This is a genomic window from Flavobacterium ichthyis, from assembly GCF_009915155.1.
Lineage (GTDB): Bacteria > Bacteroidota > Bacteroidia > Flavobacteriales > Flavobacteriaceae > Flavobacterium > Flavobacterium ichthyis.
Genome location: NZ_JAABLM010000011.1, coordinates 57672 through 112325, shown reverse-complemented (window position 1 = coordinate 112325; position 54654 = coordinate 57672). Strand labels below are relative to the sequence as shown.

The following is a 54654-nucleotide window of genomic DNA, read 5'->3' as shown; positions in this document are numbered from 1 at the left end:
ATTGCAAATTCCAAGGGAAAAACCTTGTGAACTTTGCGAATCACATTGCGTTCGTTGCGGTTAATAATTTTAAATTCCAAGTTACGAAATCCTCCCTCGAAAAACTCATAACTCATAATTCATAACTCCTAACTAAATCGTATCTTTGCCGCATGTTTCAGTTAGGAAAAACAATTGTCTCAGAAGACATAATAGAAAAAGAATTTGTGTGCAACCTTTCGGCTTGCAAAGGTGGATGTTGTGTGGATGGTGATGCGGGAGCTCCTTTAAATAAAGAGGAAACAAAAATTCTCGAAGAAATTTATCCTAAAGTAAAACCTTTTTTGCGTCCCGAAGGAATTGCGGCAATTGAAGCGCAAGGCACTTGGATTGAAGGTATAGACGGCGATCTCGAAACGCCTTTAATCGACAATAAAGATTGTGCTTATGTGATTTTTGACGGAAAAACCGCACTTTGTGGCATTGAACAAGCTTACAATCAAGGAATTGTAGATTGGAAAAAACCGGTTTCGTGTCATCTTTATCCTGTACGCGTCAAAGATTTTACAGAATTTGCCGCAGTAAATTACGATCGTTGGGACATTTGTGACGACGCTTGTTCATTAGGGCAAGAGTTGCAAGTTCCGGTATATAAATTTGTTAAAGAAGCACTCGTGAGACGCTTTGGGATGGACTGGTATCAGGAGTTGGAGAAAGTGGCAAACGAACTCCAAAACGAGAAAAATTTAAAAAAGAAATAAACCTCTGCAAACCCTTATCAATTAAGGGTTTTTTATTTTTGTTAAATTTTAAGATATTGAAATTCAATTGTTTGTAATAATTTTTTGAAATTTTTTTCAATGTGTGTTGTTGTTAAAAACTCGTCCGATTTGTGGAAAAGTTTACCTTTTATTTGCGGTTTTTAATGACAATCTTTGTACAGCAATCAAATCAACTTACGATTTTTTCTAATCACATAAACCACAAGATAATATGGCAGCAATAGAACCAATTTTAAAGGAGAACAAAGACCGATTTGTAATTTTCCCAATTAAGCACCATGATATTTGGGAATGGTATAAAAAAATGGAAGCGAGTTTTTGGACGGCTGAAGAAATTGATTTGCACCAGGATTTAAACGATTGGAACAATAAATTAAACAACGACGAAAAATATTTCATCAAACATATTTTGGCATTTTTTGCTGCTTCGGATGGAATTGTAAATGAAAATTTAGCCGAAAATTTTGTAAACGAAGTGCAATATCCGGAAGCTAAGTTTTTCTATGGTTTCCAGATTATGATGGAAAATATTCACAGCGAAACCTATTCGTTGTTAATTGACACTTACGTAAAAGATGAAGCTGAAAAAAACCAGTTGTTCCACGCTTTAGATGTTTTTCCTGCGATTCAGAAAAAAGCCAACTGGGCTTTGAAATGGATTGAGTCTGACTCGTTTGCTGAAAGATTAATTGCGTTTGCAGCCGTGGAAGGAATTTTCTTTTCGGGCGCGTTTTGCTCGATTTATTGGTTGAAAAAACGTGGTTTAATGCCAGGACTTACTTTTTCTAATGAGTTGATTTCTAGAGATGAAGGAGTTCATTGTGATTTTGCGGTGCATTTGCACAACCATCATTTAATCAACAAAGTTTCGAAATCGAGAATTACCGAAATTTTGGTGGAAGCTTTAGACATTGAAAGAGAATTTATTACAGAGTCGCTTCCGGTGAGTTTGATTGGGATGAATGCCAAATTGATGACACAATATTTAGAGTTTGTAACCGATAGACTTTTGGTAGAATTAGGTTGTGCTCGTGTTTACAATTCTACAAATCCGTTTGATTTTATGGACATGATTTCGTTGCAAGGAAAAACCAATTTCTTTGAAAAACGTGTTTCGGAATACCAAAAAGCGGGTGTGATGAACAGCGGTTCGCAAAATGGTGATAACGATGCTCAAAAAATAACTTTCGACGCAGATTTTTAGTTTCGAGTTGCAGAGTTTCAGGTTTAAGAGTTTAAGAGTTTCATAGTTTCAGGTTTTTAAATCTTTGAATCTTTGAATTATCTGAAACAAAAATTAGAATACATTTTTTTGAATGGTAGCAGATGGCCTTGCCCCGTCCCGAAGTTTCGGGAGCAGTGGAAATCCTTTTTTTTTTTAAACAAAAGATTGTAACGGGAATTTGCTCCAAAAAAAAATAAAAATAAAGATTACAAATAACCCCCGAAGGCGAGAAGGGATTCTTTGCTTTCACTAAAAAACCAAATTTATGTACGTAGTAAAAAGAGACGGTAAAAAAGAGCCGGTAATGTTTGACAAGATTACGGAACGCATTAAAAAATTGTGCTACGGATTGAACTATCATGTTGATCCTGTGAAAGTTGCGATGCGAGTTATTGAAGGTTTGTATGATGGCGTTGCCACTTCTGAACTGGATAATTTAGCAGCGGAAACGGCTGCTGCCATGACGATTACGCATCCGGATTATGCACAATTGGCGGCGAGAATTGCTATTTCTAACCTACATTCTAATACAAAAAAATCATTCTCGGAAACGATGAACGATATGTATCATTATGTGAATCCGAGAACGGGACAGCGTGCTCCTTTGTTGTCTGATGAGGTTCATGCTGCGATTATGGAAAACGCAGAATTTTTAGATTCGCACGTGATTTATACCCGCGATTTCAATTATGATTATTTTGGTTTTAAAACGTTAGAGCGTTCGTATTTGCTAAAAATTAATGGCAAAATTGTTGAGCGTCCACAACATATGTTGATGCGTGTTGCTGTAGGAATTCATTTAAACGACTTAGATTCGGTGATTGAAACCTACGATTTGATGTCGAAAAAATATTTCACACACGCTACGCCAACTTTGTTTAATTCGGGAACACCAAAACCGCAAATGTCGTCTTGTTTTTTATTAACGATGAAAGATGACAGCATTGACGGTATTTATGATACGCTGAAACAAACGGCGAAAATTTCGCAATCTGCTGGAGGAATTGGTTTGGCTATTCACAATATTCGCGCAACGGGAAGTTACATCAGTGGAACCAACGGAACATCAAACGGAATTGTGCCGATGTTGCGTGTTTTTGACATGACGGCTCGTTACGTAGATCAAGGTGGTGGAAAACGCAAAGGAAGTTTTGCGATGTACATTGAACCTTGGCATGCCGATATTTTTGATTTCTTGGATTTGAGAAAAAATCACGGAAAAGAAGAAATGCGTACCCGCGATTTATTTTTAGGAATGTGGATTCCGGATTTGTTCATGAAACGTGTTCAGGAAGATACCACCTGGACGTTGATGTGTCCAAATGAATGTCCGGGATTAAGCGACACACATAGTGAAGAATTTGAAGCTTTGTACCTAAAATATGAAACCGAAGGAAAAGGCAGAAGAACGGTTAAAGCACGTGATATTTGGGAAAAAATATTAGAATCTCAGGTAGAAACAGGTTTGCCATATATGTTGTACAAAGATGCGGCAAACAGAAAATCGAACCAAAAAAATCTGGGAACGATTCGATCGTCTAACCTTTGTACGGAAATTATTGAATATACTTCGCCAGACGAAGTGGCGGTTTGTAACTTGGCTTCTATTTCGTTGCCGATGTTTATCGAGAATGGAAAATTCGACCACCAAAAATTATACGAAGTTACCAAACGTGTCACGCTTAACTTAAACCGCGTAATCGACAGAAATTATTATCCGGTAAAAGAAGCAGAAAACAGCAACATGCGTCACCGTCCAGTTGGTTTAGGGGTTCAAGGATTGGCAGATGCTTTTATTATGTTGAGATTGCCATTTACCAGCGATGAAGCCAAACAGTTAAACCAAGAAATTTTTGAAACTTTATATTTTGCAGCCGTTACCGCTTCAATGGAATTGTCAAAAGTAGAAGGACCTTATTCTACCTACGAAGGTTCGCCAATTTCGCAAGGGGAATTTCAGTTTAACCTTTGGGGATTAAAAGATGCGGATCTTTCCGGAAGATGGGATTGGGATAATTTACGAAAAGAAGTGTTGCAAAATGGTGTGAGAAATTCACTTTTGGTAGCACCAATGCCAACGGCTTCTACCTCACAAATTTTAGGAAACAACGAAGCGTTTGAACCTTACACTTCCAATATTTACACAAGAAGAACGCTTTCAGGAGAATTTATTGTGGTAAACAAACATTTATTGGAAGATTTGGTAAACCTTGGTTTGTGGAACGATAGTTTAAAACAAGAAATCATGCGTTACAACGGATCGATTCAGAACATTGATGTGATTCCGGCGGATATCAAAGAATTGTACAAAACCGTTTGGGAAATGTCAATGAAAGATATTCTGGATATGTCGCGCCAACGTGGTTATTTCATCGATCAGTCACAGTCGTTGAATTTATTCATGGAAAACGCCAATTTCGCTAAATTAACTTCAATGCATTTCTATGCATGGCAATCAGGCTTAAAAACCGGAATGTATTATTTAAGAACAAAATCTGCAGTGGATGCAATTAAGTTTACGTTGAATAACGATAAAAAAGCGGAACCAGTTGCCATTGAAACACAAATGGCTTCGGCATTAAACGGACCTGTACAACAAACTGCTCCAGCAATGGCGGAAGTACAACCCATCGCCGCCGATGAATTTCGTGCCATGATCGAAAGATCTCGCAACGCAGAACCAGACGACTGTGAAATGTGTGGGTCTTAACAATAAATTTTCACTATTTCCTCAATAAAACAGCTGCTTCGGTGGCTGTTTTTTTATTTAAAAAATACTACAGGCTGAAACAAAATTTATTATTTTTACTGTAAAATAAATTTATATAACAAAACATTTGTTAATTCGTTTTTTTTTTAATTAGCCAAATCAATGCCAAAAAGAAAAGATGTGTGACAAATAATGAGTCGCGAATCATTACTAAACGCCAAATTTTCCCGGAGTATTGATTATACGGGACACTTAACTAAAACCAATTATCCTAAAGTTCTCGTGAATGGCGAAAGCAAGGGTGTACTTTTATTATGAAAAAAATTTTAGTTTTTTTAGGTTTGTTCTTCATGTTGCTTGGTTGTGATTCTGATAAGGATATCGTAGATAATTCCGCAATTGGTTCTGAGAAATCCCTCTCTCGCTCAAAAGCCTCTAGCAATAAGGTGATTGAAGAATTTGCGAAAACCCATGTCGAATTAAGTAATGAAATCCTGCTGTTAATGAATGAGGAGCAGAATCTGAACTTCGATGAATTTCCGTACGCAGAATTAGAAGGTTCTAGCGATCGAAAAAAAATTGAATTAGCTCTTGCGGAAACAGGCATGATTAATCATGAAAAGATATTCGGTCTCTTAAATAAACAAATAGAAAATGCCAAAGCATTACAAACTGAACAGTTTATGAGCATGGACGCTGAGGAAAGAGAAAAACTTATCGTTGATGCAATTGAAACAGAATTAATCAAAAATCCCATCGACTTTCCAGTTTTTCCTGTACCTGAAAATTCTGTACTCGCACGAACGTGTAGCCAGCAGTACGCGATTGATAGAGAAGATTGTGCTAATGAAGCTTTGATAAATTGGGGGATACTATTTGGTGGTTGTTGGTTCGGCACTCCGGCGGCATGTGCTGTTGGAGGTGTCGGAGTATTGGCAATAGCAGCGAATTGCAGCAGTCAAGCAAAGCGAGACTATAGAGATTGTCTAAATGGAAACTAACAAGATCCGCAAATATTTAAAAATTGCGTTTTACATACTGTCCGTCTTATTCTTCTACCAATGGGTGTTCAATAATGCTTTTAATATTGATGCATTATACTTAAAGGTCATTTACTTAGCCTTTTTAATTCCGTATATCGTTTTCGAATCAGTCCAGTTGCAAAGGGATGATGAAGGACAAGGAAATACTTTTTTTATTAATAGAGTGCACTTAGCACTATTGTATTCGGTTTTAATAATATTGGTTATGCTTTTTTCTTAAACACATAATCTCGTTCCTTGATTTGTGTCATGGAAATGCAATAATCAGCAAGGCTATTAGATCAAAATAATTTACCTTTGAAAACAGCTGCCATCCGGTGGCTGTTTTAATTTTTTATTTTCAAAAAATATGGAATACAGACAACGACAACCTTACTTGGTCGATGAAAAAGTCCTCGCTTCTAACGGAATCCGTTTTGCCAATTACATCATTGATTATATTTTTCAAATTATCCTTTTTGTAGGTTTGGTTTTCGTGGTGGCATTAGTCGCCGCCTTTAACGGTAACGAGCTTTTTATAGAAAAAATGGAAAATATGAACCGCTTGCACGAGTATGTTTTAGGAGCCATCATCGTATTGATTTATTACAATTTATTCGAAATTTTCTTCTCGGCAACCATCGGAAAATTTATCACCCAAACCATTGTGGTAAACGAATTTGGTGAAAAACCAAGCTATCAAGATATTATGCTTCGAACCGTTTGCCGGTTAATTCCATTCGAACAGTTTTCTTTTTTGGGAACACCTGGAAAAGGTTGGCACGACAAACTTTCGCGTACTTACGTCGTGGATAAAAATTTACTTCGTAAACAAAAAGAAATTTTTTATTCCCTTGATAAAATTGGTGCAGAGGAGTAAATGCTAACGCAAAAATCCAGTAAAAAAATTGCTTCGCCTGTTCGCTAATCGCTCGTGTCCAAATTCCAAGGCTAAAGTAAATACAATTTCAATGACAATTTCAATTTCAAAAATCAAATAATAAACTTCGCGCCTTCGGGGCTTTGCGAGAAAAATTCCTTCAATGTCCTTAAATTCCTGATATGGTAAAATTTAATTTCAATCTAAAAATTAAATAAAAAACTTTGCGACCTTTGCGAGAAAACCTTGTTCCCGAAGCTTCGGGATTGCGGTTAAAATTATAATTTTAAAAAATTTAAATTCCAAACTCGGAGATAGATCAATACAACCCTGAAAATCTATAGCAATTAAATCATATATCATAAACCCTAAATCAAATGACCTGGGAACAACTCCTTTCTCTCAAAAAACAAGGCGACAAAAATAAACGCCTCCGCAAAGAACAAGACGATACCCGTTTGGGATTTGAGGTAGATTACGACCGAATTATTTTTTCGGCACCATTTCGCAGTTTGCAAGATAAAACCCAAGTAATTCCGCTTTCTAAAACCGATTTCGTTCATACCAGATTAACCCATAGTTTGGAAGTTTCGGTCGTGGGTCGATCAATTGGTCGTTTGGTTGGAAAAAAAATCATTGAAAAATATCCACATTTGCAAGAAATTCACGGTTACCAACCCAATGATTTCGGAGCAATTGTAGCAGCGGCAGCTTTGGCTCACGACATCGGGAATCCGCCGTTTGGGCATTCTGGAGAAAAAGCCATTGGCGAATATTTTAAAAACGGAAACGGGAAAATTTTTCAATCAAAAATGACCGAAAAAGAATGGCAAGATTTAATTGATTTTGAAGGAAATGCCAACGGTTTTTCACTGCTTTCGGCTTCTCGTCCCGGAATTGACGGCGGTTTGCGATTGTCTTACGCTACTTTGGGGGCTTTTATGAAATACCCAAAAGAGTCGCTTCCTAAAAAACCCACGCAAAATATCGCCGACAAAAAATATGGTTTTTTCCAAATTGATAAAGAATTTTTTACCGAAGTTGCGCAAGATTTGGGTTTGATTTCAAATAAAACCGGAAACGATATTGGTTTCGAGCGCCATCCATTAGCCTATTTGGTGGAAGCTGCTGATGATATTTGCTATACCATTATTGATTTTGAAGACGGCATCAATCTCGGTTTGGTTTCCGAAGATTATGCTTTAGAATACCTGATTAATTTGGTTCGGGATAACATTGATACGCCAAAATTTAACGCATTAGTTACCAAAGAAGATCGAATTAGTTACCTTAGAGCTTTGGCAATAGGCAGTTTGATTCAGGATGTTGTGAAAATTTTTGTGGAAAACGAATCCCTTATTTTACAAGGAAAATTTCCATTTGCCTTAACCGAAAAAAGCAAATATGTTGCGCAAATGAATGATATTATTGCGTTAAGCGTGAAAAATATTTACCAAAGTAGGGAAGTGGTTGAAAAAGAAATTGTGGGCTACCAAATTATTCAAACTTTGTTGGACAAATTTATTACAGCGTTTGAAAATTCGGCAAACGGAAATTTATCTAATTACGACAAGCTGATACTTAAGTTGCTTCCAGAAAAATTTACGATTGAAAAAAATTCAACTTACGAAAGATTGCTTCACATTTGCCACTTCGTATCGTTATTAACTGACGGAAACGCTTTAGAACTTTTCAACACGATTAAAGGTAAGAAAAAACTTTAAAAACTGTAAATCAAGCCAATTCCCAAAGCTTGCTTAAATTGAATTTTGGGTCCAACTGTCACTTGTTCGCCATTAATTTCTTCTTTGGCTTTAATGTCGTGGTCGTAAATTAGATGCGTATTGATATTTGCCCGAACATATTTGTTGACTACAAAATCAAGTTGCATTTGCCAATCAATATCAATATTCCCAAAGTTGTTGAGGTAATCGGTGTAAAGTTGTAATTTATTTTCGAGATTAATATTTTTTATGATTTCGGCTTTGTGAGCAGCCGTAATTAAAATACCCACTTCCGTTCGAGATTTTTTTCCAGGAACAATTACCTCGCCGGTGACGGGATCAATAACCGCTCTGGTAACTCCAAAAGCCCCTTGATTTGCTAACCTTTGATTTAATACTAAAGTATTTTTAAAAGTCAATGGCGAAAGATATAAGTTAAGATTAATAGGCTTATTATGATATTCCGCTCCAAAACCAAAAAATGTGTAAGCTGGTGCAAAAGGAGTGGAAATGGACACTTCTGTGTTAGGATAGGCATAACCGTTTGTAAATTGTGTACTAAAAGTAAATTTCGCAGAGTGAAACCAGTTCGAAGTCGTGTCTTTTCGGTAACCGAAAGTTGAATTAAACTGAAAAGCATCATCGGTTTTTCTAAGTTCTATACCATCTTGCTTACTTACTCCATAACGAATGATCATTTCATTGTTCCAGCGAAGGTTTCCATTTTCGTATTTTCGGATAAAATTTCCTTTCAACAATCCTGAAATAGAACTGTTTCCTCCGGCAGCCCAGTTAACAAAGGCAATTTCGCTTAAATCAAAACCTAAAATATTTTTGCGTTCCCAATGCGAAACTTCTTTTGGAGGTTTAATCGTGTCAACACTTTTGGCAACAATAGTATCGCCAGTTTGGGATTTTGCAGTAACAAATGAAAAAAATAACCCTAAAGTTATTAGAAATGACCTCATGGTGGTAGTTAAGTTTTTAAAAATGCAAAAATGCTTATTTTTAAATATTATTGAAAATATTTGTCAAGCTTTTTATATCAATTTTACATATTTGCTGCAATTCTTCCACAGTTCCATGTTCGATAAATTTATCCGGAATTCCCAGCGTTTTAATCGGGATTTGGTAACCGTGTTGTGCGGCAAACTCTATAATAGAACTCCCAAAACCGCCTTTTATTGTACCATCTTCCAGCGTAATTATTTTTTTATACTTCGAAAAAATCTCGTGCAAACATTTTGCGTCAAGCGGTTTTACAAAAGGAAAATCATAATGGGCAAAATCGTGTGGATTTTTGACATCAACCAATGCCGGAATCACATTATTGCCAATAAATCCGTTTGAAAGAATGGCAATTTCAGTTCCGTTTTTCAACAATTTCGCTTGACCAATTTCTATTTTTTGAAAATCTTTTTTCCAATTCACCACCACGCCACGACCGCGAGGATAACGAATGGCAATAGGATTTGGCAAACCTAATTGTGCGGTAAACAAAATATTGCGCAGCGCAATCTCGTTCATGGGCGAAAAAATAATCATGTTTGGGATGCATCGCAAATAAGCCAAATCAAAAACGCCATGATGTGTCGCGCCATCTTCGCCAACCAAACCCGCACGATCTAAACAAAAAATCACGGGAAGATTTTGCAACGCCACATCGTGAATCACCTGATCGTAAGCACGTTGCAAGAAAGTAGAATAAATATTGCAAAAAACCGTCATGCCTTGTGTGGCCATTCCGGCAGCAAGCGTTACGGCATGTTGTTCGGCAATTCCCACGTCAAAAGCACGGTTGGGCAAAGCGTCCATCATAAATTTCATCGAACTTCCCGAAGGCATTGCTGGGGTAATTCCCACAATTTTTTGGTTTTTTTCTGCCAATTCTAAAAGTGTCGTTCCAAAAACATCCTGAAATTTAGGCGGAAGATTTTCGTCCGACTTAACAATAATTTCGCCCGTTAATTTGTCAAATTTTCCCGGAGCGTGATATTTTACCTGGTCTTTTTCGGCTTGTTCCAAACCTTTGCCTTTGGTGGTAATAATGTGCAAAAACTTCGGACCTTTTTTTTCTTTCAACCTTTTCAGTTCTTTGATAATGGTAAAAATATCATGTCCGTCAATGGGTCCCGAGTAGTCAAAATTCAAGGATTTAATCATATTATTTTGCCGCGGATTTTTTCCTTCTTTCACCGAAGTTAAATAATTTTTCAAAGCACCAACACTCGGATCAATGCCGATGGCGTTGTCGTTTAAAATCACCAGCAAATTAGCATCTGTAACACCAGCGTGATTCAATCCTTCAAACGCCATTCCTGAAGCAATCGAAGCATCGCCTACAACGGCAATGTGATTTTTGTCAAATCCTTGCAAATTAGAGGCAATCGCCATTCCTAAAGCGGCAGAAATTGCGGTGGAAGAATGTCCAACCCCAAAAGCATCGTATTCACTTTCCGCACGTTTTGGAAAGCCAGAAATACCATGAAGTTGTCTGTTGGTGTCAAAAATATTTTTTCTGCCGGTTAAAATTTTATGTCCGTAAGCCTGATGACCCACGTCCCAAACCAGCAAATCTTCGGGCGTATTGAACACGTAATGCAAAGCAATCGTGAGTTCAACCACTCCCAAACTCGCTCCTAAATGTCCTTCTTTTACCGAAACCACATCGATGATAAAATCACGTAATTCTCGGGCAAGTTGCGGCAATTGTTGTTCTGTAACTTGTCGAAGTTCTTCTGGAGAATTAATATTTTGAAGCAAATTTGTCGCCATGCCACAAAGATACTATTTGAAATTGTATTTTTACGTCCGATATTAACGATTTCAGAAAAACCAAATTCGTGAATTCGTGGCAAAAAATGGATATTTTCACTGACGAATTTTTTATGCAAAAAGCCTTACATGAAGCGGAAGTTGCTTATGCAAAAGGCGAAATTCCTGTTGGAGCGGTTATTGTTGCTGGAAACCAAATCATTGCCAAAAGCCACAACCTTACCGAAATGCTCAATGACGTCACAGCTCACGCCGAAATGCAAAGCATAACAGCAGCTGCTAATTTTTTAGGTGGAAAATATTTAAAAAATTGTACACTTTACGTTACCCTCGAACCTTGCCAAATGTGTGCCGGAGCTTTGTATTGGAGTCAAATTAGCAAAATTGTTTTTGGCGCCAGTGACGAACATCGTGGTTACAGAGCTTTGGGGACAAAACTTCATCCCAAAACCGAAGTAATTCACGGAATTCTTGAACAAGAATGTGGCGATTTGGTTAGGAAATTTTTTGCGGAGCGGAGGAGGTGAGTTTAGTTTTAAAATTCCCCTATTGAGGGGTTAGGGGTGTGTTATGTTCAAGTGAGTAAATGAATTTCTTATAACTCAAAAAAAGACGACACTATTGCAAATGTGGTTTTATTGTTTGCGGCACGGATTGAAAATCCGCGCTATCGAGGTTAATTTTGATGTATCTGTAGTCAATATGCAATTTGCCAAAACATCCACAACAGACAGATGGTCATCTAAAACAAGATAATTTAACTTCATGGCTTGTAAGGATAAATAATTTTCAAAGCTAATTAAAAATCAATACGCCAAGTTAAATTTTGTTGTAAAAATAATTTGGCGATGTGAAAAATTTATTACTACATTTATTACAATATTTCACTGGCATAAAGAGTTATGCAGAAATGCCCGAACTAAAAGCAAACGTTTTATTAAACACCTTCCAAAAACATGAAAACCTCTCGATTGCTTGTCCTGTTTACTGTATTTTTTATCCTCAATTCTTGTAAAAAATCGCCATCAGACTTTGATTCAGACTTTGCGCTTTTCAAAGATTACATTACCAGTTTTTCTTCGGGAACGATTTCCGCAAATGCTGATATCCAAGTGGGATTGGCTTTTTCTAAAAATGAATGGAAACCCAACGAAGAATTAGACAGCGATATCTTTGATATTTCGCCAAGTGTTGACGGGAAAGTCGTTCTTTTGCCTAACAACGTAATCGCATTTCAACCGAATAAAAAGTTGAAACAAAACGAGCAATATCAAGTCACGCTTCATCTGGATAAATTAATTGACATTCCCAACAAAGAACTCCGGGAATTTAATTTTACTGTAAAAACCATTGCGCAAGATTTTGTGGTTGAAACGGTTGATTTACAGTCGTATAATAAAGATTCTCAGTTTTTGAATGTGCTGCTAAAAACTGCCGACAACATGGATTTAGAAACGGCAAAAAAAATAATTTCGGCAGAACAAAACGGAAATAAACTGCCCATAAAATTTAACGAAAGCCAAAAAGAAACTTCTGAATTTAATGTGGTAATCGATAAAATTCAGCGTGGCGATGACGATAGTTCCATCACCATAAAATGGGATGGCGACGATGCTGATATCGACAAAAAAGGCGAGATGGAATTTGCCATTCCCGGCAAAAATAATTTTAAAATAATTGGCGTTCGCGTGGCTGATGCCAATAATCAATCGTTACACATTAATTTTTCTGATCCGCTCAAAAAAGACCAAGATTTTAGCGGTTTGATTGCTTTAGAAACCGCTAATAATCTGCGTTTTGGCGTTGATGGGAATGTGTTGAAAGTTTTTTCGGATATTGCTTTAGACGGTAATCTTTTGCTCGAAGTTTTTCAAGGAATTGAAAATACCGACGGTTACAAAATGAAAAAAGGTTATGCGGCAAAAGTCAATTTTGAACAAATAAAACCCGAAGTTCGTTTTGTAAAAAGTGGAACCATTTTGCCAAGTTCGAGCAATTTGAAAATTAATTTCGAAGCCGCAAGTTTAAAAAAAGTGGACGTCAAAGTGTTTAGGATTTTCGAAAATAATGTTCTGCAATTTTTACAAGACAACCAACTCAACGGTAATTACGATCTAAGAAAAGTCGCACTTCCGATTGCTAAAAAAACACTCGATCTTACCACAAACAAAATGGCAAATTATAAAAAATGGAACACCTTTGCCATCGACCTTTCTACTTTAATTACTCCAGAACCTGGCGCGATTTATCGGGTGGAATTGACCATCAAACCATCGTATTCGCTATACGGTTGCACAACGCCTTTGGCAGAAGAAAGCAACGAAGACGATGACGAAGAAGCCGAAGATTTCTCGGAATATGACGGCTATGATTACGATTATTACGATTATGATTACGACTGGAACCAACGCGATAATCCGTGTGACAAATCTTTTTATTCCAACAAAAAAGTAGCGACAAATGTCCTCGCTTCAGACTTGGGTGTCATTGCCAAACGAGGTGAAAATAACACTTATTTTTTTGCGGTAACCAATATCGTTTCTGCCGAAGCAGTTTCAGGAGCTACCGTAGATTTGTATAATTTTCAAAAACAAAAATTAGCCACCTCGGAAACGGATGGTGATGGAACCGCAAGTTTTTCTTTGGACAAAAAAGCGTTTTTTGCCATTGTAAAAAAAGATAAAAATACTACCTATTTAAAGTTAGACGAAGGTTATTCGCAATCCGTAAGTAATTTTAATGTGGATGGCGAAGTTTTGCAAAAAGGCCTCAAAGGTTTTATTTATGGCGAAAGAGGCGTTTGGCGTCCGGGAGATACTTTGTATTTGTCGTTTTTGTTGAATGACAAATCGAGCCGTTTGCCCAATACTCATCCGGTAAAATTAAAATTATCTGATCCTAATGGAAAAATCGTGTACCAAAAAGTACAAAAATATTCTGCATTAAATCATTACCGCTTTGCTTTTAAAACACAACCCAATTCGCCAACTGGAAATTATGAAGCAGTAGTTTCCGTGGGAGGTGCTCGTTTTTATAAGTCAATTAAAATTGAAACCATTAAACCAAATCGTTTAAAAATTAAAAATGGTTTTGAAGGTAAGATGCTTTTTTCGGCCAAAAATAATACAGCAAATGTCGATGTATCTTGGCTTCATGGTGCTATCGCAAAAGATTTAAAACTCGAAATGCAAGCCAAATTTTCGCAACAAAAAACCGAATTTTCTAAGTTTCCAAAATTTACTTTTGACAATCCTTCCCGTAAATTTTCAACCGAAGAGATTAATATTTTTTCCGGAAAAATTGACGAAAATGGTCGCGTGAATGTTTCAATTCAGCCAAGATTACAATCGCAAGCTCCGGGAATGTTGAAAGCGGCTTTCGTAACTAAAGTGTACGAAAATGGTGGCGATGTAAGTACCGATGTGGTAACGGCAAGTTTTTCGCCATTTCAAACTTATGTCGGCATAAAATCGCCTGAACCGAACAAATACGGAATGCTCGAAACCGGTAAAAAAAATACTTTTGAAGTGGTAACAGTTAACCAAAATGGCGTTCCAAAAGCTACTAAAAATTTAGACGTTCGGGTTTATAAAGTAGATTGGAGATGGTGGTGGGACGCTTCTGACGATTTTTCTAATTACAGCTCAACTTCTTTAAATACAGCTTTTTATGCTCAAACAATAAATACCGATGCTTCCGGCAAGGCAAAATTTTCTTTTGCTACTGACGAAGACGAATGGGGAAGATATTTAGTTCAGGTATTTGATTCTGAAGGTGGACATTCAACCGGAACAACCGTAGTGATTGATTGGCCAAGTTGGTCTGGAAAAACCCGAAATGCAGAAGGTGATGAAGCCAAAATGCTCGTGTTTTCTACTGATAAGGAAAAATATAATGTAGGCGAAAAAGCGCAAATCTCATTTCCGTCAAGCGAAGGAAGCAGAGCATTAATTTCTTTAGAAAATGGCTCGCAAGTGGTGCAAACCATTTGGGCAAAAACAAAAGATGGCGAAACACAAGTGGAAATTCCCATCACCGAAAAAATGGCGCCAAATGTTTACATTCACATTACTTTGATTCAGCCTCATGCGTCAACCAAAAACGATTCGCCAATTCGCCTTTACGGAATTGTTCCGATAGAAGTGATTGACAAAAATACCGTACTCGAACCACAAATTGCGATGGCTTCGGTGTTAAAACCCGAACAAAAAACCAATCTGAAAATCAGTGAAAAATCTGGTAAAGCCATGACTTACACCATTGCGATTGTAGATGATGGTTTGCTCGATTTAACTCGTTTTAAAACCCCAAATGCGTGGAATAGTTTTTATGCCAAAGAAGCGCTTGGCGTAAAAACTTGGGATGTTTACGACGATGTGATTGGAGCTTATGGTGGAAAAGTTAACCAAATTTTCAGCATTGGTGGTGATGAAGATTTGGGTGGTGGTCAAGCCAAAAAAGCCAATCGATTCAAGCCGATGGTGATTTATTTAGGACCATTTTCTTTGAAAAAAGGCGAAACTAAAAATCACGAAATTACCTTACCAAAATATGTAGGTTCAGTTAGAACGATGGTTGTGGCCGGAAATGCCGAAACCGGAGCTTACGGAAGTATCGAAAAAACAACTCCTGTTAGAAATCCTTTGATGGTATTGGCTTCGCTTCCGCGAAAAGTTTCTCCGGGCGAAAAAGTAACACTTCCAGTAACTGTTTTTGCGATGGAAAAACACGTGAAAAATGTTTCGTTGCAAATTACAACTAACAAGTACTTGAAAGTCATTAATAACGTTCGTCAAAATGTAACCTTTGCCAATCCTGATGAAAAAATCGCTTATTTTGATCTCGAAGTAGGGCAAAATTCCGGTATAGGAACCGTTTCCGTCGTGGCAACTTCCGGAAAAGAAAAAGCGAGTTTCGATATTGAATTAGATGTTTTGAACCCGAATCCTGTGACCCATGATTTTAAAGAATTAATTTTAGAACCTAACAGTTCGGGAACCATCAACTGGAATTCTTTTGGTGTTGCCGGAAGCAATGTGGCTAAATTAGAAGTTTCATCCTTCCCGTCGATTGATTTTAACAAGCGTTTGGATTATTTAATTCAATATCCTCACGGCTGTTTGGAGCAAACCACCTCGAGCGTTTTTCCACAATTATATCTGGCAGATATTGCCGATGTTGACGCCAACCGAAAAGCAAAAATCCAGAAAAATGTTACTGCCGGAATTCAAAAATTGATTCAATTTCAGGTAGCAAATGGCGGTTTTGCCTATTGGCAAGGCCAACAATCTCCTGACGATTGGAGTACTTCTTACGTAGGACATTTTTTAATTGAAGCCGAGAAAAAAGGTTATGCCTTGCCGGCAAATGTGAAAAAACAGTGGATTGATTACCAATCCAGAACTGCAAAACAATGGCGTTTTTATGAAGCCTACCGAAACGATTTCGCGCAAGCTTATCGATTATATACTTTAGCGCTTGCAGGTTCACCAGATTTATCATCGATGAACCGACTACGAGAAACCAACGGAATTTCAAATGAAAGCAAAATTCGTTTGGCGGCAACATACGGGTTAGCGGGGCAGAAAAATATTGGTTTGGCATTGCTCAATCAAAGTGTAATTGAAGAAGAAAATGCTTACGGATATTATTCTTATTACGGTTCGCCCGAAAGAAATAGAGCGATGGCATTGGAAACTTTATTGGTTTTAGGCAAAAAAACGGAAGCTTTTCAAATGGCCAATAAATTAGCAGCAAGAATGTCATCAAGCCAATGGATGTCAACCCAAACCACGGCTTACTGTTTATATGCCATGTCGAAATTTGCAATGCAAATGGGCTCAAAAGGTGTGGATGTGAGTTTTACGAATGCAGGAAAATCTCATAGCGTTAAAACCTCAAAAAATTTCGCAGATAGAACATTAACTATTTCCAGCGGAAGCAATGCAGTCACTTTGAAAAACAACAAAAACGCCACCTTGTACGTCAAAGTGATTTACAGCGGAATTTTGCCAATTGGCCAAGAGCAAACCCAGCAGCGAAATCTCGCCACCGATATTGTTTTCAAAGACCGAAAAGGAAACGCCATTAATATTCAAAATTTGCCACAAGGAACCGAGTTTGTTGCGCAAATTTCCATCGGTAATCTGTCTGGCGAACGCATAGAAAATGTGGCGCTAACGCAAATTGTACCTTCTGGTTGGGAAATTGTAAACACCCGTTTCACAGATTATGGCGATTTCGCCGACAACAAAGTGGGTTACACCGATATCCGGGATGATCGCACCAATTTTTATTTTGATTTAAAAGCCAACGAAACCAAGACTTTCCGCATTTTGCTCAACGCTTCTTACCTCGGGAAATATTATCTTCCAGGCGTTCAAGCCGAAGCCATGTACGATAATTCGTATATCGCCAGAACGCAAGGCCAATGGGTAAATGTGGTGAGGTAAGAAAAAATAAAACCTTACCGTTGAAAAAAGCCAAGGCGTTCTTAAAACGCATTTCAGATAAACTCAAACGCAACCCGAAAAAGAGCATTTTCTTCGGGTTGCTTTTAATTGCGTATTATTTTTGCTTACCGCAAAATTTATTCGACAATCCTTATGCCACGGTTATTGAAAGTGAGGAAGGAGAACTTTTAGGAGCCAAAATCGCACGTGATGGTCAATGGCGTTTTCCGGCACAAGATTCTGTTCCGGAAAAATTTAAGAAGTGTATCGTTTATTTTGAAGACGAACATTTTTATTACCATCCTGGTTTTAATCCCGTTGCCATGGCAAAAGCGGTCAACCAAAATTATCAAGCCGGAAAAGTCGTTCGTGGTGGAAGCACCTTAACCCAACAAGTTATAAGATTGTCTCGTGAAGGAAAAAAAAGAAATTATTTTGAAAAAATAATTGAATTAATCCTTTCCACAAGGTTAGAATTTCGTCACTCAAAAGAAAAAATAATTGAGTTGTATGCTGCTCATGCTCCATACGGCGGAAATGTGGTAGGATTAGAAATGGCTTCATGGCGGTATTTTGGCGTACAACCGCACCAATTGTCTTGGGCAGAAACCGCCACTTTAGCTGTTTTGCCAAATGCACCAAGCTTGATTTATCCTGGAAAAAATCAGCAGAAATTGTTGGCAAAACGCAATGCTTTACTTCGTAAATTATTTCAAAATAAAATAATCGACCAAAATACTTACGAAGTTTCCATTTTGGAAGATTTGCCTCAAAAACCACATCAGTTACCGCAAATTGCGCCACATCTTTTACAAAATATTGCCAAAAAAAATGAAGGAGAACGCATCAAAACAACGGTAAAATTTAATCTGCAAAACCGTGTAAACGAAATGGCTTCCCGTTATTACAACCAATACAAATATTCTGAAATTTATAATTTGTCAGTTATTGTCGTGGATGTGAAAACACGGAATATTTTGAGTTATGTAGGCAATGCTCCAACAGATAAAATGCACCAAAAAGATGTGGATATCATCACAGCTCCTCGAAGTACGGGAAGTATTTTAAAACCTTTTTTATATGCTTCGATGTTGGATAATGGCGAAATTTTACCCAATACTTTAGTAGCGGATATTCCTACGCAAATTGCCGGTTATGTTCCACAAAATTTTGATATGACCTACGATGGTGCTGTTCCGGCAAGTCGGGCTTTAGCAAGATCACTTAATATTCCGGCGGTTTTGATGTTGCAAAAACACGGCGTTTACAAGTTTTACAACCAATTGCAGGATTTCAAATTACGCGATATCAACAAACATCCCAATCATTACGGCTTATCTTTGATTTTAGGTGGTGCCGAAAGCAATCTTTGGGATTTAACGAAAACATATGCAGGTTTGACCTCAACCTTAAATTATTTTACGGAAAATAATGCCAAGTACCGTGACAACGAATTTGTAGAACTCAACTGGAATGCTGATTTTGTGCCTGATTTTGGTTCGGATTCTTATGATAAAAAAAATTTAAGTGCGTCGTCAATTTGGTTAACGTATAATGCCATGAAAGAAGTGAGTCGTCCCGAAGGCGATGAAGCGTGGAAATTTTACGATTCGTCATTAGAAATTGCTTGGAAAACCGGTACCAGTTTTGGAAATCGGGATGCTTGGGCAATTGGTACTAACTCGAGATATGTAGTTGGCGTTTGGGTAGGAAATGCTTCTGGCGAAGGGCGTCCGTCGTTGACGGGAGTTTCGAGCGCATCACCTATTTTATTTGATGTTTTTAATTTATTGCCACGAAAAAAATGGTTTTCGCCGCCGTTAAATGACCTCGAAGAAGCGGAAGTTTGCAAATTAAGCGGTTACATTGCCAACGAAAATTGTCCGAAAGTGAAACAATGGATTCCTTTGAAAAGCAAACAAACAACGGCTTGTCCATTTCACAAAATGGTGCATTTGGACGCTTCGGGAAAATTTTTGGTGAATAGCAATTGCGAAATGGTGGAAAATATGGTGGTCAAATCTTGGTTTGTTTTACCGCCTGTGATGGAAATGTATTACAAATCGAAACATATTGATTATGTGACTTTGCCGCCTTTTCGGGACGATTGTTTGGAATCGAATTTATATGCGATGGATTTTATTTATCCAAAGGAAAACGGGAAAGTTTATCTTACGAAAAATTTTAGTGGAGAAATCCAACCGTTTGTGATTCGGGTGGCACATGCAAATCCGAAAGCTAAACTTTTTTGGTATTTAAACGAAAAATTTTTAGGTACTACACAAACCTTTCACGAGATGCAAGTGAATGCTAAATCCGGAACTTACTTTGTAACCGTTACTGATGAATCCGGAAATGAAATTAAACGCAGGATGGAGATTGTGAATGATTAATGTTGAATATTTGCAGGGGTTTTAGCCCTGATGGAAGTGGAAATCCTTTTGTGGAAAAAAAATTATTTTTCTTGTACTTGCAGAGCGACTTCCGGGAGCTCCTGCAAGTGCTTAGAAAAATATTTTTTTTACCAAAAGATTGCAACGAACAGCAGGAATTTGCTTCTAAAAAAATAAAAAAGCCGCTGAAATTCAACGGCTTTTGGGTTTATTTGTTTTTTGTTTTTACACGATAAATAAATTGGCAATGTTTACCGATTGTTGCGTGTTTAGCGGCTCGTCATAAGACTCTGTTGCGGCACTTGCGGGAATTGCGGGACCTAAAGAACCGTTGTTCACCGTGGCTACGTTAAAACCGCCTTGAATAGTGTTTTCTTCACCATTGTAAACGGGTTGTGTGGCATCAGGCATTCCCGCTCCTCTTTCGTTACCGATAATCCAACCTTTTAAACCACGTAATCTTCTTACTTCCGAAGCGTGTCTGGCTTCAACCGAGTGGATTTGTAAAGCGGCAGTTAAAAGATCGGGTTGCGAAATTAAATTTCCGGCTTGACCTTTATATGCTCTAACGCCAGTATCTTCGAAGGCTTGCGCCAAAATTAAAAATTGTTGGTAAGCTGCTGCGTTTCCAATTCCGGTAGCGTTAAATGGGTCAAAAGCACCCCCAACGGTGAAATCGAAAGTGGGTTTGGCAACGGCATTGGCTCCTAAACCAGCGACTAAAAAGTCAACGTGGTCAGACTCGTGTTTTGAGATTTGCATGAAAACTTTTTCGTCTCGACCGCCAGTTGGGATTACGCCAGATTGCAAGCCTAATTCGTAAAATTCTGCTTCTAGATATTCTAATGTTAAGGCCAATTGTAAAGCGCCAACGGGTGTATTTGGTGTAGGAGCAATATCGGCAGCAAAAGCTTTATTAGCAAATGCGGCAAGTCCGAAAGGGATAGATGCCATCGCTAAATTTTTTCCAAAGTAAGAAAATTGACCAAAGCTTTCTCTTCTTGAACCTTTTGCGTTCATTAAATGATCGTCAGTAAAAGATTGTATAATTTTAAGTAAACTCATGATATTTCAGTTTAAGATTAAGGTAAGTATTGCGCTGTAAATTCGGTTGTGATGAATCCGCCTGCGGCTGTAATAATTTGCGAAGGATTTTTGGCCACGTCAAGTCCGTTTGCATCCACGATGTCGTCTCCGGCAAAGTCAGCCGAGTTTGGGTTGATTAAACTTCTGATTGCAGCCGCATGTCTGGCTTCAACCGAAACAATTTTTCCTGCAAGCAGTAAATAATCCCCACTTGTGATCAATCTTCCAGCTCCATTATAAGCCGCAACTCCGGTATCTTCTAGTGTTTTAGCAGTTCCTAAAATTGAATCTCTACTTCCCCAGTTAACAGTTTCGTAATTAAATTCTAACATTGGTAATAATTGCGTTGATGGATCAGGCAAAGCACCATTTAACGCAGTTTTAAAAAACTCACGGTGGATGACTTCGTGAGCATACAAATCTGCCAAAACTTGTCTTTCTTCGGAATTAAACAAAGTTCCAAAGTTGGAAAGGTTTACAACTCTTGTGTAAAAATCAGCTTCTAATTGCTCTAAAGCATAAGCATAAGTTAACACGCCAAAATCGCCACTTCCTAAGTCGAATTTACCGTTTCGAACTCCTGGCAAACGATTTTCATTTGATCCGCTGTCGTCATCATTGTTACAACCCGTGAGAAGTAAACCCGTTGCAGCAACAGACAATCCGCTGATTTTCAAAAAATTCCTTCTCGAAGTTCCAGCAGTAACTTGTTCTTTTACAGTTACAGTGTTTTTCATAATAAAAAATTTATAAGGTTAATAATTGGTGGTAGGCGTTTTTTTTGTAATTCAAAACGCTTGAATTGATATACGTATAAAATTAACCACATGGTTTTAGGAAAAGTTTATATAATTTCACTAAAATGATTACATCACTTCTTACTTTCCACTAAAAAAGATTGATAATTTCAAAAATCTAAGTTTAAAAGCGTTTTTTTTTGAATTTATTTTATTTAAAAAATGATTGAAAATCGTATAGGTTTCTACTAACCGAAATTTGAAGGTTTAAGATAAGTTTTTACGAATATTTTATATTTTTTCACTTACTTTACACTTTAATTATTACAGTAATTATGAAACCAAAAGCAACCTTAAAGCAAATTGCAAAAGAATTAAATGTGTCTGTTTCTACAGTTTCCAAAGCCTTAAGCAATAGTCCGGAGATCAGTGAACCTACGAAAATTAAAATTCAGGAATTTGCCAAGCTCAAAAATTATAAACCAAACAATATTGCCATTAACCTGAAAAACAGAAGTACCAAAACTATTGGCGTTATCATTCCCAATATTTTAAATCCGTTTTTCGCCAAGGTTTTTAGCGGAATCGAAAAAGCAGCGAACGAAAAAGGTTACAATGTAATTACTTGTATTTCAAACGAATCGCTCGACAAAGAAATCAAAACGATGGATATGTTAAGCAACGGCACTATTGACGGTTTCATTCTTTCTATATCCGAAGAAACCCAAAAACAGCAAGAATTTAAACATTTTAAAGAAGCCATTTCTGACGGAATTCCCATCGTAATGTTCGATAGAATTTCAGACGAAGTCAATTGTGACAAAGTCATCGTGGACGATTATGACTCTTCGGTTCACGCCGTAAATCACCTTATTAAACTCAATTGCAAAAAAATCGCTCTGCTTTCATCAATCGATAATTTAAGCGTAGGAAAATTGCGGGCTCAAGGTTATGTCGCCGCTTTGGCCGAAAATAAAATCGAACTCGACAAGAACATCATCATCCGAACTGACAACCCGGATGAACTCGATTTCAACCTCGAAAAACTTTTTGACAAAGAAAAATTCGACGGCGTTTTTGCCCTCGACGAACACGCCTCTACCATGGCCATGAAACTCGCCATCAAAAAAGGCATCAAAATCCCGGAAGACCTTTGTGTCATTGGTTTTGCGGATGGCGTTTGGTCACGTCGCCTCACGCCAAGCCTTTCAACCGTTTCTCAACACGGCATTGAAATTGGCGAAGCAGCCGCCCAAAAACTCATCGAAAAACTCGAAAGCAAAAACGAAGAATACACTTACACCACAACTGTCATTAAAACTGAATTGCGACAACGCGATTCCACCCGAAAAACCAAATAAAACCACAAGCCGCAAATTATCGAGCGGCTTTTTTTTTAGGAGCAATATCCGGCTATCCGCTTCAATCTTTTGATAAAAAAAATATTTTTCTAAACACTTGCAGGAGCTTCTCCCGAAGTGTCGGGAGTCGCTCTGCAAGCACAAGAAAAATTATTTTTTTTATCACAAAAGGATTTCCGCTGTTATCCGGGCTAAAACCCTGCAAAACATCAAAAAAATCATTTCCATCAAAAACCTAAAAACAACATAATAATTATCCGGCAAAAATTTCTCATTTAAATACATACCTTTACCTTTGCAAGTCAGATTAAAAATCTCAAAAATGAACAAATACAGCAAAAGAAGAGAAGCTTTATTGTATCACGCAAAACCCCAACCCGGGAAAATAGAAGTAGTTCCTACCAAAAAATATGCAACCCAACGCGACCTTTCGCTTGCCTATTCACCAGGAGTTGCTGAGCCTTGTTTAGAAATCGTAAAAGATATTAACAACGTTTATAAATATACTTCCAAAGGAAATTTAGTGGCCGTAATCTCTAACGGAACCGCCGTTTTAGGATTAGGAGACATTGGTCCCGAAGCTTCAAAACCCGTGATGGAAGGCAAAGCACTTTTGTTTAAAATTTTTGCTGACTTAGACGTTTTTGATATTGAGGTAGGAACCAAAGATATCGACCAATTCATCGAAACTGTAAAAAACATCGCGCCTACTTTTGGCGGCATCAACCTAGAAGACATCAAAGCGCCAGAATCCTTTGAAATCGAGCGTAGATTGGTAGAAGAACTCAATATTCCGGTGATGCATGATGACCAGCACGGAACCGCAATTATTTCTTCAGCAGCTTTATTAAACGCTTTAGAATTGGCCGACAAAAAAATTGAAGACGTAAAAGTAGTGGTCTCAGGAGCGGGTTCTGCGGCATTGGCGTGTGCCAATTTGTACGTTTTATTAGGAGTGAAAACGCAAAACATCATCATGTTTGACAAAGATGGCGTGCTTTCTTCCGCAAGAAAAGATTTGTCAGACCTTCAAAAAAAATATGCATTTGCGCCAAATAATATCACACTTTCAGAAGCTATGGACAACGCCGATGTTTTCCTCGGACTTTCTGCTGGAAATATTTTGTCGCCCGAAATGTTATTGTCAATGGCAAGAAATCCTATTGTTTTTGCCATGGCAAACCCCATTCCGGAAATTGATTACGACCTGGCCATTGCCACTCGTGAAGACATCATCATGGCAACCGGAAGGTCAGATCATCCTAATCAGGTGAACAACGTTTTAGGTTTTCCTTATATTTTTAGAGGAGCATTAGATGTTCGGGCGACGAAAATTAACGAAGAAATGAAAATGGCGGCCGTTCGTGCGTTAGCAAGTTTGGCAAAAGAAACCGTTCCAGAACAAGTAAATATCGCTTATGGTGAAACAAAATTAATTTTCGGAAAAGATTACATTATTCCAAAGCCATTTGACCCAAGATTAATTGCCGTTGTGGCTCCAGCCGTGGCGAAAGCAGCTATGGATTCTGGTGTGGCATTACATCCAATCCACGATTGGGAAAAATATGAAGAAGAATTATTAGAAAGATTAGGATCTGACAATAAAATGGTAAGGTTATTAACCAATCGTGCCAAAAGCGATCCAAAACGAGTGGTTTTTGCCGAAGCGGATCATTTAGATGTATTGAAAGCTGCACAAATTGTGATGGAAGAAGGAATTGGGAAGCCAATTTTGCTTGGAAACAAAGAAATCATTTCTGAATTAATGGAAGAAATTGGTTTTGATGCTCAATTGACCATCATCGATCCAAAAACACAAGAAGAGGATGAGCGAAGACTACGTTATGCCAACTCTTTTTACGAAATGAGAAAAAGAAAAGGCACGAGTTTACTTGATGCTCAAAAATGGATGCGCGAACGTAATTATTTTGCCGCCATGATGGTGAATGAAGGCGAAGCTGATGCATTGGTAACAGGATATTCAAGAAGTTATCCATCAACAGCAAAACCCATGATGCAATTAATAGCAAAAGCGCCTGGGGTTTCTCGTATTGCTACAACCAATATGATGATGACTAAAAGAGGTCCGATTTTCCTTTCGGATACTGCAATTAACCCCAATCCGTCCTCTGATGATTTGGCAAAAATTGCTTTGATGACTGCCAAAACTGTAAAAATGTTTGGAATGGAACCGGTAATTGCCATGGTATCTTTTTCAAATTTTGGTTCCTCAAATGATGCAAGTGCTGTGAAAGTGGCTCAAGCCGTCGCTTATTTGCATAAGTTTCATCCTGGATTAATAGTTGATGGCGAAATCCAAGCAGATTTTGCATTAAACCCAGAAATGCTAAAAAATAAGTTTCCTTTTTCGAAGTTGGCCGGTAAAAAGGTAAATACCTTGATTTTTCCTAATCTCGAAGCAGCAAATATTAATTACAAAATGATTAAAGAATTGGATAAGTCAGTTTCCATAGGACCAATAATGATGGGAATGGATAAGCCAGTTCACATTTTTCAATTAGGGGCAAGTGTTGAAGAAATGGTAAATATGGCAGCAGTTGCAGTGGTTGACGCACAAGAAAAAGAAAAAAAATACAAAGCGATTAATGTTAATCTATAGTTCAAAATGAATAGATTAAACCTCAAATGTTAGCCTTTATAACTTTTTTGCTACATTTGGGAATTATTTAACTTTTGGATGATTGCACATATACAGGGAAAATTGGTTGAAAAAACCCCAACCAATGTAGTAATAGATTGTAATGGAGTGGGATATGATATTCATATTTCGCTTCATACTTACTCACTTTTACCCGACTCAGATTTTGTAAAACTTTTCACCTACTTGCAAATAAAAGAAGATGCTCACACACTTTTTGGTTTTGCAGAAAAATCTGAACGCGAAATTTTCAAGATGCTTATCTCAGTTTCCGGAATTGGGGCTGGAATTGCGCGAACGATGTTATCTTCATTAGAACCTAAGCAGATCATCAATTCTCTAGCTTCTGGAGACGTGGCAACAATTCAGTCAATTAAAGGAATTGGAGGAAAAACTGCCCAACGTGCCATTTTGGATTTAAAAGACAAAGTGTTAAAAATCTATGATTTACAAGAAGTTTCTGTAGTGGAATACAATACAAACAAAGACGAAGCGTTATCTGCATTGGAGGTTCTTGGATTTAACAGAAAATTAGCAGAAAAAACTGTAGAGAAAATTGTTAAAGAAACTCCGTCAGCCAGCGTTGAAAATATTATCAAACAAGCCTTAAAAAATTTATAAGTCCTCTTGAAAACAAACATTACTAAAAGAATTTCGTCTGGTGTAGCCATAATTCTTTGGCTTTTTTCAATACTATTTAGCCTCGAAACTTATGCACAAGTAGATGAGGAAGTTCAAGACTCTACCCGAACAGGGTATTCATTTGGAAAAGTTGAGCTAAACAATCCGCCTTCTATTTTGGAAGCATACAGTTACGACCCTATTTCTGATCGCTATATTTATACCAATACTATTAATGGGTTTAATATTAATTATCCAATTGTATTAACGCCAAAAGAATACGAAGAATTGGTTTTGCGCGAATCAATGCGAAGTTATTTTAAGCAAAAATCTGATGCAATTGAAGGTAAAAAAGCTGGAAGTGAAGATGGACAAAAGGATTTGTTACCTCGATATTACGTAAATTCAAGTTTTTTTGAAGCCATTTTCGGAAGCAATACCATTGATGTCAAACCTACCGGATCAGTTGAAATGGATCTTGGAGTTAGACATACTAAACAAGATAATCCATCTTTATCACCAAGAAACCGTACTACAACCACCTTTGATTTTGACCAAAGAATCAGCATGAGTTTGATGGGGAAAGTAGGAACTCGACTTAATGCTAATTATGATACCGAATCAACTTTTGCATTTCAAAATTTAATCAAGTTAGAATATGCGCCAACTGAAGATGATATTCTTCAAAAAATTGAGGTAGGTAACGTAAATTTACCATTAAATAGTACGTTAATCCGCGGAGCTCAAAGTTTATTTGGGGTTAAAGCACAATTCCAATTTGGAAAAACAACCGTTACCGGAATTTTTTCTGAACAAAAATCACAAACCCGAACCGTAACTGCAGAGGGTGGTGGAACCGTAGAAAACTTTGAACTCTTCGCATTAGATTATGATGCCGATAGACACTTTTTTTTATCACAGTACTTTAGAAATTTATACGATAGCACGCTAGCCAATTATCCGCTAATCAACAGCCGTGTGCAAATTACACGTATCGAAGTTTGGGTAACCAATAGACAAAACCGAGTAAGTACCACCGAAAATAACCTGCGAAATATTATTGCTATTCAGGATTTAGGAGAAGCTCAACTACCTAACGTGGCAACTGACGAAGTTGTGGGATTAAATCCGCTTCCAGGTAATTTCTTCACTGCACCGATTAATACGCCACCAAAAAACTCAAACAACCGTTTTGATCCGGCAAGAATTGGAACTTCGGGCATTTTAAATCAAAATATTCGTGAAATCGCCACCGCAAGCACAGGTTTTTCAGGCGTCACGGTTTCCGAAGGAACAGATTATTCAAAATTAGAAAATGCCCGAAAGCTCTCGGCAAACGAATATACTTTTCATCCGCAATTAGGATATATTTCCCTAAATCAGCGGCTGATGAATGACGAAGTTTTAGCCGTTGCTTACCAATATACCATTGGAGGTGATGTGTATCAAGTAGGAGAATTTGGAACCGATGGAGTAGAAGCTACCCAAGTTTCTGACGGAATTCCTACAACCCAAAGTTTGGTTTTAAAAATGTTGAAGAGCAATCTTACCAATGTGAACCAACCTATTTGGAACTTGATGATGAAAAATATTTACACCATTCCAGGAGGATATAACTTAGAGCAGGAAGATTTCAAGATGAACATCATGTACACGGATCCTTCGCCACTAAATTATATCACGCCAGCCAATCCAGCAGCAACAAACCCATTACCGGCAGATGTAGAATTGACACCGTTATTACGTGTATTTAACTTAGACCGATTAAATTATACCAATGATCCTCAAGTAAATGGTGATGGTTTTTTTGATTTTGTTCCGAATTTAACAGTGGATCAAACTAACGGGCGAATTATATTTACCACAGTAGAACCTTTTGGTCAACACCTTTTTAATAAATTAGCCACTTCAGGAGCGGCGGATTATAATAACCCCGCAACTTATAACGGCAATCAGGAAAAATATGTTTTTAGAAGCATGTACCGCAATACCCAAGCGGCAGCTTTGCAAGACAGTGATAAAAATAAATTTCAATTAAAAGGACGTTTTAAATCAACCAGTGGAGATGGAATTCCTATTGGCGCCATTAATGTTCCACAAGGTTCAGTTACCGTAACAGCAGGAGGTCGTGTTTTAGTGGAAGGTGTTGATTATACCGTAAATTATCAAGCAGGTCGCGTTAATATTACTGATCCCTCGATTATAGCTTCAGGAACACCGGTAAATATTTCCTTAGAAAATAACTCAGTTTTCGGACAACAAACCCGAAGATTTTTTGGAGTAAATGTGGAACATAAGTTCAACGAAAAATTTGTGGTTGGTGCTACAATTTTAAAAATGAGCGAGCGTCCGTTTACACAAAAATCAAACTACGGGCAAGAATCAGTTAACAATACCATTTTTGGTGTAAACACAAATTTTTCTACTGAAGTTCCGTTTTTAACCAGATTGGTCAACAAACTTCCGAACATAGATACTGATGTTCCATCCAATATTTCCTTTCGTGGAGAAGTCGCTTATTTAAAACCAGATACTCCAAAAGCGGATCAATTTCAAGGAGAATCAACAGTATATGTGGATGATTTTGAAGGTTCACAAACTACAATTGACATGCGTTCGCCGCTTTCATGGTCTCTTGCGAGTGTACCTGCCAATTCAACCGTTGGAAATTTTGGTGAAACAGAATCTGGGGTAAACTATGGTTTCCGTAGATCGAAATTAGCTTGGTATTCTATTGATCCGGTGTTTTATGTACAACGTCCCGGTGGAATAACCGACAATGATTTAGCACTTTACAGCACTAGAAGAATTTACAGCCGAGAATTGTATCCAGAAACCGATATTGCGGTAGGACAACAAACAGTTGTTAATACCTTGGATTTAAGTTATTTTCCACAAGAAAGAGGACCATATAACTTTAACCCAATTGCAGCAAGTTCTAACGGATTTACGCCAGCTCAGGCAGCTGATAATTTTGGCGGAATTATGCGTGCCATAACTTCTACTAATTTCCAACAATCTAACGTAGAGTACATTCAGTTCTGGATGTTAGACCCATATTATAACCAACAGAACGGTTCAGTTCCCGTGACTAACACCGGAAGATTAATTTTCAACTTAGGAGAAATTTCTGAGGATGTTTTGAAAGACGGTAGAAAACAATATGAAAACGGACTTCCGGGAGCAGGTTCTAACCAACAAACTTATGCTACAGCTTGGGGTAAAATTCCAATTTCGCAATCATTGATTTACGCTTTTGATACGGATACCGCCAACCGTGCTTTCCAAGATGTAGGTTTAGACGGTAATAATGACCAAGAAGAAGCGGCTATGTTTCCTGCATTTGCAGCATATGATGATCCAGCGGGAGATAACTACCAATATTTTTTAAGTGCTACTGGAGATGTGGTAACTCGTTATAAAAATTACAACGGGTTAGAAGGAAACTCTCCGGTAAACGTTGGTGATACTAATCGTGGCTCAACCACTTTGCCAGACGTTGAAGACATCAATCGAGATAACACGATGAACGAGATTAATGCTTATTATCAATATGTAATAGACATTAATCCTAACATGAATGTTGGAACTAATCCTTATATAACAGATATTCGTGAAACCTCTGCAGCGGTACCTGGAAGTAACGAAACTACTGGTGCAAGATGGATTCAGTTTAAAATTCCAATCACTTTGCCAGACGAAACCATTGGCGGAATTTCGGATTTTCTTTCTATTCGTTTTATGAGAATGTTTTTAACCGGATTTACCGAAAATATAACCCTGCGTTTTGGTGCTTTAGATTTGGTTAGAGGCGAATGGAGACGCTATGAAAAATCTTTAGATCCTAATGAACTTTCGGATACCGTAAATAATCAAGATGATACTAATCTTGATGTTCTTGCGGTAAATATTCAGGAAAATGGTGACAGGAGTCCTATAAAATATGTGACCCCTCCAGGAGTGGTTCGCGAGCAGTTATTTAACAGTAATACAATAATTAATCAAAACGAGCAATCACTTTCATTACGAGTTACGAAACGCGATCAAACTTTGCCTGGACTTGGAGGTTTAGAAGCGGGAGATTCAAGAGGTGTTTTTAAAAATGTAAGTGTTGATATGCGACAATACAAAAAATTAAAAATGTTTTTGCATGCCGAAGCTTTGCCACAGCCTACCGAAGTTCAGCCGTTACAAGATGATCAAATGGTAGCTTTTATTAGATTAGGAAATGATTTTTCGCAAAATTTCTATCAAATTGAGCTTCCGCTAAAAGTAACACCACAAAGCAGAAGCATCACTCCAGAAGAAGTTTGGCCAGAAGCGAATCAGATGGATGTCGCTTTGTCTTTACTTACAAAATTGAAAATCATGTCGCTTGATCCCGGAAACACCTCTTTAATAGAAGATGCTTTCGGAATTAAATACATCAATGATTTTGAACTTGATCCTTCTCTAGCCGGTCGCGAAAACGCTGTAAGAATTGGTATCAAAGGAAATCCAAATTTCGGTTTTGTAAGAACATTAATGGTAGGTATTAAAAACCCGACAACTCAAGAAATTCGTGGAGAAGTTTGGTTTAATGAACTTCGTTTAGCCGGAATGGACAACACAGGTGGTATGGCGGCAATTGCAAGCTTTGATGGTAATATAGCTGATTTTGCTACAGTATCTGCAACTGGAAGAATGAGCACAATAGGTTTCGGATCGCTTGAGCAAGCACCACAAGAAAGAAGCCTAGAAGACATCTTTCAGTATGACGTGGTAACCAATATTAATTTAGGACAATTGCTTCCAAAAAAATGGGGCGTAAAATTGCCTTTTAATTATGGCGTGGGAGAAGAAACAATTACACCAAAATTCGACCCGTTCTATCAAGATATTATTTTAGATGACCTTATTGACAATACTACTGATGCCGAAGAACGATCAAATATTGAAAACCGTGCAATTGATTATACCAAGCGAACCAGCATAAACTTTATTGGCGTAAGAAAAGAACGAGCACCAGAGCAAAAGCCTCACTTTTACGACCCAGAGAATTTAACGCTGTCACATTCTTTCAACCAAACGGAGCACCAAGATTATGAGATTAAAGATTTACTTGACCAACAAGTAAGAAGCACGGTAGATTATAACTTTACATTTCAACCAAAACCGGTAGAACCTTTTAAAAAAACAGGTTTTATGAAAAAAAGCCAATATTGGAAAATGTTAAGTGATTTTAATTTTAATTATTTGCCTTCAAGTATCTCATTTAGTTCCAATATTATACGTGAATATAACCGTCAGGAATATCGGGATGTGGACATTCAAGGTATTGGTCTTACCCCATTATACCGAAGAAATTACATGTTTAATTATCAATACGGCTTTAACTATGATTTAACCAAAGCCCTAAGAATTAACTATACCGCTTCCACAAATAATATTGTAAGAAATTATTTTGACGAAAGTGGATTACCAATGGAAGATTTATCTATTTGGGATGACTATTGGAATATTGGTGAAGCCAATCAGCATAACCAGCAGCTTGTTCTAAACTATGAATTGCCAATCAATAAACTGCCGTTTTTGTCGTTTTTAAAATCTACCTATTCTTACACTGGAGACTACAATTGGCAACGAGCTACCGATGCATTGTCAACAATATCAGTTGACGGTATAACATATAGATTAGGAAATACCATTCAAAATGCTGGTTCACATAGATTAAACAGCACCTTAAATATGGACTTATTTTATCGATATTTAGGTTTAAATAAAAAAGCTAAAACACCTAATCGTCCGTCAACACCAGCTATCCCGAAACCCGGTGAAAAAATTACGAATCAAAACCGTCCTCAAGCCAAAGACGGAAATGTATTTGTTGATGGATTAGTAGGATTACTAACTTCTGTTAAAACCGTTCAGATAAATTATACCCAGAACGAAGGAACCTCCTTACCAGGATTCACACCAGGAGTTGGATTTTTAGGAACTACAAAACCATCTTTAGGGTTTGTTTTAGGAAGCCAATCAGACATTCGTTACGAAGCTGCCAAAAATGGTTGGTTAACCAATTTTCCTGAGTTTAACCAAAATTTTACGCAAATTTCTCAAAAAACATTAGACATAAACGCTGAAGCCATCTTATTCCCGGATTTTAATGTAACTTTTAGAGCCGAACGCTCTTACACCGAAAACTTCTCGGAGCAGTTTGACGTAACAGATGGTTTTTATAACTCTCGATCGCCATATAACTTCGGGAATTTTAATATCTCAACGATTATGATCAAAACCTCATTTTCAAAAAGTGATGAAATCTCTTCAGAAACATTTGATCAATTCCGCGAAAATAGGTTAACAATTGCCAATAGATTAGCAGAAAATTATTATGGGAATACCGAATTTCCCCGAACCGCAGATGGTTTTCCAGTAGGTTTTGGCAAAGGAAGTCAATCCGTATTATTACCCGCTTTCCTTTCCGCTTACACAGGAGCAGATGCCGGAAGTACTAAATTTGGCGCTTTTAGAGATATCCCAATTCCTAACTGGAATGTAAAATACAATGGATTAATGCGATTTAAATTTTTTAAAGATCGTTTTAAAAGATTCTCGCTACAACACGCTTATCGCGCCACATATACGGTAAACTCTTTCAGGTCAAATTTTGAATACGACCAAAACCCAAATGCCACAGACGCAAGTGGAAATTTCCTTCCAAAAAATATTATTTCTAATATCAATTTGGCGGAACAATTCAATCCTTTAATTCGATTAGATTTTGAAACCAAAAGCGCCTTTAAAGTTTTGGCAGAAATTAAAAAAGACCGAACCATGTCGATGAGTTTTGACAATAACTTATTGACAGAAATGAAAGGAATGGATTACACCATTGGTTTAGGTTACCGTTTTAAAGATGTAGTTATTACTTCGCGTTTAGCTGATAATCCTACCAATACTATAAGAAGTGACATTAATATTAAAGCCGATTTTTCTCTCAGACAAGCCAATACAATTGTAAGGTATTTAGATTACGACAATAACGAACTTGCCGGAGGACAAAATATTTGGTCATTAAGATTAACGGCAGATTATGCTTTCAGCAAAAATTTAACCGCCATTTTCTATTATGATCATACGTTCTCAGAAGCGGTAATATCAACCTCATTTCCGCTTACCAACATCCGTTCAGGATTCACGCTCCGATATAATTTTGGAAATTAACCTGAAAAGATTTTAATAATAACATAGTTAATAATACATTTGCCCAAAACAACTAACAAATGAATATTCCTTCAAATTTAAAGTACACAAAAGACCACGAGTGGGTTAGCATCGATGGTGACATCGCAACAGTAGGTATCACTGATTTTGCTCAAAAAGAATTGGGTGACATCGTTTATGTTGAGGTAGAAACCTTAGACCAAACTTTGGACAAAGATGAAGTTTTTGGAACTGTTGAAGCCGTAAAAACCGTGTCGGATTTATTTTTACCACTTTCGGGCGAAATTATAGAGTTTAACGATTCGCTAGAAACTACTCCAGAACAAGTTAATGCAGATCCTTATGGAAATGGCTGGATGGTAAAAGTAAAAATAAATAATGACGCTGAAATCGAAGAGTTGTTAGATGCCGAAGCCTACAAGAATTTAATTGGAGCTTAAGAATAAAATAGCGCCTTGGTTTACTCTTGCGCTTTTTTGGTCGGTGGCGATTGTTGTTGCCTGTTTAGTCGATTGGTCAAAAATACCCACGATTTCTACCCACCAACATACCGATAAAATAGCACATTTTGTATTCTATGCCGTTTTTGCAAGTTTGTGGTTTTTATATTTTAAACAGTCCATCAAAAATCAACGAAAATTATTTGTAATAGTTTTCCTATTCGCTTTTTTATTTGGACTAATAATAGAAATTTGTCAAGACCTTTTTACCGAAACCCGTCACGCAGATATACAAGATGCTATTGCCAACACACTTGGTGCTTTATTCGGATTACTAATAATGATAACGATTTTTAGAAAAAAATAAATATTTTTATAGAAACGTCCCGCTTCGGTGGGATTTTTTTATTTTTATCTCATGGATATCAAACAATTTTTAGACGCAACTTATTTAAAAACCGCCGAACAAGCAGGGATTTCTGAACAAGAAGATGCTCTTTTTGTGGAACGATTTATACATGAAACCATTGCCGAAAATTTTAAGTTGGTAATGATAAGACCAAAACATGTGGCGCTTGCGCGAAAATTAATCGATGCGGCAAAATCTTCGGTGTTAGTAGGAACTGTAATTGGTTTTCACGAAGGCACAGCTTCAATTGAAGAAAAATTGCAAGAAGCCACTATCGCTATCAACGATGGAGCGGACGAATTAGATTTTGTGTGCAATTACCAAGCGTTTATTGAAAGAAAAATTGATTTAGTCAAAGAAGAAATTTTAAAAGGAACGCAATTAGCCATTTCCCATCATAAAACCGCAAAATGGATTATAGAGGTTGCGGCATTGAACAGTCAACAAATTGTGCAACTGTCGTGCTTGGTCAAAAATGTTGTGATTTCTAACTTTGAAGAAAAATATTACAATTCAGTTTATGTAAAATCGTCCACGGGATTTTATCAAACTGAGAATAATTTGCCAAATGGCGCCACAATTCCGGCCATATTAATGATGATAGAAAATTCATTTCCTTTGCCCGTAAAAGCAGCTGGAGGCGTCAAAACTTTTGAAGATGCTGTAGAAATGATTTCGCTTGGTGTAAAAAGAATAGGGACGTCATCTGCAACGAATATTGCCAACAAAAAAGATTCTAAAAGCGATTATTGATTAACCAATGAAAAAAATATTTGCCTTATTGCTCATCTTTCTAATTCAGGTATCTTTGAAAGCTCAGACTTCCAAAGAACAGTTTCCGGTATTTCCTGAATGTCAATCACTTGAAGCTAGCCAAGTTGAAAACTGTTTTTACCAAACACTGGAGCATTTTGTTTTCAATAATTTTAAAGTCCCGCAAGAGGTTACTGCTGATAATTTTCAGGGAAATGTGGTGGTCTTATTTGAAGTGACTGACGAAGGAAATTTTTCAGTTCAATATGTTAGTGCTGCAAAAGAATCTTTGAGTGAAGAGAGCAAGCGTGTTTTTAATTTGTTACCCAAAATAATCCCGCCAACTTATAACGGAAAACCGACGTATGCCAAATATACGTTGAATATTGGAATTCCGCTAGTTGCACCAACTGATAGAAATTTGGCGAAAGCCACACCAAAAATCAATGACATTAATCGTGACAGAAGTAAAGAATTAACGGAATTTGATTCGATTGTGTATCAAAAATTTGACAATCCGCAGTTAAAAAGCCGCTTAAATATTCCTTTTTCCCACAGTTTTTATGCTAGATTTGATCGTGCTATGAACCAAGTTGGGGCAAACAATCACACGAGTTCAAAACCTTATACCTTTGAGGAAGTGAACCGTTACTATGATTTGGAACAAGACCAAAAATCGCTTCAAAAAAACAAGCAATCTTGGGCTGGGAAAAAATTGTGGAACGAAAATCTTGTGGCGATTCAAGGCGAGGGATATTGGTTTACCTTAAATCCTATCTTTGATTTGCAATTAGGAAAGAGCGATCCTTCGGAGACGAATTATACTTTTCAAAACACGCGGGGAATTCAGGTGAATGGCGAAATTGGTAAACAACTAAGTTTTACTACTACCATTTTTGAAAGCCAAGGAAGATTTGCCGATTATTATAACCGATTTATAGAATCATTAGCGCCTTCGGGTGGAAATCCCGCTACAATTCCGGGAATTGGTATTGCCAAAGAATTTAAAGAAGATGCCTACGATTTTCCCATGGCAGAAGCGAATATTACCTTTACACCAAATCAATTTATCAACCTTCAATTAGGATATGGCCGAAATTTTTTAGGTGACGGTTACCGTTCATTGTTACAAGGTGATGGCGTGAGTCCGCATCCTTATTTCAAGCTCAATACTACTTTTTGGAAAATAAAATATACCAATTTATACATGTGGTTAAAAGACATCCGTCCGGAAGCAACGGTTGATGGTACGTATGGGACTAAATTTATTGCCAGTCATTATTTGAGTTGGAACGTGACCAAACGCTGGAATTTAGGTTTTTTTGAATCGGTAGTTTGGACCAATCAAAATGATCGCGGATTTGACATGACTTTCGTTAATCCCATTATTTTTTATCGTGCGGTAGAATTTGGCGCTTCTTCTAAAACTGGGAATGCCTTGTTAGGATTGACTTCTAAGTACAAATTTAACAATCAAATAATGGGTTACGGACAATTTTTGTTAGACGAATTTTCATTGGCTGACATGAAATCTGGTGAGAAAAGTTGGAAAAATAAATACGGATTTCAATTAGGAGCCAAATATTTTGATGCCTTCAATGTTAAAAATTTATTGCTACAGTTGGAGTACAACAATGTTCGTCCGTACGTTTATTCTCACAGTAATCCGTTGACGAATTATGGTCATTCTAACCAAAGTATGGGACATCAATGGGGTGGAAATTTTAGAGAATTTATTGCTATTGCTCGATATTATAAAGGAAGATGGTTTGGTGATGCCAAATTTACCTACGGAAAACGCGGTCTTGATTTTAATACGCCAGAAAATAATTTTAACTATGGCGGAGATATTTATCAAAATTATGATGTCAATCGCCCGTTTGATGTTGGGGTAGAAGTGGGACAGGGAAACACATCAAAAATTTTTATTGCCGATTTGCAAGCGGGATATGTGATTAATCCTACTACAAATTTAAAATTGTTCGGTAGTTTAATTTATAGAAATTTTAATCCTTTAGCAGATACGACTCTTCATTTTAAAGAAAACACTACTTGGTTTTCAGTAGGAATTAGGTCGGATATTTTTAATTGGTATTTTGATTATTAATAAAAATTGGTAATTAACAACTCAGTTGTTTTAAAACAATCTTTTTTTAGCAATACTTTTTTGCGAATTCATTTGTGAAGAAGTATCTTTGCGCCAGATTTCAAGAATCAAAATGAAAGCAACTTTGAGCAGTCATCCTAATACTTTATCGATTAAAACCATTTACGAGGATTTTCGTGAAATCACTAAAGCCAGACTTGCTGTAAGTGTTGTTTTTTCTTCTCTTGCCGGATATTTATTAGGATTTAGTATTCAGAATCCGTTTCAATGGTCGGTTTTGATCATGCTGGCAATAGGGGGTTATTGCATGGTTGGTGCATCAAATGCTTTTAATCAAATTATTGAAAAAGATTTAGATGCGTTGATGGACCGAACCAAAAATCGTCCGGTTGCATCCGGCAGAATGTCAGTTAATTCAGCTTTTGCCATTGCTTTGACCTTAACGATTATTGGATTGGTAATTCTTTACAACATCAATCCGAAAACAGCAATGTTCGGAGCGATATCAATTTTTTTATACACGAGCATTTACACGCCTTTGAAAACAAAAACGCCTTTATCGGTTTTTGTAGGGGCGTTTCCGGGAGCTATTCCTTTTATGTTAGGATGGGTTGCGGCAACGGATCAATTTGGAATTGAAGCTGGAACATTATTTTTAATACAATTTTTTTGGCAGTTTCCACATTTTTGGGCAATCGGGTGGTTTTTATTTGACGATTACAAAAAAGCTGGATTTTTTATGTTGCCAACTGGAAAAAAAGACAAAGCAACCGCCACGCAAATAATTCTTTATACTATTTGGTTAATTGCGGCTTCAATTTTACCCGCTTTTGGTTACACTGGTCAATTATTTATCACGCCAGTTACTGCAGTTGTGGTGGCGTTATTAGGAATTTGGATGCTGGTTTATGCCGTGAAATTATACAAGTCTAAAGAAGCAAAAGCTGCGAGAACGTTAATGTTAGTGAGTGTTTCCTATATCACTTTGCTACAAATTATTTATATAGCCGATAAATTTCTACGATAATTATGGTAATGTCAATTGAAGAACATAACGAAAGAAAAGCAAAATCATACAAAATAATGCTATGGATTGCCATGGTAAGTATGACCATGATGTTTGCCGGATTGACAAGTGCTTATGTAGTAAGTGCTTCAAGAGCAGATTGGTTAAAAGATTTTGTACTGCCTTCGTCATTTACAATCAGTACAATAGTTATGATTGCCAGCAGTTTGACTTTTCATTTTGCCAAAAAAGCAATCCAAAACAATAACCGAAGTCTGACTACAATCCTGCTTTTTACCACGTTAATCTTAGGTCTTTTATTTGTGAATTTTCAGTTGAATGGATTTGAACAAATGATTGCAATGGGTTTAAATCCTACGGGACCAACCAGTACGGTGACAACCTCATTTATTTATGTAGTGGTTTTGGCGCACTTTGCACACCTTTTCGGCGGAATTATTTCTCTTTTAATTGTAATTTATAATCATTTTAAACAAAAATACAATTCGACTCAAACCACTGGAATTGAGCTTTCTGCAATGTTTTGGCACTTTCTGGACTTTTTGTGGTTGTATTTGTTTTTGTTTTTATATTTCTTTAAATAAGAAAAAAACGTAAATTTGGGGACTTTTTAACTTAATAACTTTTATGGGAGCTACTGTTACTACTGCAAATAGCGATACAAAAATTTGGGGAGGCGGCAACGAGCCATTAGGAGTAAACTATGGTAAAGCGATGATGTGGATGTTTATCCTCTCGGATGCGCTTACTTTTTCCGGTTTTCTTGCAGCTTATGGTTTTACAAGATATAAATTTGTAGAAACTTGGCCAATTGCCGATGAAGTTTTCAATCACTTTCCTTTCTTGCATGGAGTAAATGCTCCAATGTATTATGTAGCCTTGATGACGTTTATCCTCATCTTTTCTTCGGTTACTATGGTTTTGGCAGTTGATGCCGGACACCAAATGAAAAAACAAAAAGTAGCCATCTATATGTTTTTAACCATCATTGGTGGTGGAATTTTCTTGGGTTCTCAAGCTTGGGAATGGAAAAATTTCATCAAAGGTGAATATGGAGCAGTAGAAACTAACGGCGGTGCTATTTTGCAATTCGTAAATTCTAAAGGTGAAAGAGTAAAACTGGAAAGTTTTGCAGCAACGCTTCCAGAAGATAGAATTGAACTTACTCGTAGTCAGTCATTTTGGTTTTCTGACGAATCTTCGCTTCCAAATTATTCTGTAAATGAAGTGATGGAAGGTTTTAAAGCCAATCCTGATATTTTAATCAGAGTTGAAAATCTTTACAATGAAAATACTGCTAAAGAAGTGGCAGGAGTTCATCCTGATTTGAACAAAAAGAAACATAAAACCATTTTAACCAGAGAAGAATCTCTTAAGAAATTAGCTGACGCTCGATTTGTAGTAGAAGGTGCAAACCTTGTTAGAAACGAGTACGGACATAAAACTTTTGCTAATTTCTTCTTCTTCATCACCGGATTCCACGGATTCCACGTATTTTCGGGAGTTGTGATTAACGTAATTATTTTCTTCAACGTACTTTTAGGTACTTACGAAAAAAGAAAAAATTACGAAATGGTAGAAAAAGTAGGTCTTTATTGGCACTTTGTAGATTTAGTTTGGGTATTCGTATTCACATTCTTCTACTTAGTATAATTATTTAAAAAACAAAAAAAATGGCACAAGGTCACGCATCAAATACAAAAAGAATCTGGAACGTTTTTATCCTTCTTTCATTAGTAACCATCGTTGAGGTAGCGTTGGGGATTTACAAACCAGCGTTTTTACACGACACTTTGTTCTTGCAAATGAACCTGCTCAACTGGATTTTTATCATCTTAACGGTTTATAAAGCGTATTACATTGTTTGGGCTTTCATGCACATGGAAGGCGAAAAAGCAAGTTTTAGATGGAGTATCGTTGCTCCGTTGATTTTCTTAATTATCTACTTAGTGTTCATCTTACTTGTTGAAGGTAATTATATTTTTGATGTGTTTAAAGGTTCCCATTATAAATGGAATTTTTAACAACATATTAAATAGCAAAAAGAGACGGTTTTTCACCGTCTTTTTTTATTTTTGCACTACAGAATTTAGGTAGCAATTATGAAAAAAAATCTCGTTCTCTTCGCACTTTTTATCCTTCCCATCGTTGCCTATCTTTTCTTTGCTTCCGGTATCAATACCTTTGCGAAATTACCTACAATTACCAATTCTATCCCTGATATCAATCAATGGAAAAATGCAGAAGGAAAAAGTTTGACCTTAAACGATAAAATCACCATTTTAGGTTTTACCGGAACTGAAATTGAAAAAAATCAAGGAAACTATTTTAATTTAAATCAAAAAATTTATAACAAAAATAAAGATTTCAAGGATTTTCAGTTTATGATGATTGCTCCAGAAGGGACTCAAGATCAGGTAAAATCGCTCTTGGAAAAACTTAAACCCATCGCTGATAACCAAGACATCTCAAAATGGAATTTTGTTTTTGCACCCGAAAGCGAAATCCGTGACTATTTTGCAAAACTCAAATTGGTTGGTGGTTTAGACCAAACCGCTGGCACTTCAAATGTTTACATTGTAGATAAAAAAAGAAATTTGCGTGGCAGAAAAGGCGAAAATCTCGAAGGTAAAAACGAATACAAAGAAGGATACAACACTATCTCGGCAGCGGATCTTCACAATGAAATGAGTGACGATGTGAAAATTATTTTATACGAATATAGAGCGGCTCTCAAAAAAAATAATCCGAAAATGAAACGAAAAATCTAAATCATGAAAAATAAATCTTACATAGGAATTTCGTTCATTATTTTAGTATTTGGAATTTATGCCATCCCAAAAATCATCGATAGAGTTAAAAACCACGATGTGACCAGGCAAGAACGACTTGGTGTTCCCGCAAAAGAAGGTAAACAAGCCGAAAATTTATTAACCATTGGAAAGGCGCCAACATTTGAACTAACGAACCAAAATGGCGAGAGAATTTCGAATCAAAACTTTGAAGGAAAAGTGTACGTGGTAGAATTTTTCTTTTCCACTTGTCCAACGATTTGTCCGGTGATGAACCAAAATATGATGATAATTGAGAAAGAATTTGGAACCAATAAAAATTTCGGTATTGCCTCATTTACCATTAATCCTGAAAATGACACACCACAAGTATTAAAAGAACATGCTCAACAGTTAGGAGTAACATCGCCAAACTGGCATTTTCTTACGGGTGATCAGGCCACAATTTACAATATTGCCAACAAAGGATTTAATATTTATGCTGGAAAAAGTAGCAATCCGCAAGCTGGTGGTTTCGAGCATTCTGGCTATTTTGCATTGGTGGACAAAAAAGGAAATATTCGTAGCCGAAAAGATGAAAATGGCAATCCACTTATTTTTTATACCGGTTTGAACTACAACGATAAAAAAGGTTTTGAGGAAGATTTACAAGGTAAATACAAACCCGGAATTCACATGATTAAAGAAGATATTGACTTGCTTTTACAAGAATAATTTATGGAAAATACGCTTAACAATACCGAATTAAAATATAGAAAATGGATTGTCATCTTGTCTATTGCAATTCCTTTAGTAGTGGCAATCTTATTTGGAGTAAAATTAAAAGATTTTGGTTTTGATGTAAAACCTTTGTCGTTTTTACCGCCAATTTATGCTACAATCAACGGAATTACAGCCATTTTACTTGTTTTTGCAGTGTGGGCAATTAAAAACGGAAAACAAAAATTACACGAAAATTTAATGAAAACGGCAATCGCTTGTTCGGTGGTATTTTTGGGAATGTATGTGGCTTATCACATGACCTCTGAAAGTACCGCTTTTGGTGGACAAGGCGTTATTCGGTATGTGTACTTTTTCATTTTGATCTCTCATATTTTACTGTCAATCATCATCATTCCAATTGTGTTGATTACTTACGTTCGCGCATTAGCAAAAAGATTTGACAAGCATAGAAAAATGGCCAGAATTGCTTTTCCACTTTGGTTGTATGTAGCCGTTACTGGTGTAATTGTTTACCTCATGATTTCGCCTTACTATGTACATTAATTCCAAAAAAAAAATTAGTCAAGAGGCAAAATTAAAAAGTCAAAAAGATAAAAAAATTCACACTTCCCAAATTTCTTTTTTCTTTTTTCTCTGTTCTCTATTCTTCTCTATAAATGGAAATGCGCAATGTGCCATGTGTCGTGCGGCTTTGCAAAGCGAGGAATCCGGTGTTCAAGCTGAAGCGGTAAATGACGGCATTATGTATCTTATGGTGATTCCGTACGTTTTAGTCGGAATTTTGGGCTTTGCCATTTACAAATTATACCTCCAAAAAAAGAAAGTATAATTATTTCAAGCCGTCAATGCTGATATTCACTTTTCCATTGATGGTAATGAATGCTACAATGGCTTTGTTGGTCAGTTGTATTTTTTTAAAGGCAATATTTTCCACATCACCATTTACAAAAACACCTGGCATGGGCGAATAATTTTTCAAATAGGTCATTATATTTTTCCTGCCTTCTTCTAAATTCGGTTGGATAGAATAACGACAACTAGATTCAATTTTTTTCAAAATTATCCCAGAAGCCAACCAATTAGCCGTTTTAATCAACTTGTTTTTGGTGTCTAAAACATAATCTAATTGATCGAAATAAATTTCTTTGGTCGATTCGTTATATTGTGGAAATCCGGATAAATAGATAGTTCCCGTGATGCTTCCAGTTAAATCTAACCCTATAATCATCTTATTATTTTTTTGCCAAATGGCTACTTTTTCAACCTTTATTTTTTTCTTTCCCGAACCAAATTCCTGTCCCTGAAAATTTTTAGTCATAATCCGCGAAGCATCTTCGTAAGTAGAAATTGCCGCAATGTTAGCCGTGATTTTTTCGGGCATTTTTAATACAGGCTTTAACGCTATACTATTTTTGTCAATTTTGCTTTGAGGCTGTTGCCCCACAATGGTTTCCATACTACATTTTAATCCCATTTGAAGCGAAATCAAATCTTTTTGCAATTTGGCTTCGGTAGTGTACAATTCCTCCGGAACAATTCTCAACCAAGAATCATAGGTATCACTCATTTGAAATGGTGTGCAAATAGTTTCCAATGCATCTAAAACATTCGGCTTAAAATCCATTGACTTTTTAATGGCTTCGTCTAAATTATTTTCCAATTTCGATTTAAAAATTCTAATTGCAGGATTAATTACATAAGTGATGGGAAGGTTTTTTCCAGCAATAGTAATCGTTGGGCTTTCTTTCCAATCCAAAGATTTCAGCGTGGTATTTGTGCTAAGTTTCCAGTTGGTAAGTCCCACATCACTTATTAAAGTCACTAAACCGTTCATATTAATTTCGCGGGTATCATAAAGTCCCATTGTGCCGTAACGATAAAAGAGCTTGATTTTTAGCGGAAGTACTGTTTTAATCTGATTATTTTCTTCGGAAATTTTAATGTCAGCTTGTTTCCAAACTTTCATTTGGATATCATCGTCTTCTATATTACTGTCTTCATAAATTAATCCTTGAAGTAATTTATTAGTTTGATTTTCAATATCTTTGAGCTTAATTTTTACGGGTAAACTGATAAATGATGTAGCATTTTCAAACGCAATTGCAGCGGAATTATCAGGTTCAGGTTTTAAAGCTGCAATTTTATTAGTGGTTGAACACGAAGTTATCACCGCTATACTTAACAATGAAAAGGCTTTGATGGCAGTATTTAAAAGCTTCATATCTTTTGGAAGAATTTTCATCAAATGTATATTTTTTTTAAAACCAATTTCAAAAAAAGTGTAACATTTGCCGGATTTGTAAGTCTAATATTTTAAGCGTTCCACGAAAAAACTTACATTTGTGCAAACGCTTTTTAAAAAAAGTGATTTTGATTTACCTATGAAAAATACACAACTTTTACATTGGTGTTGGATTTTGGTTTTACTGTTTTCAGTGCCAAATTATGCACAACAAAAAAAATGGACACTTGAAGAATGTGTGCTTTATGCACTCGAAAATAATATCTCGATTAAACAATCAGAATTAGAATTAAAAGTTTCCGACATTGAAAAATTGGAAGCCATCGGCGGATTTTTGCCTTCGCTTTCTGGAAATGCCAATTATAGCATCAATACCGGAGCTAATATTAACCCGTCAACTAACCAGTTCGAAAACGAAACCTTTAAATCATTTTCGGCAAGTGTAAACAGCGGTGTAAACTTGTTTAACGGATTGCTGAATTGGAAAAATTGGCAAAGAACCAAGCTCAATAAAGTGGCCAATCAATACCGTTTGGATAAAATGAAAGACGATATTATGCTACAAGTGGCCAATTCGTTTTTAGAAATTTTATCGAATAAAGAACAACTTCGGGTTTTAGAAAATCAAAATAAAATTACCAAAGAAAACCTTACTAGAACCGATGCTTTAATCGAAGCAGGAAATCTTCCAGCTGGCGATATTTATGAACTTCGGGCTACTGATGCGCAACAAGAACAACAAATTATCAATGCAAAAAATAATTTATTTATTGCCAAAATTGCCTTGTGTCAATTGCTACTACTAGATGATTATGTAAATTTTGACGTTGCAGAACAAGAATTTAATGCAGAGCTTTCGGCTGTTTTAAACGAAACACCACAGGCTATTTTTAATAAAGCAAAAGATTTTGTAAACGATATTAAAATTGCATCGCAAGATGTTGCCGTTGCCAAAAAAGATGTGCAAATTTCCCGTTCAGGTTATTATCCAACTTTAGGCGGATTTATTGGTTACAATGCCAGATATTCAGAAACTTTGCCAATTTCTTTTCATGATCAATTGTATTTATTTGATGGAACTGCAATGGGATTACAATTACAAATTCCTATTTTAAACGGATTTTCAACAAGATCAAGAGTTCAGCGAAGCAAAATAAATCGAAGCCGAAGCGAATATTTGCTAAAACAAGCCGAATTAGATTTAGAAACCAATGTTTATCGGGCTTACAATGATGTGGTAAATGCAAAAGAAGCTTACGAAGCTGCGCAAAAAACTTCCGAAGCGAGAAAATTTGCGTACGAATTTTCTAAAGAAAGATTTAACGTAGGATTGCAAAATTCTTTTGATTTCAGTCAGTCAACTATCGCTTTCGAAAATGCACAATCTGAGGAAGTTCGCGCCAAATACGACTATATTTTTAAAACTAAAATTCTTGAATTTTATTTCGGGATGCCAATTGTTCAAAAACCATAATTTATGAAAAAGAAAACCATTTACTTAATAACCGGAGCTTGCGCGGCATTAATTATTCTTTTATTAGTTTTACAAAAGAATGGTGTTTTTGGCAAAAAAAATAATGGAAAAGAGGTAGAAATTGCAAAGGTTGAAAACCAAACGATTGTGGAAACCGTATCTGCAACCGGAAAAATTCAGCCGGAAATTGAAGTGAAAATTTCCTCGGAAGTTTCGGGTGAAATAATCGAGTTACCTGTAAAAGAAGGTCAAATTGTAAAAAAAGGCGACTTGCTGGTAAGAATCAATCCGGATCTTTATACGTCCAGTTTAAATCGTTCTGTAGCAAGCTTGTCCGGTTCTAAAGCAGGATTAAGTCAAGCCGATGCACAATTTACTGAGGCAAAAGCCAATTACGATAGAAATAAAACTTTGTTTGAAAAAGGAATTATTTCCAAAGCAGATTGGGACAAAGCGGTGTCGAGTTATGCCGTGGCACAAGCCAATAAACAATCGGCTTATTATAATGTACAAAGTGCTTCGGCAACAGTAAACGAAGCCAAGGACAATTTAGGACGAACTACAATTTACGCTCCTGCCGATGGAACAATTTCTTCACTTGGCGTAGAATTAGGTGAACGTGTTTTGGGAACACAACAAATGACAGGAACCGAAATACTTCGTGTGGCAAACCTTAATAATATGGAGGTTGAAGTTGATGTCAACGAAAATGATATTGTAAAAGTTAGTGTTGGCGATTCGGCAAAAGTTGAAGTTGATGCTTATTTGAAAAAAGAATTTAAGGGAATTGTTACCAGTATTTCTAATTCGGCAAGTGCAGATTTAACCGCTGACCAGGTTACTAATTTTAAAGTGAAAGTTAGAATTTTAAAAGAATCATACCAAGATTTACTAGAAGGAAAGCCGGCAAGTTACTCGCCATTTCGTCCAGGAATGACGGCAACGGTGGATATTATCACCAAAAGAAAAGAAAATGTTGTAGCTGTTCCAATTAGTGCCGTAGTTGTAAAAACGGATACTTCTGCAACCGCGAAACCGGATGTTGCAGTAGTCTCAGATGATAAAAATAAACAGAGCGTTCCACAGATTAATAAAAAATTCGAATGTGTATTTATTCGAAAAGGTAATAAAGCACAAATTCGAGTAATTAAAACCGGGATTCAAAATGATTCAAATATTGAAATCGTTTCAGGATTACAAAGTGGAGAAGAAGTAATCGTTGGTCCTTACAACGTTGTGACAAAAGAATTGAAATCAGGCGACGAAGTTTTCGTTGCAAACGAAAAAAATCAATCTAATCCAAAACCTAAAAAATAAATGGCGGTTATCCTCAACATTGAAACCTCCACAAAAAATTGTTCGGTTGGCATTGCTCAAGACGGGAAATTATTACACTTGCGAGAGTTTGCTGATGAAGGTTATGCACACGCCGAAAAGTTACACATCTTTATTGCGGAAAGTTTAGCAGCCGTTTCGCTTACACCAAAAGACCTAACCGCCATTGCTGTAAGTAAAGGTCCAGGATCTTACACGGGTTTGAGAATAGGTGTTTCAGCGGCAAAAGGATTGTGTTATGTTTTAAATATCCCACTAATTTCCGTAGATACTTTGGCGGTTTTAGCAGCAGCTTTGACCATCGACGGTGGCGTAAAAATTCCCATGATCGACGCTCGAAGAATGGAAGTGTATCATGCCATTTTTAGTCCTTCCGGAGAAATGTTGCAAGACGCCAAAGCCGAAATTATTACCGGTGAATCTTTTTCCATTTTAGATTTACCCATTCATTTGCTAGGTGATGGAGCAGAAAAATGCGCCGCGGTTTTGCCTAACGGTAAATTTGTTTTTCATCCGGAGATTCAATACCCTTCTGCAAGAGAAATGGCATCATTGTCATTTGACAAATACAAAAAAAGCGACACTGAAAATGTCGCTTATTTCGAACCTTTTTATCTTAAAGATTTTTTAATTCAATCAAAAAGCTAGATTGTTCCTAAAAACTGTGCAAGCTTTACCAAGTCTTCCTCTTTTTTGAAAGATATTTTTTGTTCTTTAAAGAAAGAATTTAAATCGTCTTTTTTGTCTGGAAAAAGTGAGATAATATTGTCTTTCTTAGAAATTGGAACAGCTGGCTCATTATTTTTTTTAATATAATAAATAGGTTTGTTAGTTACGTAACGAGCTCTCTTAGCTGTACTATAACTTGTTGATGCTGCTTCGGCAGGATAATATTTAATCCGTTCTCTTTTTAATAACATGACCTGGTCAACATTTGTTAACACTATCGCATATCCGTTTTCAATTTTGTCATCATCTTTTAATTCGATATATTGATACTCAGGTACGTTTACAGTTTTGATATCCTTAAACTTTTCTTCCTTTGGAAGTATAAAATATTCACCTTTGCCATTATCTAATTCAATTTCGTCTTTGTAGGCATTATATCTTGCCTTTACACTTTGCTCAACCGACGAAATTTTTGCCAATTTAAATTCTTCATTATAATAAGGCGATCCATCGATTGATTCAGTTTTATTTTTTATCACTATTCATTCGTTGCCGAAAAAGGAAGTCGCTAAATGTATCGTAAATTTGCGCGTGAATCGTGTTGCTTGTAAAACTTGCAATAATAAGTGCCAATGCTAAAATTTTATTTCTCATTAATTTTAATATATTTAATTCTGTTTATATTTCAATAATTTAATCATAAGTCAATCTTAATTAGTTATAGTGCTAAATTCGTGCCAATTAAGAACGGTTTTTAAAAAAACTGTTTGACAATCTAAAATTAGGTAGTAACTAATTTACTTCATCAGATTTCCTGCTTTTTAAGGAATCTAAATATAGTCAATTATACAACAATGCTTTCTAAAATAATCATAAGTTTTTTTTCAAGCTATATTATTTTTCCAGAAGTTCACGTAAGATTTTCTCAAACGATTCCGTTGGTTTTGTACATGTTTTTTGATAACAAAGATAAAATTGTGGCTTTTCGCTCGTTAATTTATTTTTTAAAAACGGTAAATTTGAATCTTTATTATTAGTTCCGGCAAGAACTAAATTTGGAAAATACCTTTGGTTGATTTTAGTCGCGTATTTTTCAGCAAAATCGTCACAAATTACCAATTCATAGCACTTTTCCGAAAACCACATTCCCACGTTTAACCAATTAGCAAATGCTGATGGATAATCGATTAGTGGAATAACATGGTATGTCATTTTTTTGGAAAGATTTAAAAAATAGTCATTTTCAAAATAAATGCTGAGTTTGTATAAATTTTCCGCCATCACAGAATTTGACGCCGAAATAACATTGTCTTCAATTTCAAAATGTGGCGCAATCAAAGCCTCATTGCTTCTGGAAGCGAAAAGAAAAAATCCTGAATTTTTTTCGTAAAAATAATCCAGACAATAATTCACGAGTTGTTTGGCTTTTTGCAACCATTTTTCTTCAAAGGTTACCTCGTATAATTTAATAAATGCCTCAATTACAAAACAATAATCTTCCAGATAACCATTAATTGCCGCAGTTTTATTTTGGTATGAGTGAAACAAATTTCCGTTTTCGTGCCACAAGTTGTCAATTATAAATTGGGCTGCTTTTTCGGCTTTCGCCAAATATTTCTCATTGGCAAAACTTTTATAAGCGTCCAAATAGCCCGAAATCATTATGGCATTCCAAGAGGTCAAAATTTTATTATCAAGTCGAGGTTTTTTGCGCTTTTCGCGCACCTCAAAAAGTTTTTCTTCCCATGATTTTTTATTTGCTATTACGCTTGTAAGATCAATTTTTTCATGGCTTGCAATTTCTTCCAGCGAACGATTTTGAATCAAAACATAATTACCTTTTTCCCAATATCCGAAGTCGTTGATGTTAAAAATTTTTGCAAATAAATCAAAATCGGAGTTTAGTAACTTTTGCAGTTCATTTTTAGTCCAAACATAAAAAGCACCTTCTTCCAAATGATTTTTTGCATTTAAACTATCGGCATCTAAGGCCGAAAAAAAACCGCCTGACTCATGGCTTAATTCTCTATCAATGAATGTTAAAGTTTTTTCTACAACTTCTTGAAACAAATTATTTTTGGTCAAACGATATGCTTCTGAATACAAAGAAACCAGTTGTGCATTATCATATAACATTTTTTCAAAATGAGGAACGTGCCATTTCAAATCCACCGAATAACGTGAAAATCCACCACCTACAACATCAAATAATCCTCCGAAAGCCATTTTCTGTAAAGTAAGATTCACGTGATTTAGTATTTCCGAATCGTTTTTAAGATGTCCGTATTTTAAGAGAAAGCTCAAGTTGTTGGGCATCATAAATTTTGGCGCTTTAGCATAACCGCCAAATTCGTGGTCGAAACTTTTTTTCCATTTCTCTAAAAGCGGTTCTATCGATGGTAATTCATCGATTTTTTCCGCTTTGGGAATTAAGCTCGATTGCATGATTCCGTTGTGGAGTTTTTCGGCGTAATCCAAGACTTTTTCGGTTTGGTTGCGGTACATTTGTTGCAATTCTTCGAGGGTTTCCGTCCATTCTTCTTTGCGAAAATAAGTGCCGCCCCAAATAGGTTTTCCGTTCGGGAGGCAAACCACATTCATGGGCCAACCACCTCGTCCAGTCATAATTTGGACCGCTTTCATGTAAACGGCATCAACATCCGGATGTTCTTCGCGATCGACTTTAATGTTGATAAAATGCTGGTTCATCACATTTGCTGCTTCGGGATTTTCGAAAGTTTCGTGTTCCATGACGTGACACCAATGACAAGCTGAATATCCTACGGAAATAATGATGAGTTTATTGTGTGATTGGGCAAGTTCGAAATTTTTTGCATGCCAAGCTTTCCAATGTACAGGATTGTTGGCGTGTTGTAAAAGGTATGGACTTGATTGTTGTGAAAGTTCATTCATGGCAGTTGGGTTTTAGCCCCGATTGAAGCGGAAAGCTTTTTGAAGGTTTTGACTGTTTTTTGTTTGGAAAAAAAAGCGACTCCCGACACTTCGGGAGGAGCTCTTTTTTTTCATTACAAAAAAGGAAAAACCGAAAAAACTTGTAGCGAAAAGCGGGAAATAGCTTCAAATAAAAATTAAAAAAAGCGTTTCGAAAGGGAAACGCTTAAAGTTACTAATTTTTTATCCGTTGAGGGCTTCGACTTTAATGTTTTCGTCTTTGAGCATGTCTTTGAGCATGTTTTCGATCCCGTTTTTGAGGGTGAAAGTTGAGGAAGGACAACCGCTGCAAGCACCTTGAAGTACTACTTTTACACGTTTTTCGGTGTCGTCATAAGAGTCGAATAAAATATTTCCGCCATCGGCAGCAACGGCTGGTTTTACATATTCTTCCAAGATGTTGATGATTTGCTGCGAAGTGACATCGAGCTGGTCAAAATTTTCTATTTTTTGTTTTTCGGTTTTGGGGCTTATGGATGCTAAAGTTTCGTCAATTATAATGCCTCCGTTTTCAATAAATTGTTTTATGAAAGTACGGATTTCGAAGGTGATATCTTGCCATTCCGAAACGGCATATTTGGTGATGGAAACGTAGTTTTCATCGATAAAAATTTCTTTTACGTACGGAAATTTGAATAATTCGATGGCTAGGGGAGAGGCAGTTGCTTCATCGATATTTTTAAATTCGGCGGCGGTTTCCGTGAGGCGTTTGTTGGCCACAAATTTTTGTACAGCGGGATTTGGGGTGCTTTCGGCGTAAACGGTAATCGGCGTTTTTTTCGGTTTTTCGGTTTCGAGAATTACCGGAGCCCCTTTTTCGAGGTAGGCTTCAATTTGTTCGGCAACGGCTTCCTGAACATCTTCCCATTCTACGATGTTGTAGCGTTGGATGGCAATAAAATTTCCGGAGATGTATACTGATTTGACAAACGGAAGGTAAAAAAGTTGTTGTGCCAATGGCGAATTTTTGGCTTCGTCGATATTTTTATATTCGAAATTTTGATTTTGTGTGATGAAATCTTCGAGTTCAAACTTGAGTATCGTGGGGTTTTGGGTTTCTTTGATGGTAACTTTACTCATGGGTAATTATATTTTTTGCAAATTTAACAACTATATTTTCCATGATACGCTATATTTGAATTTTTAAAGAATAAATTAACACAACAGGGTAGTTTCGGAAGCGTAATATTAACGAAATTGTAACCAACCTATAAGAAAAATTTATATATTTGACCGCTACAAAAATTTTTAAAATATTTATTTTAGAGGTTTAGCACATAATAAAAATGACCCCATGAATTTCAAAAAAAGGTATTTAGCTTTATTATTATTGTTGTCTCAGGTTTCTTTTGCACAAGAAGGAATTGCAGTGTATTCTGATTATCTTACGGATAATTACTATTTAATACATCCTTCTATGGCTGGAGCTGCTAATTGTGCTAAACTTCGGTTAACGGCTCGCCAACAGTGGTTTGGACAAGATGATGCTCCTGCGTTGCAAACACTTAGTTTCAATAGTCGTGTGGGAGAGCAATCTGGTGTAGGGGTAATTTTTTTCAATGATAAAAATGGTTATCATTCTCAAACCGGAGCTAAATTAACTTATGCACATCACATTCAATTTTCGCGTGGGGGTTATGATTTAAACCAGCTTTCGTTTGGTATGAGTGCTGGTTTGGTACAAAGTCGTTTGGACGAAAATGATTTTTTAAATGAACCTTTTGATCCTGTAATTGTAGGAGGAATTTATCAAAAAGATTCCTACTTCAATGTTGATTTTGGAATGTCTTATAATTATCTTGATTTTTATACACATTTTACGGTAAAAAATGCCGTTTCGAATATTAGAAGAGAAATTTATTCAGATTTTGAATCGGATAACTTGAGGAAATATTTATTTAGTGCGGGTTATGTTTTTGGCGATGCAGATCGTTTGCAACTCGAGCCTTCATTAATGTTTCAATACACCGAAGAAACGACTGAAAAGGCGATTGACCTTAACTTGAAAGTCTATAAGGAATTAGATTTTGGACGTCTTTGGGGTGGACTTTCTTACAGAAGAAGTTTTGACGGAGCTCAATATCCTGATGGAGCTGGTGGAGGTGTAGCGGATCAAAAGTTACAATACATTACGCCTTTTGTGGGATTAAATTACAAAAATTTTATGGTAGGTTACACTTATTCTCATCTTACAGGAGATGTTAAGTTTGACAACGGGGGATTTCACCAAATCACCCTTGGGTTGAATTTATTCTGCAAGCGCGAAAAATGGGATTGTAACTGTCCAGCAGTTAACTAATTTTAAAGTTATTATTAATTCTGTCCTGGTAAGTTTTATTAAATTTATCAGGACAATTTTTTTTACTCAAGATTATGTTGGTAAAAACTATCAATGGCAAAACGCCTAATATTCCTAAGGATTGCTATATTGCCGAAAATGCTACTATTATTGGTGAAGTAAGTTTTGGAAATTCTTGCAGCGTTTGGTTTAATGCGGTGGTGAGAGGTGATGTACATTTTATTAAAATAGGAAATAAAGTAAACATTCAAGATGGAGCTGTGATTCATTGTACTTATCAAAAGCATCCTACAATTATTGGAAACAATGTATCAATTGGGCATAATGCCATTGTTCATGGCTGTGAAATTCACGATAATGTGTTGATAGGAATGGGATCGATTGTGATGGATAACTGTGTGGTTCATAGTCATTCGATTATTGCGGCTGGAGCTGTTGTAACGCAAGGAACTGTTGTAGAATCTGGAAGCATTTATGCGGGAATTCCGGCAAAAAAAGTGAAAGATTTAAACCAGTCTGACTTTGCTGGTGAAATCGAACGAATTTCTAATAATTATGTGATGTATAGCGGTTGGTTTAAAGATTCTGACTAAAAATCTCTCTCAATCACTGTAAATTCATATTTTAATATTTTTTTTAAAACAGCGGGATTTGTATTGGTGTAAAAAATATTATTCGCTTTTACGGAATTGTTGAATCCAATGTTTTCTAGGACTTTTTTTGTTTGTTTGGCAACGGCTTCGCCAGAATCTATGATTTTGATGTGAGGAGGCAAAATGTTTATTATCTGTGGAATCAAATAGGGGTAATGACTACAACCTAAAACTAAATAATCAATATTTTCTTCAATCATCGGATGCAGATATTGCTGTAATAAATGGGTCATTTCTTCTGACTCGATTTTGCCATTTTCAATAAGTTGTACCAAATTATAGCCTACTTGTTCTATAATTTTAGTATCATGAAATTGTTCAGTTGCTTTATTGAAAAGTTCGCTATTTAAAGTTCCTTTTGTAGCTAAGATTCCAATTGTTTGTGTTTTTGAATGATTTGCTGCAGGTTTTATGGCGGGTTCTATACCAATAAACGGGACGTTATATTTTGCTCTTAATTCTTTGATAGCATTTGTAGTAGCGGTATTACAAGCCACTACAATTAATTTTGCATTACGATCCAGCAGGAATTCAGTGTTTTTAATGCTGAGTTCAATAATTTCATCTTTAGACTTCTGACCATAAGGCGCGTTTTTGCTATCGGCTAAATAAATGGTATTTTCATTGGGCAATAACTGATGGATTTCTTTCCAAATAGAAGTGCCACCAATTCCGGAGTCAAAAAGGCCGATAGGATTATCGTTAATCATGAGTACAAATATAAAAAAACTGCCCATTAAAAAATGGACAGTTTTCAGTGTTTTTGTATTTTGATGTCGGATTAAAATCCTAAGTCTTTTTTTACATCAGCAGTAAGGTCTGGACCGTCAGCTAAAAGTAATCCTGCTGCGTTTAAAACGTATTGATATCCTTTTGCTTTACCTACTTTTTTGATTGAAGCTTCTACTTTTTCCATGATTGGTTTTAGTAATTCAGCCTCTTTCTTTTGTAATTCCTTTTGTGCATTGTCACGAAAATCAGCAATTCTTTTTTGAGAATCTTGAACTTCTGCAATACGCTCTTGGTTTATTTTTTCAGTAACAGTTTGCTCTTCTTCGCCATATTTTTTAAGTTTTGCCTGATATTCAGTTGTCATGGCATTGAACTCAGTTGTATAGGTGTCGCTTAATTTTTTTAATTGTTTTTCAGCTTCAATTCTAGCCGGCA

The 54654-nt window shown here is 36.4% G+C and carries 40 protein-coding genes (1 of these 40 cut by a window edge); 30 read left to right on the top strand and 10 right to left on the bottom strand.

Annotation, left to right across the window (positions count from 1 at the left end; genetic code table 11):
- Positions 1 to 152: 152 nt before the first annotated feature.
- The 6 genes from GV828_RS10175 to dgt all read left to right on the top strand — a co-directional run bounded on the left by GV828_RS10175 (position 153) and on the right by dgt (position 8322).
- Complete coding sequence (locus GV828_RS10175; protein ID WP_166537385.1) at positions 153 to 740, top strand: DUF3109 family protein; 588 nt, start codon at positions 153 to 155, stop codon at positions 738 to 740.
- 232 nt (positions 741 to 972) lie between these two features.
- On the top strand, positions 973 to 1965 hold the full coding sequence (locus GV828_RS10170) for a ribonucleotide-diphosphate reductase subunit beta (RefSeq protein WP_166537384.1): 993 nt from the start codon (positions 973 to 975) through the stop codon (positions 1963 to 1965).
- A 286-nt stretch (positions 1966 to 2251) separates the two neighbouring features.
- Positions 2252 to 4696, top strand: a complete 2445-nt coding sequence (locus GV828_RS10165) for a ribonucleoside-diphosphate reductase subunit alpha (protein ID WP_166537383.1) — start codon at positions 2252 to 2254, stop codon at positions 4694 to 4696.
- A gap of 314 nt (positions 4697 to 5010) precedes the next feature.
- Positions 5011 to 5697: a hypothetical protein gene (locus GV828_RS10160; RefSeq protein WP_166537382.1), complete on the top strand. Its 687-nt coding sequence runs from the start codon at positions 5011 to 5013 to the stop codon at positions 5695 to 5697.
- Positions 5698 to 6088: 391 nt separating this feature from the next.
- Complete coding sequence (locus GV828_RS10155; protein WP_166537381.1) at positions 6089 to 6598, top strand: RDD family protein; 510 nt, start codon at positions 6089 to 6091, stop codon at positions 6596 to 6598.
- Positions 6599 to 6975: 377 nt separating this feature from the next.
- Positions 6976 to 8322 carry a dGTP triphosphohydrolase gene (gene dgt / locus GV828_RS10150; protein ID WP_166537380.1) on the top strand — a complete coding sequence of 449 codons (1347 nt, stop codon included), beginning with the start codon at positions 6976 to 6978 and terminating at the stop codon, positions 8320 to 8322.
- On the opposite strand, the gene GV828_RS10145 is transcribed toward dgt, so the two are convergent.
- Together GV828_RS10145 and GV828_RS10140 are read right to left on the bottom strand one after the other, a co-directional pair.
- Positions 8319 to 9290, bottom strand: a complete 972-nt coding sequence (locus GV828_RS10145) for a DUF3078 domain-containing protein (protein WP_166537379.1) — start codon at positions 9288 to 9290, stop codon at positions 8319 to 8321. The two genes, dgt and GV828_RS10145, sit on opposite strands and share 4 nt — an antisense overlap.
- Positions 9291 to 9330: 40 nt before the next feature.
- The gene (locus GV828_RS10140; RefSeq protein WP_166537378.1) at positions 9331 to 11097 is read right to left on the bottom strand and encodes a 1-deoxy-D-xylulose-5-phosphate synthase; all 1767 of its coding nucleotides are present in this window, start codon (positions 11095 to 11097) and stop codon (positions 9331 to 9333) included.
- Positions 11098 to 11183: 86 nt separating this feature from the next.
- Between GV828_RS10140 and GV828_RS10135 the strand changes: the two genes are divergently transcribed.
- The 3 genes from GV828_RS10135 (at position 11184) to pbpC (ending at position 19942) form a co-directional block, all read left to right on the top strand.
- Positions 11184 to 11624, top strand: coding sequence for a nucleoside deaminase (locus GV828_RS10135; protein ID WP_166537377.1), 441 nt, complete (start codon positions 11184 to 11186; stop codon positions 11622 to 11624).
- Between the two features lie 429 nt (positions 11625 to 12053).
- Entirely contained in the window at positions 12054 to 17549 is a 5496-nt protein-coding gene (locus GV828_RS10130; protein WP_166537376.1) for an alpha-2-macroglobulin family protein, read from the top strand.
- Positions 17528 to 19942, top strand: coding sequence for a penicillin-binding protein 1C (gene pbpC / locus GV828_RS10125; RefSeq protein WP_166537375.1), 2415 nt, complete (start codon positions 17528 to 17530; stop codon positions 19940 to 19942). The genes GV828_RS10130 and pbpC overlap by 22 nt, the downstream gene beginning before the upstream one ends.
- Positions 19943 to 20167: 225 nt before the next feature.
- On the opposite strand, the gene GV828_RS10120 is transcribed toward pbpC, so the two are convergent.
- Both GV828_RS10120 and GV828_RS10115 read right to left on the bottom strand, forming a co-directional pair.
- A complete protein-coding gene (locus GV828_RS10120) occupies positions 20168 to 21007 on the bottom strand; it encodes a ferritin-like domain-containing protein (RefSeq protein WP_166537374.1) in 840 nt (279 codons plus the stop codon).
- A 17-nt stretch (positions 21008 to 21024) separates the two neighbouring features.
- Positions 21025 to 21765, bottom strand: a complete 741-nt coding sequence (locus GV828_RS10115; RefSeq protein ID WP_166537373.1) for a ferritin-like domain-containing protein — start codon at positions 21763 to 21765, stop codon at positions 21025 to 21027.
- A gap of 335 nt (positions 21766 to 22100) precedes the next feature.
- Between GV828_RS10115 and GV828_RS10110 the strand changes: the two genes are divergently transcribed.
- The 16 genes from GV828_RS10110 (at position 22101) to GV828_RS10035 (ending at position 42692) form a co-directional block, all read left to right on the top strand.
- The gene (locus GV828_RS10110) at positions 22101 to 23126 is read left to right on the top strand and encodes a LacI family DNA-binding transcriptional regulator (RefSeq protein WP_166537372.1); all 1026 of its coding nucleotides are present in this window, start codon (positions 22101 to 22103) and stop codon (positions 23124 to 23126) included.
- Between the two features lie 322 nt (positions 23127 to 23448).
- Positions 23449 to 25746, top strand: coding sequence for an NADP-dependent malic enzyme (locus GV828_RS10105; protein ID WP_166537371.1), 2298 nt, complete (start codon positions 23449 to 23451; stop codon positions 25744 to 25746).
- A gap of 78 nt (positions 25747 to 25824) precedes the next feature.
- Positions 25825 to 26406: a Holliday junction branch migration protein RuvA gene (gene ruvA / locus GV828_RS10100; protein ID WP_166537370.1), complete on the top strand. Its 582-nt coding sequence runs from the start codon at positions 25825 to 25827 to the stop codon at positions 26404 to 26406.
- A gap of 6 nt (positions 26407 to 26412) precedes the next feature.
- On the top strand, positions 26413 to 33612 hold the full coding sequence (gene sov / locus GV828_RS10095) for a T9SS outer membrane translocon Sov/SprA (RefSeq protein WP_208103176.1): 7200 nt from the start codon (positions 26413 to 26415) through the stop codon (positions 33610 to 33612).
- Between the two features lie 59 nt (positions 33613 to 33671).
- Positions 33672 to 34052: a glycine cleavage system protein GcvH gene (gene gcvH / locus GV828_RS10090; RefSeq protein WP_166537369.1), complete on the top strand. Its 381-nt coding sequence runs from the start codon at positions 33672 to 33674 to the stop codon at positions 34050 to 34052.
- Positions 34042 to 34419 carry a VanZ family protein gene (locus tag GV828_RS13325; RefSeq protein ID WP_394350654.1) on the top strand — a complete coding sequence of 126 codons (378 nt, stop codon included), beginning with the start codon at positions 34042 to 34044 and terminating at the stop codon, positions 34417 to 34419. The genes gcvH and GV828_RS13325 overlap by 11 nt, the downstream gene beginning before the upstream one ends.
- Positions 34420 to 34470: 51 nt before the next feature.
- Entirely contained in the window at positions 34471 to 35214 is a 744-nt protein-coding gene (deoC, locus tag GV828_RS10080; RefSeq protein ID WP_166537367.1) for a deoxyribose-phosphate aldolase, read from the top strand.
- A 7-nt stretch (positions 35215 to 35221) separates the two neighbouring features.
- A complete protein-coding gene (locus tag GV828_RS10075; RefSeq protein WP_166537366.1) occupies positions 35222 to 37321 on the top strand; it encodes an energy transducer TonB in 2100 nt (699 codons plus the stop codon).
- 112 nt (positions 37322 to 37433) lie between these two features.
- Positions 37434 to 38348 (top strand): heme o synthase, encoded by a 915-nt coding sequence (cyoE, locus tag GV828_RS10070; protein WP_166537365.1) that lies wholly within the window; start codon positions 37434 to 37436, stop codon positions 38346 to 38348.
- A 2-nt stretch (positions 38349 to 38350) separates the two neighbouring features.
- Positions 38351 to 38932 carry a cytochrome c oxidase subunit 3 gene (locus GV828_RS10065; RefSeq protein ID WP_166537364.1) on the top strand — a complete coding sequence of 194 codons (582 nt, stop codon included), beginning with the start codon at positions 38351 to 38353 and terminating at the stop codon, positions 38930 to 38932.
- Between the two features lie 43 nt (positions 38933 to 38975).
- Entirely contained in the window at positions 38976 to 40001 is a 1026-nt protein-coding gene (locus GV828_RS10060) for a cytochrome c oxidase subunit 3 (protein ID WP_166537363.1), read from the top strand.
- Positions 40002 to 40021: 20 nt separating this feature from the next.
- Positions 40022 to 40372, top strand: a complete 351-nt coding sequence (locus GV828_RS10055) for a cytochrome C oxidase subunit IV family protein (protein ID WP_166537362.1) — start codon at positions 40022 to 40024, stop codon at positions 40370 to 40372.
- Positions 40373 to 40450: 78 nt separating this feature from the next.
- On the top strand, positions 40451 to 41119 hold the full coding sequence (locus tag GV828_RS10050; RefSeq protein WP_166537361.1) for a hypothetical protein: 669 nt from the start codon (positions 40451 to 40453) through the stop codon (positions 41117 to 41119).
- Positions 41120 to 41854 (top strand): SCO family protein, encoded by a 735-nt coding sequence (locus GV828_RS10045; RefSeq protein ID WP_166537392.1) that lies wholly within the window; start codon positions 41120 to 41122, stop codon positions 41852 to 41854.
- 3 nt (positions 41855 to 41857) lie between these two features.
- On the top strand, positions 41858 to 42406 hold the full coding sequence (locus tag GV828_RS10040) for a DUF420 domain-containing protein (protein ID WP_166537360.1): 549 nt from the start codon (positions 41858 to 41860) through the stop codon (positions 42404 to 42406).
- Positions 42396 to 42692: a hypothetical protein gene (locus tag GV828_RS10035; protein ID WP_208103174.1), complete on the top strand. Its 297-nt coding sequence runs from the start codon at positions 42396 to 42398 to the stop codon at positions 42690 to 42692. Before GV828_RS10040 ends, GV828_RS10035 begins: the two co-directional genes overlap by 11 nt.
- Here GV828_RS10035 and GV828_RS10030 read toward each other — a convergent pair whose 3' ends face one another.
- Positions 42693 to 44105, bottom strand: coding sequence for a DUF4403 family protein (locus GV828_RS10030; RefSeq protein ID WP_235935448.1), 1413 nt, complete (start codon positions 44103 to 44105; stop codon positions 42693 to 42695).
- Between the two features lie 100 nt (positions 44106 to 44205).
- Here GV828_RS10030 and GV828_RS10025 point away from each other — a divergent pair, with 100 nt between their 5' ends.
- The 3 genes from GV828_RS10025 to tsaB are packed head-to-tail and all read left to right on the top strand — an operon-like array spanning position 44206 to position 47562.
- Complete coding sequence (locus GV828_RS10025) at positions 44206 to 45579, top strand: TolC family protein (RefSeq protein WP_317163823.1); 1374 nt, start codon at positions 44206 to 44208, stop codon at positions 45577 to 45579.
- A gap of 3 nt (positions 45580 to 45582) precedes the next feature.
- The gene (locus tag GV828_RS10020) at positions 45583 to 46896 is read left to right on the top strand and encodes an efflux RND transporter periplasmic adaptor subunit (protein ID WP_166537359.1); all 1314 of its coding nucleotides are present in this window, start codon (positions 45583 to 45585) and stop codon (positions 46894 to 46896) included.
- Complete coding sequence (gene tsaB / locus GV828_RS10015) at positions 46897 to 47562, top strand: tRNA (adenosine(37)-N6)-threonylcarbamoyltransferase complex dimerization subunit type 1 TsaB (RefSeq protein ID WP_166537358.1); 666 nt, start codon at positions 46897 to 46899, stop codon at positions 47560 to 47562. It begins immediately after the preceding gene.
- Here the strand turns inward: tsaB and GV828_RS10010 are convergent.
- The 3 genes from GV828_RS10010 to GV828_RS10000 form a co-directional block, all read right to left on the bottom strand.
- The gene (locus GV828_RS10010) at positions 47559 to 48122 is read right to left on the bottom strand and encodes a hypothetical protein (RefSeq protein ID WP_166537357.1); all 564 of its coding nucleotides are present in this window, start codon (positions 48120 to 48122) and stop codon (positions 47559 to 47561) included. The two genes, tsaB and GV828_RS10010, sit on opposite strands and share 4 nt — an antisense overlap.
- A 355-nt stretch (positions 48123 to 48477) precedes the next feature.
- The gene (locus GV828_RS10005) at positions 48478 to 50496 is read right to left on the bottom strand and encodes a thioredoxin domain-containing protein (RefSeq protein WP_166537356.1); all 2019 of its coding nucleotides are present in this window, start codon (positions 50494 to 50496) and stop codon (positions 48478 to 48480) included.
- 222 nt (positions 50497 to 50718) lie between these two features.
- The gene (locus GV828_RS10000; RefSeq protein ID WP_166537355.1) at positions 50719 to 51615 is read right to left on the bottom strand and encodes a NifU family protein; all 897 of its coding nucleotides are present in this window, start codon (positions 51613 to 51615) and stop codon (positions 50719 to 50721) included.
- A gap of 214 nt (positions 51616 to 51829) precedes the next feature.
- Between GV828_RS10000 and GV828_RS09995 the strand changes: the two genes are divergently transcribed.
- Complete coding sequence (locus GV828_RS09995; RefSeq protein WP_166537354.1) at positions 51830 to 52834, top strand: PorP/SprF family type IX secretion system membrane protein; 1005 nt, start codon at positions 51830 to 51832, stop codon at positions 52832 to 52834.
- A 74-nt stretch (positions 52835 to 52908) separates the two neighbouring features.
- A complete protein-coding gene (locus GV828_RS09990; protein WP_166537353.1) occupies positions 52909 to 53427 on the top strand; it encodes a gamma carbonic anhydrase family protein in 519 nt (172 codons plus the stop codon).
- On the opposite strand, the gene murI is transcribed toward GV828_RS09990, so the two are convergent.
- Entirely contained in the window at positions 53424 to 54197 is a 774-nt protein-coding gene (gene murI / locus GV828_RS09985; RefSeq protein WP_166537388.1) for a glutamate racemase, read from the bottom strand. The genes GV828_RS09990 and murI overlap by 4 nt on opposite strands.
- A 71-nt stretch (positions 54198 to 54268) precedes the next feature.
- Positions 54269 to 54654: the 3' portion of an OmpH family outer membrane protein gene (locus tag GV828_RS09980; protein WP_166537352.1), read on the bottom strand. It continues 112 nt past the right edge of the window; only the last 386 of its 498 coding nucleotides appear in the window; its start codon lies off the right edge, out of view — the gene reads right to left on this strand; its stop codon occupies positions 54269 to 54271.

Coding starts and splice junctions, on each gene's coding strand:
- GV828_RS10175 (WP_166537385.1), top strand. CDS start 153: ATGTTTCAGTTAGGAAAAACAATTGTCTCAGAAGACATAATAGAAAAA.
- GV828_RS10170 (WP_166537384.1), top strand. CDS start 973: ATGGCAGCAATAGAACCAATTTTAAAGGAGAACAAAGACCGATTTGTA.
- GV828_RS10165 (WP_166537383.1), top strand. CDS start 2,252: ATGTACGTAGTAAAAAGAGACGGTAAAAAAGAGCCGGTAATGTTTGAC.
- GV828_RS10160 (WP_166537382.1), top strand. CDS start 5,011: ATGAAAAAAATTTTAGTTTTTTTAGGTTTGTTCTTCATGTTGCTTGGT.
- GV828_RS10155 (WP_166537381.1), top strand. CDS start 6,089: ATGGAATACAGACAACGACAACCTTACTTGGTCGATGAAAAAGTCCTC.
- dgt (WP_166537380.1), top strand. CDS start 6,976: ATGACCTGGGAACAACTCCTTTCTCTCAAAAAACAAGGCGACAAAAAT.
- GV828_RS10145 (WP_166537379.1), bottom strand. CDS start 9,290: ATGAGGTCATTTCTAATAACTTTAGGGTTATTTTTTTCATTTGTTACT.
- GV828_RS10140 (WP_166537378.1), bottom strand. CDS start 11,097: ATGGCGACAAATTTGCTTCAAAATATTAATTCTCCAGAAGAACTTCGA.
- GV828_RS10135 (WP_166537377.1), top strand. CDS start 11,184: ATGGATATTTTCACTGACGAATTTTTTATGCAAAAAGCCTTACATGAA.
- GV828_RS10130 (WP_166537376.1), top strand. CDS start 12,054: ATGAAAACCTCTCGATTGCTTGTCCTGTTTACTGTATTTTTTATCCTC.
- pbpC (WP_166537375.1), top strand. CDS start 17,528: ATGGGTAAATGTGGTGAGGTAAGAAAAAATAAAACCTTACCGTTGAAA.
- GV828_RS10120 (WP_166537374.1), bottom strand. CDS start 21,007: ATGAGTTTACTTAAAATTATACAATCTTTTACTGACGATCATTTAATG.
- GV828_RS10115 (WP_166537373.1), bottom strand. CDS start 21,765: ATGAAAAACACTGTAACTGTAAAAGAACAAGTTACTGCTGGAACTTCG.
- GV828_RS10110 (WP_166537372.1), top strand. CDS start 22,101: ATGAAACCAAAAGCAACCTTAAAGCAAATTGCAAAAGAATTAAATGTG.
- GV828_RS10105 (WP_166537371.1), top strand. CDS start 23,449: ATGAACAAATACAGCAAAAGAAGAGAAGCTTTATTGTATCACGCAAAA.
- ruvA (WP_166537370.1), top strand. CDS start 25,825: ATGATTGCACATATACAGGGAAAATTGGTTGAAAAAACCCCAACCAAT.
- gcvH (WP_166537369.1), top strand. CDS start 33,672: ATGAATATTCCTTCAAATTTAAAGTACACAAAAGACCACGAGTGGGTT.
- deoC (WP_166537367.1), top strand. CDS start 34,471: ATGGATATCAAACAATTTTTAGACGCAACTTATTTAAAAACCGCCGAA.
- GV828_RS10075 (WP_166537366.1), top strand. CDS start 35,222: ATGAAAAAAATATTTGCCTTATTGCTCATCTTTCTAATTCAGGTATCT.
- cyoE (WP_166537365.1), top strand. CDS start 37,434: ATGAAAGCAACTTTGAGCAGTCATCCTAATACTTTATCGATTAAAACC.
- GV828_RS10065 (WP_166537364.1), top strand. CDS start 38,351: ATGGTAATGTCAATTGAAGAACATAACGAAAGAAAAGCAAAATCATAC.
- GV828_RS10060 (WP_166537363.1), top strand. CDS start 38,976: ATGGGAGCTACTGTTACTACTGCAAATAGCGATACAAAAATTTGGGGA.
- GV828_RS10055 (WP_166537362.1), top strand. CDS start 40,022: ATGGCACAAGGTCACGCATCAAATACAAAAAGAATCTGGAACGTTTTT.
- GV828_RS10050 (WP_166537361.1), top strand. CDS start 40,451: ATGAAAAAAAATCTCGTTCTCTTCGCACTTTTTATCCTTCCCATCGTT.
- GV828_RS10040 (WP_166537360.1), top strand. CDS start 41,858: ATGGAAAATACGCTTAACAATACCGAATTAAAATATAGAAAATGGATT.
- GV828_RS10035 (WP_208103174.1), top strand. CDS start 42,396: ATGTACATTAATTCCAAAAAAAAAATTAGTCAAGAGGCAAAATTAAAA.
- GV828_RS10030 (WP_235935448.1), bottom strand. CDS start 44,105: ATGAAAATTCTTCCAAAAGATATGAAGCTTTTAAATACTGCCATCAAA.
- GV828_RS10020 (WP_166537359.1), top strand. CDS start 45,583: ATGAAAAAGAAAACCATTTACTTAATAACCGGAGCTTGCGCGGCATTA.
- tsaB (WP_166537358.1), top strand. CDS start 46,897: ATGGCGGTTATCCTCAACATTGAAACCTCCACAAAAAATTGTTCGGTT.
- GV828_RS10005 (WP_166537356.1), bottom strand. CDS start 50,496: ATGAATGAACTTTCACAACAATCAAGTCCATACCTTTTACAACACGCC.
- GV828_RS10000 (WP_166537355.1), bottom strand. CDS start 51,615: ATGAGTAAAGTTACCATCAAAGAAACCCAAAACCCCACGATACTCAAG.
- GV828_RS09995 (WP_166537354.1), top strand. CDS start 51,830: ATGAATTTCAAAAAAAGGTATTTAGCTTTATTATTATTGTTGTCTCAG.
- GV828_RS09990 (WP_166537353.1), top strand. CDS start 52,909: ATGTTGGTAAAAACTATCAATGGCAAAACGCCTAATATTCCTAAGGAT.
- murI (WP_166537388.1), bottom strand. CDS start 54,197: ATGATTAACGATAATCCTATCGGCCTTTTTGACTCCGGAATTGGTGGC.